The sequence below is a fragment of the Rossellomorea aquimaris genome (genome assembly GCF_001877785.1).
GTDB lineage: Bacteria > Bacillota > Bacilli > Bacillales > Bacillaceae_B > Rossellomorea > Rossellomorea aquimaris_A.
Window position 1 is genome coordinate 230,687 of sequence record NZ_MINN01000074.1, and the last position, 57,671, is coordinate 288,357.

Consider the following 57,671-nt stretch of genomic DNA (forward strand, 5'->3'; position numbering starts at 1 on the left):
TGGTAATGAAAGCGGCCAGAGAGCTTTTCCGGACAAAAGGATATCAGCAGGTATCGATGAGGCAGATTGCAGCGGCACTGGGGTACAGTCACGGCTCGATTTATTACCATTTTAAAAACAAAGCAGAACTATTTTATGCCATGATCGAAACGGATTTTAAACTTCTGGATCAGTGGCTGGATGAAGTGATGAATCAGGAATTGGATACAGATAGTAAATTGAGGGAGGTCCTGCTGGCATTCATCCGCTTCGGTTTGAGCCACAAAAGCCAGTATGAAATGATGTTCCTGCTTGCTGATGAAGAAGTCAAAAGCTATGTGAACAAAGGACCAAATGAATCTTATGAAAAATTTGCACGGTCGCTTATCGAGCTAAGCAGGAGAAAGATAACCATCCAGCAGACATGGTCGGTTTTCCTATCGCTGCACGGTTTTGTCAGTCATTACTGCCGTTGTGATGAATCATATGAAGAAGTGGAGAATCTGGCACATTTTCATGTGAATTTTATCCTGAAATCCATCGGATAAAATTTTTTGAGGTTATTTGACCATCGGTTAATTAAAGGGGGGAATTAAGATGAAAAAGGCAATGGTAATCGGGGCATCCGGAGGAATGGGGTACGCTCTCGTCAATGAGTTGGTCAACCGGGGGATACAAGTGGTAGCATTTGCACGGGGAAAAGAAAAGTTAGACAAATTGTTTGGCACAATAGACCGCATTGAAATTCACTCTGGGAACGCGGAAGTGAAAGAGCATCTTATCGAGGCAGGAAAGGGATGTGATGTCATTTTCCATGCAATGAACATTCCATATCAGGATTGGAAAGATAAGTTAGCGGTCATCATGGAAAACGTGATCATGGCAGCGAAAAAAATAACGCCAAGCTTGCGGTGGTGGATAATATTTATTCTTATGGAAAAAGTGGAGGCAATAAACTGACGGAGAATACAGTGAAAAATCCTCATACGCAAAAAGGAAAGCTGCGATTGGAAATGGAAAACATGATTAAGAAATCATCTGTTTCGGCATTCATTTGTCATTTTCCCGACTTCTATGGTCCTAACGCCGCCAATACATATATCCACTATACATTGTAACAAATCTTAAAAAAGAAAAAAGCAGGATTTGTTGGCCCGAGAAATGTATCACGAGAATTCATTTATACAAAGGACGGTGCAAAAGTTATGGTGCAACTGGCATGCAGCCCGGAAGCATACGGACATAGCTGGAATATTCCTGCCGTTGCACCAATAACCGGACATGATCTGGAGAAGCTTCTGAAGAAACAACTCGGTGAAGAGAAACAACTCTATTTCATCACAAAACCGATGTTCGCGATATTCGCTTTGTTCGCAGGAAAAGTCATGCGCGAAGCACTCGAGATGCAATATATAAACTCTGAACCTACCATTCTTTCAGGTGAAAAAATAGAAATGTTCTTGGGTGAACTGAAAGGGACTTCCTATGAAAAAGGAATAGAGGAAACGATTGCGTTCATGAAGTCTTAGAAAGCATAGAAGGACAGTTTTGGGGGTTTTGGGAGTGTCCAGGGTATTTATCTGTTGAATCATTCCGGAAGGATTCTTCTTCTCATATGTCGAACTATAATATAAAGTTCATAGTGGGATTTTTAAGAAATATCATTGAGTAGAAGACTTCTACTGCAGGGGGGAATCTATATTGAAGCAGGCACTGCTAGTCATTGATGCTCAGCAGGAATTAATTGAGGGGAACGAAAAGGAACAACCAGTGGTTGAGAAAGATAAACTGATTAAGGCGATCAATCTCGTCATCGGAAAGGCAGTAGAGGCGGGTGTTATTTTAGTCTTCATCAGGGACAGGGATGTCGCCGAAGGCAAGGGAGCCGGTTTTCAGGTGCACAGCGGAATCGAGGTTCCTGAAGGTGCTGTTACCTTTGACAAGTCTGCGACCAATTCTTTTTATGACACACCGCTTCTGAGCTATTTAAAAGAGAATGAAGTTGACCATGTGGTGGTGATGGGATGTCAAACAGAGCATTGCATTGATACAGCCGTTAGGTACGCAACAGTCAGCGGAATGGACGTGACCCTGGTGGAGGATGGTCATTCCACAAAGGATTCATCCGTCTTAAGCGGTGAACAGATCATCAAGCATCATAATAAAGCACTGCATGGTCACTATAACGTTGACCATTTCTCTGTTGTAAGACATTCAAATGAAGATGTATTTAATCCTAATCATGATGGTTTCAGAAAAGAATATGGAATGTGAAAGGTGTCTGTCCCTCACTGTGTTGATATGGTAACACAGCCGGGGGAGGTCGCCTTTTTTTTATGTTCTCAACTGGACAAAAAATCACGCATACACTAATCAAGTAAGAGAGGATGACACACTAGGATGCACCCTTCCGTTTTGTGCCCAAACAACGGATGAAGCTCCTTTATTTACAACAGAAGCCTATGTAATGCCGAAAAAAGATTAAAGAGGTTAGTCTGGAAAACTACCGGGGAAAATGGATGATCCTGTTTTTTTATGGAAGTGATTTTACCTTCATCTGACCGACAGAACTGGCAGCGGTCGCTGCTATCTATGAACAACTGAAATTACTTAATACTGAGGTACTTGCTATTAGTACCGACAGCATATACTCCCATAAAGTGTTTACAGAGGTTTCTCCTTCAGCTTCACAAGTGATGTTTCCACTTTTAAGTGATCGGACACATCATATCAGTAAGTCTTATCGGGTTCTTAATGAAAAAACAGGGGCTCCTTTGAGAGCAACCATCATAATGAATCCAGAAGGAATGATTGTTACTAAATTCGTTAATCCCTTGGAAATCGGTCGAAATGTCTACGAAATTTTAAGGATAATAGAGGGTATGCAGTATAACCGAAGGACCGGTAAAGGTGTGCCTGCCAATTGGGTACCGGGTCAACCTGGCATCATTAAAGATCCAAAAAACATCGGCAAGATATAAAAAAATGCCTGCCAGCACAGGGAGAATAGATATGCACCCTGGGGGCAGGCAAGACTTATCACGGCTTGGGACGGGCATCGATTCACAGAACCAATGATCAATGCAGCTTCTCAGCTTCCCGCGCGATTTCATTGAAGTGACTCTTCTGAAACCCGAAACTGTTCTAAATCTCTCCATTTTGATCGATGATATGAAAACATGTGGAATGGATGACCTGGTCAGATGATTCAGGTTTTTGGATGAGTGTCTGGAATTTCTTCACTCGCAAACGTCTCAATTGCCGACTATGTATAGCCTGATACCAGGTGCCAGTTCATTTCATTTTCATTAAATTCCTTCATTCAGCAGAAATGTGCTGACTAATTGGTGCATCTGCTCTTCATCATCAATGATTGTCATGCTCATCAGTGCATGACCTCCTATTATTCCTTTTTACTACTATCGGTCATTATTATACAATAGATTTGTGAAAAATTTGCGAGTTGCATGTTCAGTGCATACTCAGAGCAGGAAAAATGAAAAAGACTTCATTTTTCTTTCACAATTATCTATTAAACTGAAGATAAGGGAAGAAATTCCCCAAATGACAATCAGACTTGGTTTTCTATGAAAAAGTGCAGGGGGAGAATATTATGAGGAAATCTATCATGCTAATAATCATGCTTGTTATGATGTTATTTTTATCAGCATGTTCTCAAAATGACAATGAGGTTAAATCAGTAAAAGAAGATAAGCTGCCTCAACAAGTAGAGGCAGCTATTAAAGCACCGGAAGAAGTGCCTCTCAATGAAGAGACAGTTCTGGAAGTAAAAGTGACACAGGGCAAGGAAGCAGTTGATGACGCAGAAGAAGTGAAATTTGAGGTGTGGAAAGGGAGCAATAAAGACGATAGTAAAATGTTCGAGGGGGAATATGTAAAAGAGGGTACATACAAGATCAAGACTTCATTCAACGAAGACGGCATCTACTATGTCCAAACCCATGTGACTGCAAGAGACATGCATGTCATGCCCATCCGTCATATCCTTGCAGGGGATGTGCCGGAAGAAGAGCTGAAGGCACTCGAGGAGTCTCTTGACCATGATCTCGATGAGGATGGTCATCAGCATTAGTTCTCTATCGTTTGAAAAAACAAAAGCTTCAATGGTTCCGGCAGCGGAATCATTGAAGCTTTTTTCAATTTTTGCATCGAGGCCCTTCCCGTCCGTACAGTGGTTAAGTGTCCCGCAACAAGCGAATGTTCGGGAAGGGCAAAACCCATTATACTACGTTTAACGCTTAATCGCAAAGCAAAGAACTAATCCTGTAACAATCCTTTTTTTCGCAGGTGATATTCAATTTCTTTGAAATTATCCACATGGATGCAAGGTACCGATTGCTTTTTCAGTAGATCTTGAAGCTGGGCAAAGGCGAATGTTTCATCTGCTATTTTGGCAGGATGGGAGTCCGGTTCACTGTCGCCCGCAAAATAGACGAGGTCATATTCTTTCTTTAAGTCTGCGATGACTTTAGACTTATCGATTCCATAACGTTCTGAATAGTGAGGGTGACTGCTCTCAAGGTGCAGGTGCACATTATTATCTTTATAATACCCTTCATTAGAAAACACTTTTACTCCTTTTACCCCGTAATGGTTAAGGAGGTGATGAATGTAATAATTGGTCCCTGCACTTAAAATGTAAAAATCCCCGTTGTTGTTTTGTACATTTTTAATAAATGCTGGAACGTATTCATCAATTTCGATTGCTTTGATATCCTCAAGAATTATATCTTCTTCCTGGTTGATGGAGCTGAAAACAGAAGCTAAAAAATCTATATCTTTGACTTCTTCGGATTTCCACTTATTATACAGATTATTACCTTCATTGAAATACTTATCAATGACGATTTGATAAAAGTCTTTCTTTGTAATCGTTCCGTCAAAGTCAGAGACAAATGCCCATTTCTTCATGTTGAACCCTCCTGAAAATGCTGACCTTCATTTTAACATGTTACAAGTATGTTAACCATTCTCCCACAATTTTCTGTTCATCGTGTAAAATGAATAGTATTCTGAAAACTGGAGTGAGCCATGTGAAAAAGAAGCAGCTGAAACTGAGTACGATGATCATCCTTTTTGTATGTACCGTAGTTCTTCTCTCGCTGGTATTGACTGATTTGCTTATTTCAAGAACGATTAATGAAAACATTGAATCTTCCATCGAGGAAAAAGCAAAAATCGTTGCCAGGACGGCTGCCCATTCAACCATCGTAAAGAATGGATTGGATGATGTCACTAAAGAAGGGGAAATACAAGATTACACCCGGGATATCCAAAGATCGGCCGAAGTGTTATTTGTGGTAGTGATAGATATGAATGGGATACGGAAGTCGCACCCCAACGAGGAGCAGATAGGCAGGCACTTTGTCGGCGGTGATGAAAAAGAGGTATTGAAAGGAAAAGAAAGTCTGTCAAGGTCAGTAGGAACATTGGGCAAATCCGTAAGGGCATTTTCTCCGATTTATAATGAGAACAACCAGCAGATAGGCGCAGTGGCTGTCGGTATTTCATTAAACAGCGTGAGAGAAGCCCTGGATCAAAGCCATAAAAATATCTTGACCGGCTCCATCATCGGCATCATCGTCGGCATCATCGGTGCCTTCATTATTGCAAGGTACATAAAGAAAATATTATTCGGACTGGAGCCTGGTTCAATTGCAAAACTACTGGAGGAACGGAACACGATGCTGCAATCGGTCCATGAAGGTGTGGTAGCAGTCAATAAAGATACGACAATATCATTAGTGAACAAATCGGCATTAGGGGTTTTCACCAAGGCAGGTCTTGACGACAATCCAGTCGGTCAGCCCATCAATGAAGTCATACCACAATCGAGACTGGAAGCGGTGATTGAAACAGGAAAACCTGAACTGGATGAAGAGCAGATGATCAATGGAGTCTCCATTCTCGTAAACCGTGTTCCATTAAAGGTGAATGGGGAAGTGGTCGGTGCAATTTCCACCTTTCGGGACAAAACAGAAGTGAACCAACTGGCTGAACAGCTGACAGGGGTAAAGTCATATGCAGAAGCACTGAGGGCCCAATCTCATGAATTCATGAACAAATTGCACGTCATCCTTGGTCTGGTGAAAATGGAGGATTATGCGAGATTAAAGCAATACATTAAAGAACTGGTATCGATCAATATGGATGAAGTGAGCGCCATATCTTCCAATATTAAAGATGCCGTTCTGGCAGGGTTCATCATGGGGAAGCTCAGCTATGCACGGGAAAATGGTGTCGAGTTAACAATTGACTGCCACAGTGTCATTCCGGAAGCAAAGAACCCCGGGGTGACTCATCATTTGATCACTGTCATCGGGAATCTGTTGGATAATGGCATTGAAGCAACATCTGAATGTGCAGAACGAGAGGTGCTGATGGAAGTAACCTATGAAGATGATATTCTTGAATTGATCGTAACGGATTCAGGTAAAGGAATCAGGGAAGAGATCCTAGATGACATTTTCAGGAAAGGGTTTTCGTCAAAAGGTGAAGGAAGGGGTTACGGTCTCTTCCTGGTAAAAGAGAGTCTTGATCAACTTGGCGGGACCTTGCATGTTGAATCGAAAGAAGGATCAGGGACGAACATTTTCGTCCGGATTTCGTTTGGGGGGAAATAAATTGATCAACGTGTTAATTGTAGAAGACGACCCTATGGTGGCCAACTTCAATCAAACGTATTTACAAGACATAGAAGGTTTTGAATTAATGGGTGTTTCATGTTCTATTAAAAATGCAAAAGACATGCTTAAACGGTTCAAGATCGACCTTATACTATTGGACGTCTTTATGCCCGGAGAGCAAACAGGAATGGATCTCCTTGAAGAAATACGGTTAGAACAATATGAAGCTGATGTCATACTCATCACGGCTGCCGCTGAAGTAGAAAACATACAAACCGCCCTTCGGCTGGGGGTTGTCGACTACTTGATAAAACCCTTTGAATTTGAACGGTTTAAGAACGCATTGACATCTTACCGGCATACAAAACAATCACTTCAGCAACAGGAGACCATCGGACAGGATGAGCTTGATCTGTTATTAAATAAAAAGATGCACCAGGCAAATGAGGGGGAAAGCCTGCCAAAAGGGTTGACGAGCAGTACTCTTTCAGCAATCTATGAGGAGATCCGGGGATTTGCGGAAGAGTCATTTTCTACTGATGATCTAGCAGAAAACATGAGCATATCCCGGGTATCAATCAGGAAATACCTTAAATTCCTGACTGATATCGGTGTAGTCGATGAAAGCCTGATTTACGGAATCGGAAGGCCGGTGTATCAATATAAGTTAAATAAATTTAAATGTGCAAGAATTAAAAACTACCTTTAGCAGTCGTCCCCTCGGCTGCTTTTTTTAATTTCAAAAGTCAATCAATAGTTTCAAAACCTATGAAATCAGTAAGCGTTTTCATAAAGTTGATAAATAGCATGTACTAATTTTCCCGACACAATTTATGGTTCAGTGGGGGAAATGATGAGGGAATATGATTCATAAAAAACATTCATTATCAAACTTGGACAGGGGGATGCAAAGATTGGGACAAGTAAATTCAGCACTTGCGGTTAAGGAAGAAAAAGGAGAAGAGGGAAAGGTCTTATTGACAAACGAGCGGTGGCTGCAAATTTTCAATATACCTATTTTATGGTTTTTGGTTTTCGCAGGAATCACACTAGTAAGCTTATATACCGGGAATCTCCCGGGAGGAATGATCGGGACCCTTCTTGTCATGATGGTTCTCGGTGAACTGCTGGGGTGGGCGGGTGATCGTACTCCAGTTGTCAAGACATTCCTGGGAGGAGGCGCAATCATTGCAATTTTTGGTTCAGCGTTTATGGTATACGCAGGATTACTTCCAGAAGAGACAGTCACTTCGATGACAGACTTTATGAAATCAGGAGGATTCCTGAATTTCTATATTGCCGCATTGATTACAGGAAGCATTTTAGGGATGAACTCAAAAGTGCTTGTGAAAGTAGGACTGAGATATTTCCTTCCGATTTTCGGAGCTGTGGCCGGAGCTGTGCTCATTGCCGGGTTGCTTGGATCTCTTGTCGGCTTCACTCTGCAAGAAGCCATACTGGTCATTACGATGCCGATCATGGGCGGAGGAATGGGGGCAGGGGCTGTTCCGATGAGTCAAATCTACTCTGAAATGATGGGGAATGAGCCAAGCTACTATATTTCGATGCTTGTGCCTGCTCTTGCGTTAGGAAATGTATTTGCCATCATACTGGCGTCCGTACTTGATATGATTGGGAAGAAAGTTCCTTCCTTAAGCGGGAACGGTCAATTGATGAAAGGCTTCACATATGAGAAAACAAAACAAAAGTACAATGTGGAAAAGATGGGCGTCGGTTTATTGGCGGCTTTGACATTTTTTGCAGTCGGCACATTGCTTGGCACAGTTCTTCCGCTTCATCCTTATGCCATCATGATCATTCTCGTGGCGGCTGCGAAGATTACCAATATCATCCCTCAAAATGTGGTGGAAGGCGCAAGTCAGTGGTATCAGTTTGTGGCAAGCAATTGGACGTTTGCCTTATTGTTTGGAATCGGTGTGGCCTATACTGACTTGAATACGGTTCTTGAAGCATTGACTCTTCAGTATATTTTAACGGTTTTCGGAGTGGTGCTCGGAGCGATCATCGGCGCAGCGATCCTGGGAAAACTGGTTGGCTTTTATCCGATAGAATCAGCGATTACGGCAGGACTTTGCATGGCAAATATGGGGGGGACGGGAGATGTCGCGGTTTTATCCGCTTCGAAGAGAATGGAACTTATGCCATTTGCTCAAATCTCATCCCGCCTGGGCGGTGCACTGATACTATTATTGGCAGGTCTGATCATACCTCTCTTGTAAAATCATGTTAAACTTAAACGAAGGCTTGACTCTTGCAGTCAGGCCTATCTTTAATTACTTATGATTGTGGTGAAGAAAAATGGATGTCATATTGATTGTACTGCCTGCCCTATTGGTTTTTGCTGTAGGATACATCGGGCAGAAGAAACTCGGGTTTGAAATCAATTCTATTTCTAAAATGGCCATTTATTTAATGTATCCATTTCTTGCATTCAAGACGTTCTACGAGAATGAACTGAATATGGACTACCTTTATATATTTATCTTTTGTTTGTCCCTTTGCCTGCTGTTGATCGTTACCATCAAAATAGTCGCCATGGCGAAGGGTTATTCCAAGCCTAAAGTCTCCGCGATGATTCTTTCTGGCGTATTTATGAACAGCGGGAATTATGGGGTACCCGTCATCCTTTTTGCGTTCGGGGAACTTGGCTTTCGCTACGCCGTCATCATGATGGTGATTCAGTCGTTTCTAATGAATACCATAGGGTTGTATTATGCAGTCAGCGGGAGTGAAAAAACGAGGGATAACAAAGAGATTTGGATGAAGATCATCAAAATGCCGATTCTTCACGGCGCATGGATAGGATTAAGTTTTCAGCTGCTTCAGCTCCATGTCCCATTGTTCATGAGCCAAACCATTGATCTGATTTCTCAAGCGACAATCCCTGTCATCATGGTGGTATTGGGCATGCAGCTTGCCACCCTTGGAGGAAAAGCAGTGGAAAAAGGGGCGTTATCATTTATTATCATCATGAGAATGGCCGCATCACCCGTGCTCGCTTTTATTCTTGTATCGTTCCTTCCTGTTAATACGGAACTCGGGGCGATTCTGATCATTTTGGCAAGCATGCCGACTGCTGCCAATACCACGATGTTCTCCCTGCAATTCAACACGGAACCAGATTTGGTATCAGCAAGTACCCTAATCACGACTTTAATGAGTATTATCACGATTCCAATCATGCTTGCTATAGTTTCAGTATGAAGATCGATGCAATGAGGCGGAGTATCCAGTAATAATATTATGTATACTTTATGTAATAAAAAATCATCCTGGAGGTCCAGGATGATTTTTTTATCTTTTCATGCTTCTTGCAAATTCCTTTGCCACTTTTGGTGTTCTTTTTGCTTCATTCACAGTATACATGATTGAACTTTTTTTCATCTGGATGTCTTCCTGAATTTCTCCCTGTGTTGTCTGCAGCTGATCGGTTTCTGCAGTCACGCGGTTCATATCTGCCTGAATATTGTTGACTGTTTGGTTAATTGAATTAATCGCCGGCTTTGTGTCTTTGAATGTTTTCATTGCACTGACAGCAAGCATTATTAAAGCGACTGCCACAATTGCGATACTTATATAGACTAGCCACATATGATCTCCACCTTTTCATAAATAATTCTGTTTTATTATACTTTCCCTGTTTTCAAGAAAATTAACTGTTTCTCCATTCATTTTATTATTATTTTCTTACTATATGGCTTTACTAAAGGTCGTACAGCTAGTAATCTATTGATAAGTTTATGAGAGCGGAGGGAAAGTTGATGGCAAAAGCTATATTCTTTGATTTGGACGACACATTGTTATGGGATGCAAAAAGCATCCAAAGTGCTTTTGATGAAACGTGTAAATATGCAGGTTCTAAAGCGGATATAGATCCTGGGACATTAGAAAAGGAAGTAAGGAAAAACGCCAGGGAATTATATTCGACTTACGATACATATGAATTCACGCAAATGATCGGCATTAATCCTTTTGAGGGTCTCTGGGGTGATTTTCCCGATGAACATCATGAACAATTTAAGAAAATGAAAGAAATCGTGCCTGAATACCGCGAACAAGCATGGACGCTTGGATTAGAAGATGCGGGAATTCACGACAAAGATCTTGGCAGGGAATTGGCGGAACGTTTCAGGACTGAAAGGAAGAATCACCCTTTTGTATATCAAGACACGTTCCAGGTACTGGACGCCTTAAAGCATGAATACAGGCTGGTCCTTCTCACTAATGGTTCCCCTGATCTTCAAAACCTGAAACTGCAAATGACTAAGGAGCTCCTTCCTTATTTCGAAGAAGTCATTATTTCAGGAGCGGTCGGAAAGGGTAAACCCGATCAGGCGATGTTTCAGGATGCGCTTGATCGGCTGTCTCTCGGTAAGGAAGATGTCATAATGGTAGGTGACAATCTAAAGACAGACATAAAGGGTGCAAATCAAGCAGGCATAAAAAGTATATGGATAAATCGAAGGAATGAGTATCCCGAAGAAGTCATTCCTGATTTCGAAATATCTGAGCTGAGCGAGCTTCCCCAATTGATGAAGCAATTATAATCATTCTCATAATCGGTGTCCCATTTTCATAAAATGTGCACTGCATGGGGGTAGTTCTCAACATGAAGGAGGCACACCGTATGGCAGATGGATTTCATGAGAAACTGGTGGATGCGTCCATTGAAAAAGTATGGGATTTTGTAAGCGACCTTGACAAATGGGCTGCGCTGGTCCCCGGCTACATGGAACATACAATAATCAGTGATGCAGAATCAGAATGGAAATTCAAAGTCGATGCAGTTCTTTTTAGAAAAAAGATTCATGCAAAAGTGGAAATCAAAGAATGGGTAAAACCCGGTAAAGTATCATTCACATTAACAGGGCTCAATGAAAAGTTTACTGGCAGCGGTTCATTTCAAGCATCCCGTCTATCAACACACGAGACCATTGTAAGGGGGAGATTGTCCATCAGCCCTGATAGTTCAATGGGCAAACTGATCACTCCCATGATTGAAAGAAAAGTTCCCGAAATGACAAGGGAATTTACAAACAATGTTTCCGATGAAATTGAAAGACTCTATTCCCACAACTTATAAAGATGACGAAGCTGAACCAGCGGAGTAAATAATCCGCTGGTTCTTCCAATTAAATCTGAAAAATCGGGGGTCTCCCGTCAGAGGTTCATTGTTAGTTAAAAAAACATAGGTTATGCTAAGATATAAACCGGCTTGTATAAAGCAGGGATTGGTTTTAACGAAAAAATTCAGGTAACTACATATACTATAAGCAGTAAGTTTTAAAGAGGGGTCATATGATGCAAAACCTTGAATCGATCCGCGAAAAAGCGATTGAGGAAACAAAAATAAAGATTGAAGAAGATATTTCTCATTTTCTTGCGTCACACAAGGAATGTCCTGCATTTCAAGACTATTTGTCAGAAAGAAGCGGCTTTTTTCAGCAGATTTGGTTGAATACATGGCTGAACAAGGTGACAAATAATATTCTTAGAAGTCATAAAAAAGCATTTCTGCGTAGTAAGGGATATGAAGTAGAAGGAGTCGATAAAAAAATTCTGAATAAAATGTTCCGAAATGAAATCCGGAATGTGCGCCCTTTCCATGTTAGGGAGTGGGTGCAGGAGCATGCGCCGGATGAGCAGGAATGGGAAACTCGTCACCGTAAGGAAAGAGAACGTTATCTCAAAGAAATGGAAGAAAGGATAACGGCTTCCCAAAGAAAAGGTGTCCAAAAAGAAATTTTATATTTCCTGGAGCAAAAGGTCGAAGAACAGGAGCTTAACTGGTATTTGGAATTAAGGTATATTTTCTCAAAAAAGATCGTGAGTGACTTGAATTCTAAACCGAAATATAAACAAATCGACCCGTATGCTCTTGAGGACAAGTTAGAAGAACAAGGAATGCTCAGCAATCATGAATTTACTACAGTTACTGACATGCTAATGGAATTTACTGGATCGATTCATAAGAAAAGTGAACAATGGGAACGAAATCTCTGGGAATATGAAACGTATCATTTTCCATATGAAAGGTTCATTTTTTCTTACACAGAGAATATTATATCATCTTATGTATGTGAGAATCTTTCGGCCGATATCCTTGCTTCCTATAAGGAAATTTACGGAAGGAAACTTTCACAGGAGCAGGTTATCAAATGGGCACAACCTGTCATCATGAAAGAAAAAACTCTTTTCTTCAATTGGATCCGCGAAGAATATGTCGTCGATTTGGTGGAGCTTGCAGCTGTACCTTTTGATATAGATGAGCATCTGTCACTTTATAGAACAGCGCTTGAAAAGAGACTCCAGCGTAAAGAGGAAGAAGAAGCGTTATTAAAAGAAAAGCAAGAAGAAGAGGCGCGGATACTGCATGACATTTTCGGCCAGGAATACAGTCCATCCCAAAGAAAAGGGATAGAATACGTCCTCCATATAGGAGAAACGAATACAGGTAAAACCCATAAAGCGTTGACCCGCATGAAAGCTGCCGATAGCGGAATTTACCTTGCCCCTTTAAGATTATTGGCCCTGGAAGCTTTTGATAAACTGAATAGCGAAGGAGTGCCTTGCAGTCTTAAGACTGGAGAGGAAGAAAAAGAAGTCGGCGGTGCACGTCATATGGCATGCACAGTTGAGATGTTCCACGAAAAGGATGATTACGAAGTGGTCGTTATCGACGAAGCGCAGATGCTCGCTGATCAGGATCGAGGTTTCTCATGGTATAAGGCCATAACGAAAGCAAGGGCAAAAGAGGTCCATATTATCGGGAGTGAAAATGTACGGACTCTCTTACTTGGTCTGGTTGGAGAAGATGGGGTGCAGGTACACAATTACGAAAGAGAGATCCCTTTACAGGTAGAAAAGAAGGAATTTAAATTAAAGCATGCAAGGCAGGGAGACGCCCTTGTCTGCTTTTCGAGGAAGAAAGTGCTGGATACAGCATCAAGACTTCAGAATAACGGCCACAAAGTGAGCATGATTTATGGAAGCATGCCCCCAGAGACGCGAAAGAAGCAGATGATGCAATTCATTACCGGTAAGACAAAGGTAATCGTGGCAACAGACGCGATCGGAATGGGGTTGAACCTGCCGATCAGGAGAATCGTATTTCTTGAAAACGATAAGTTTGACGGGACGAGAAGAAGGCTCCTTACATCACAGGAAGTCAAGCAGATCGCAGGAAGAGCTGGAAGAAAAGGCATCTATGAGGCAGGGAAGATCGCCTTCACCAAGGACATTAATAAAATGACGCACTTATTGACGCAGGATGATCCCTCCCTTAAAACATTTGCGATAGCCCCTACAAGCAGTGTTTTTGAACGATTCCAGCGTTATTATCATGATCTGGATACCTTCTTCGACTTATGGGATCGCTATGACAGTCCTTACGGGACAGAAAAAGCTTCTTTAACTGAAGAGAAAGAATTGTTCGAACTCGTCCGGGGGACAGATATAGAAGCAAGGCTCTCTATTAATGATTTATACGGATTCCTTCACCTGCCGTTTTCTAAGAAAGAAAACAAGCTTACTCAGCAATGGCTGGATTCCATGTATGCGATTGTCCATGACGAAGAGCTTCCCGAGCCTGATATCAGTAATAAAAACCTTGAACAGAAAGAAATTTCCTATAAGGCAGTAGGTCTGCATTTATTACTTCTTTACCGTTTAGGAAGGCAGACAGAAGCATATTATTGGGAAAGAACAAGGCAGGAAATCGCTGATGGTGTGCATGAAAGCCTGCGGACCGAAGTGAAAGGTCTTTCAAAGAGATGCAGGAATTGCGGGAAGAAGCTTCCTCCCAACTTTGGTTTTCCTATATGTGACCGGTGCCATACGTTGAAGCGTAAGCGGCGGGAAAGAAGGAAGGGGTAAGTGGTCATTTGGATGTGAATACTTAACGTAAAAAAGCAAGCGGGATGCAGGATCCGCTTGCTTTTTAATTTGCATTACCGGCTGAAGAAGTTCTCTGTATAATAAGGCTGCGATTCCCCATTAAAGGCAACCCCTACGCCGAGATATTCGTAATGTGACTGAAGGATGTTATCCCTGTGACCTTTTGAATTCATTAATCCCTCATGTGCAAAAATTGAACTCATCTGCCCGTAGGCAAGATTTTCTCCCGCTGTCCTGAAAGCGACATCGTCTTCTTCCATGCGGTCAAAGGGAGATTTTCCTTCGCGGTTTGTATGGCTGAAATAATTGTTGTCCGCCATATCCAAACTGTGCTTGCGTGCCGTCTGCTTTACCTCATTATCCCATGTCAGGGGAGACAATCCGTGATTTACCCTGGCGGCATTGGTAAGGTCGAATAACTGAAACTCGAATCCTTCTTTCAGTTCCGGATTCGGTTCTGTATAAAATCCCTGCTTCTTTTGTTCCAGACTTCGATCAATGATTTGCACACCTGTGACAGAATCCTGTTCATGTTTGTCATAAAAGACGGTGACATAGCTGTCATCGACCTGGAAGACATCATGTTCTCCATTGTTCTGCAGCTGGTAGACCGTAAGTCCTTTTCTTATCGACGTCAAGGGATCACCAAGCCTGCCTTGAACTGTTTCTTTCGTACTGTCAATTTCTATCCCTGCAGAAGAAGTCAGTAAGTCCTGATTGGTATATAATCCATTTACATGCTGTTCTGCATCATAGGACACCATAAAAAAATTTTGATAATCTTCATGATAGGTATGCCAGTACGACCCGTACTCGTTAAGTGTTTTACGTACTGGAGCCCCAAGCTCTTTTTCCACCGAATCACGGGAGTCACCCAGTTCAATATTATGTATGGAAAATTGCTGGTTTTCCGGAGCGGAAAGAGACGGCTTATCGATTGTTCCCCGGTCTTGCCTGTCTTCGCCATTTTTTAGTTCTCCGATGGACTCATCCAGTTTGACCAAAAGCAGATTCAATTCATTATAAAATTGGTCAAAAGCATTCTGGACTTTCGGGCTGTCTTTCATTTCCTGTATTTTAGAAAGCATGGAATCCAGTCCGGTCGCCTCTACTTTTTCTTCCCAGACCGGTTTAGAACCATATGCAATAAATATTACTACTATAAGCATCAATAATCGCTTCATGCGGTAACACTCCAATCTATCCTTCATTTTACCCAAAAAATCATGGAAGGAAAACGTATGGAAAACTTTTCACCACTGTATACCCCAGATTGGATCCTTTCAATCCATATTCCCTGTTTTAGTATAGTTTTGTATGGGTAACATAAAAAGTAGATTCCATTTAAGACCGGGAAATAAATGAAAAGGGGAATAAATCAATGAAACTAACACATGAAGAAAGAATACAGCTGCATGAATTTAATAATCTGACAAAGTCCTTGAGTTTCAATATGTATGATATTTGCTATACAAAGACAAGGGAAGAGAGGGAAGCTTACATAGAATATATTGACGAACAGTACAATGCAGAAAGGCTCACAAAGATACTCACGCACGTTTCGGATATCATAGGGGCCCATGTCCTGAATATTGCGAAACAGGATTATGTACCCCAGGGGGCAAGTGTGACGATCCTTGTGTCAGAGGGACCCATAGTAGAAGTCCCGACTGAACATTTCGATGAATCGCCGGGTCCGCTTCCATCTTCCGTGACGATGCATCTGGATAAAAGCCATATCACGGTTCATACTTATCCCGAATATCATCCTCATGAAGGAATCAGTACATTCCGTGCAGATATTGATGTATCCACGTGCGGAGAAATATCGCCATTAAAAGCACTCAATTATCTGATTCACTCATTCGACACTGATATCATGACGATGGATTACCGGGTTCGCGGCTTTACAAGGGATATCAATGGACGAAAATTATTCATTGATCACGATATCAATTCCATCCAAAACTATATTCCGGAAGAAATCAAAGACGAGTATGACATGATAGATGTAAACGTCTATCCACAAAATATCTTCCATACAAAATGTAAATTGAAGGAATTCGACTTGAATAACTATCTGTTCGGTTATTCAAAGGAGAAGCTTGAAAAGGAAGAGGCCGATGAAATAACGAAGAAATTGAAGATGGAAATGGATGAAATTTTTTACGGGAAGAATATACACAACCATTACTAGACCGATCCCCTGTTGGTACTTGCCGACAGGGGATTTTTTTGAAAAATACACATGTCGCCACCCCGCTGAATCCTTTCATTCAGTATAATAGGGATGGAAGCTAATGATAAGGAGGATTACCAATGAATTCACATGAAATAGATTTTAAGCTGCATGGAGATGACATGCAGTTCGTGGAAATCGAGCTTGATCCAGGAGAGAGTGCCGTTGCGGAAGCGGGAGGCATGATGATGATGGATGACGGCATCTCAATGGAAACGATCTTCGGTGACGGTGCACATGATGGAAGGGGAGGCGGCTTATTCGGCAAGCTGGTTGGGGCCGGTAAACGTTTGTTGACAGGGGAAAGTTTATTTATGACTGTCTTTACGAACGAAGGAAGCGGCAAGAAACATGTTTCTTTTGCAGCTCCTTACCCTGGTAAAATCATCCCTGTTGACTTAAGTGAACTAGGCGGGAAAGTCATCTGTCAGAAGGATGCTTTCTTGTGTGCAGCAAAAGGTGTTGCAGTCGGGATCGACTTTCAAAAGAAACTGGGTACTGGTTTCTTTGGCGGAGAAGGATTTATCATGCAGAAGCTGGAAGGAGACGGCCTTGCATTTTTGCATGCCGGCGGAACAATACATAGAAAAGAACTTCAGCCGGGTGAATTGCTGAGAGTCGATACAGGATGCCTGGTCGCCATGACAAAAGATGTGGAGTACAACATTGAGTATGTAGGAAAGATAAAGTCTGCTTTTCTCGGCGGAGAAGGACTGTTCTTCGCCACGGTGCGCGGGCCCGGGACTGTATGGATTCAATCACTTCCATTCAGCCGCCTGGCAGAAAGAATTTATGCAAACGCCCCTGGAGGCGGTAAATCAACTGGAGAAGGCAGTATTTTAGGTGGAATCGGTGATTTCTTGAACGGTGATGATTGATATATGTATGGATTTGAGGCAGCAGGGTTTTTTCGCTGTCTTTTTTATTTGCCGGTTTATTCCACATGCCTCTCTGGGCACAGCCCTTCCGCTTTTCATTTGTCCAGCTCCGGCGGCTAGAGGCGACAAGCCGCCTCCGCTTTTCTGTGTTATTCACCCATTTTTTCTTCCTGACATATGTAATAGTAGATGAAATGGAAAGGGTGGTTTTATGTCAGGGATTGTACGCCATTATTATGCAGGAGGCAATACAGCGAAAGGATTTTACAGTCTGTATGATTCGGTCCTGGAGGGAATGAATCGATTGTTTATATTAAAGGGCGGGCCGGGAACGGGTAAATCCTCGCTAATGAAGGATATCGGCCAAAGATTCGAAGAAAGGGAAATTGACGTAGAATATTTGCATTGTGCATCAGATAATCAATCGATTGACGGAGTGATCCTGCCTCAATGGGGAGTGGGGATTGTAGACGGGACTGCACCCCATATTATCGAACCGAAGGCACCGGGTGTTATTGAAGAGTATGTCAATCTCGGTACAGCCTGGGATTCGAATATACTGAAGAAACATAAAAATGAAATTCTGGAGTTGAATGATCTGATTTCTGATAAATTCCAGACGGCATATCTTACTTTTGCTCAAGCATTGGCCGCCCATGATGACATTGAAGAAATTTATATTTCCAATATGGACTTTAACAGAGCCAATGAGTTAACTCAGGAGCTGATCAATTTATTTTACGGAGACAACTTTCTTAATAAGGAAGCGAAAGTGGTACACCGGTTCCTTGGTGCAGCTACGCCCGATGGAGCTGTCGATTATATCCAAAACCTGACCCAGGATGTGGAGAAACGTTATTTCATCAAAGGACGTGCCGGCTCGGGGAAATCGACTATGTTAAAGAAAATCTCGGCGGCAGGTGAGGAAAAAGGTTTTGATGTCGAAATCTACCATTGCGGCTTTGACCCGAACAGTCTGGACATGGTCATCATCCGCGAACAGGGAATCGCCATATTCGACAGCACTGCCCCGCATGAATATTTCCCTGACCGCGATAGCGACGAGATCGTCGATATGTACGAACGCTGCATCACTCCAGGCACCGATGAGAAGTTCGCTGAGGATATTGCCAGGACCACAAAGGGGTATAAAGATAAAATGAAAGAGGCAATCTCGTATTTGAGTGAAGCGAAGGCCCTTCGAGGAAATCTGGAGGCCCTTTATGTGGATGCGATGGATTTCAATAAAGTTGAACGACTAAAAGAAGAGATATTCAATGAGATGAATTCCATTGTTGAATCGAAATAAAAAGTGTAGATCACGCGGGGAAGACTGCGTGATTTTTTCTGTGCAGTGGCATTGACAATATACCTATAGGGGTATATAATTAACTCAAGAACAAATTATGAAACTTTCTAAAGGAGGAATTTACTTATGAAAGAATTATCAACAAAAGAAGTACAGGAACTACTAAAAAATGATGAACCCAACATAATTGATGTCCGGGAGGATGATGAAGTAGCAGCTGGTATGATCCCTGACGCCAAGCATATCCCACTTGGATCGATTGAATCACGTATGGACGAACTGGATAAGTCAAAGGAATATATCATGGTGTGCCGTTCGGGCGGACGCAGTGGACGAGCTGCTCAGATCCTTGAAAATCAAGGGTTTAAAGTTATAAATATGACTGGTGGAATGATGGCCTGGGAAGGCGAAGTCGAATAAATTTTTTTGAGTGTATTTATACCATATAGGGTATTAGATTTAACTAACAGGAGGAATTATGATATGAGTAAAAAAGTAGCAATCATCGCAAGTAATGGTGGATTATTTGATGCGTATAAGGTTTATAACATTGCAACGGCAGCAGCTGCAACAGATCAGGAGGTAGCTATTTTCTTCACATTCGAAGGGTTAAATTTAATTCATAAAGAAGCCTATCAACAGCTTCCGATGCCTGAAGGTAAGGAACATTTCCAAGAAGGTTTCACTAAAGCAAATGTACCGGCCATTCCTGAGCTTGTAGAAATGGCGAAAGAAATGGGTGTTCGATTTATCGGCTGTCAAATGACTATGGACGTCATGGGGCTGGATAAAGAAGCTTTCGTAGACGGAATAGAAGTAGGCGGAGCCGTCACATTCTTGGAATTTGCCAAAGATGCAGATGTTACATTAACATTCTGATGAAGAATTGAAAATATAAGAGAGCTATTGGGTTTTCCAGTAGCTCTCTTATAAAAACTGTTTCAAACAGAACCCATTGGAAGAAGGGGTGCCTTATGAGGAGATGGGTCTATTTTGTCACTTTAAGTACTAATGCTCCCTATGTGATTAGAGAGGGTATTGAGAGAAAGAAAAGCGGTGATGACGTAATGATTTTCTTCGATTTGGATGGAGCATATGTACTGGATAAACGTTATACGCAGAAAATGGAGAGATCCCATGGCGTGGATATGGAGGAAATGCTTCAAATTGCACTTTCTTTAGGGATCAGACTCTATGGCTGCCAATTGAACATTCTTGTTGCAGATGGATTAGAGTTAGTCGAAGGTGTTGAATTGGCTGGTGTCGTCACGTTTCTTGAGATTGCTTATGGAGCTGATGCAGTATTAAGCTATTGAAGGGGGGCAATCGAGTATGCCTGAAAGAAAAGTTGTAGTACTCGCACTACATGATGAATTGGAGTCGGTTTATCCTCCGCTTAATATCGCAGTAGGTGCAGCTTCCTCTGGTGCCGATGTTATATTGGCATTCTCAAGGAGGGGTGTCAACATCTTGACAAACAACTTTGTTCCTAAGCCATCGAAAGGAATCGAATATTTATCACAGGCACTCGATGCATTCAATGCCCCTACAATCAACGAGCTGGTTGAGCTGGCAGCCGAAGCCGGAGTGCGCTTTTATATAGTGGATGCTGACCATCATGAAAAGTTGGATCTTACCTACCCTGCCGAGCAGGTTCCGATCAAGTGGGTTCTGAATGAAAGTAATTCAGCCGATTTGTTTGTTCATTTTTAGTATCTTAAAGTAAGAGGGGGAATATGAACCGGAAGAAATCGAATTGTGGGAATGGAACATGAAGCAAATCTTCAAAGAAAAGCCGCAAACGTTATATACCGCCTTTATGACCGGGCTTGTGGCTGTGGCTCCTGGCAGGAGTCATCTTATTATTGAATAAGTTTTTCTAAAGAAGGAGCGTAATGAGGCTTCTTCTTTTTTTATCCTATTGATTTTTAACACTGAAACCTTCAGTATTAATAAGCGAACGATTATTAGCAAAAGAAAGTAGGAACTGTACTTGAATACATTTAGATCCTTAGGGATTTCAGAAGAATTGGATAAAACACTATCGAGGATGGGCATTGTGAAACCGACACCCATTCAGAGTGAAGTCATTCTGGAATTAATGAAAGGCAGGGATGTCATGGCAAAAGCCCAAACCGGTTCTGGAAAAACATATGCATTTGCCTTGCCGATTCTTGAAAGAAGTAAAAAGGGCGGCAGTCACATCCAGGGGATCATTGTCACTCCGACTAGAGAATTGACGATACAAGTTGCCGATGTTTTAAAACAACTGACAATGAAACAAAAGAATACGGACATCTTAGCAATGTACGGCGGTCAAAGTCATGAGCAGGAAGTAGAAGAACTCCAAAAAAATCCCGCTTATCTTGTCGGTACGCCGGGCCGGGTATTGGATCAAATCAAACGTGGGCATCTGGACCTTTCACATGTGCGTTTTTTTGTGTTGGATGAAGCAGATCAGATGCTGCAGGTCGGTTTTTTGAATAAGGTGGAGGAAATCATAAAAGCAACACCTCGTTCAAGGCAGATGATGCTGTTTTCAGCCACCATGCCGGCACCTGTCAAAAAGTTGGCCCTTAAATATATGAAAGATCCAAAAACAATCGAGATCGAGGGGAAAGCAGCACCTTCATCGATCAATCAATTTGCCATCTTCACGGTGGATAAAGCAAAGCAGGAGACGATTCTTCAATTAGTTGAAGCTTTCAATCCGAAAAAGGCGGTTATATTCTGCCGGACCAAAAGAAGGGTCTCCAAACTTTTTCAAGTTTTCAAATCAAAAGGGACTGAAGTTGCGGAACTCCATGGTGATGTACCACAAGATAAACGGGAACAAGTCATGGAATCTTTCAGAAAGGAAGAAATCCCGCTCCTGATTGCAACCGATGTTGCCTCCCGGGGACTGGATATCGAAGGGGTCACCCATGTATTCAACTACGATATCCCAGAAAATACCGAGACGTATACCCACCGGATCGGCAGGACCGGAAGAGCAGGAGCAGAAGGTTTATCCTATACTCTCTACACTTCTGAAGACAGGCCTTTACTTGATAAAATTGAAAGTGATTTACAGACGAGAATTCAAAAACAAAATTTAGGGAACACAATTACCCTTAAAGGGAAAGAAAGTTCATCTTCAAGAAAGAAGAAAAACAAAAGAAAAAGACCTTCTTCAACGCAGAACAATTCAACAAGAAAAAGTGACAATCAAAAAATCTCTACGGACGAAGGTTTTTATGAAAAGCGATCAGGAAAGAAGAAAACAGAAAAGAGCTCAAAGGAATCCGCCGGCGTAATATCGGGGAAAGAGCGCAAGAAAGCTAATAGTCAATGGGGAAAGTCAAATAAAAAGCCGGTAACCGGCTCGAGAAAACCTAATAAGTAAAAGAGATGAAGCTGTGCAGGTATCCAATTAAAATACCTCTGCACGGCTTCTTTCGTTGTATACTATCGAAATTATTCTAATATAATAAGTAAGAAATCAGTAATTATTTTAGAATAATAATAGATTGTAAATCCTTTATGTTACTATATTAAAAGGGATTTCTAAATGAAAAGGAGTTTTTTATATCACAATGAAATTGATTTCCTGGAATGTAAATGGAATAAGAGCCTGCGTAAAAAAAGGATTTCTTGATTACTTTCAAGAAGTGGATGCAGATATTTTCTGCATCCAGGAAACGAAACTTCAAAGAGGCCAGATTGAATTGAATCTGCCTGGATATGAACAATACTGGAATTATGCTGAGCGGAAAGGGTACTCGGGAACGGCCGTTTTCACTAAAAAGAAACCCCTTTCTGTATCGTATGGTATACAAGAGGGGGAAACTGAACCTGAGGGCAGGATCATCACCTGTGAGTTTGAACGCTTCTATCTAGTAAATGTATACACGCCAAATTCCAAAAGAGATTTATCGAGACTGGATGAAAGACTGCAATGGGAAGATACGCTCAGGGATTATCTGATTGAACTTGATCGGACCAAGCCGGTGATCCTCTGCGGCGATCTGAATGTCGCGCATAAAGAAATAGATCTTAAGAATGACCGTGCAAACCGTGGCAATTCAGGGTTCACGGATGTAGAGCGAGGAAAGATGACTATGTTTCTAGAATCAGGGTTTGTCGATACATTCAGGTATTTATACCCTTATAAGGATGAATCCTATACATGGTGGAGCTATATGAGCAAAGTCAGGGAACGGAACATCGGATGGCGCATCGATTACTTTATAATGTCAGAGGGAATGGCTGTGAATCTAAAAGATGCAGGCATTCATTGCACGATTTTAGGAAGCGATCATTGTCCAGTATATTTGGAGCTGGATGAGAACATTTAAATAAATGAATGAAGTGAGGAATACGCATGGTACAGGACAAATTGAACTTTGAGAAACTTACAATCGAATTATGTAATAAAGAGACCGATGAACTGATAAGGCAGGTATCATCTTCATTTTTAGAGGAGGCTCTGGAGTACCTGAAATCTAATGAAAATGAATACATTTTCATCGTAGCAGATGAGTTCGATAAAATTAGGATTGATGGACTTTCACTGGAACGTGATGATCTGTTCGGCCATTACGATGCCATGTTCGGGTTGAAGATGCAAAAGAAGTACAGAGAAGAAATCGTCTCTTTCCTGGAAGGGACGCTGCAGGGAAAGAAGGGATATAACCTGCTTTTTAACGGAGAAGACGGCTTGTGGGATGTGAATCTCTCCATCAATGATCTTCCTTCTTATGATAAGAATATGACGTTAAAGGATGCGGTCGAAGAGATCCATTCGTATCTATCTGAACTGCTTGAAAAAATCACAGAGAAGAAATAAGCACCCCGGTTATGATTTGGGGTGCCGCTAGTGAATTATCTCTCTTGATCCCTTAAGTGGGCCATTTCTTCTGTTACCACAATGGCGAGGTCTGTATTGCCGAATAAGGAGAGTACGCCCAACAGGGTCGAGTCGGCGATTTCTTCGGACTCCTCCTTCGGCACCGTCAGGTCGATTCCCTGCTTAAGTGCAGGGTTTGCCGCTTGTTCAGGATAGGCCTTTTTATAGATGTCTGCAGGATTAAGATCATTATTTACGCACCACTGCGCAAACACAAGAATCATCATGTTTTCGTCTTTCTGATAGTTTGAAATGATCTTGTCTTCAAGTTCTTTATTGTTCATGTTAGTCGCTCCTTAAAGGTTCTGTCGACTATCATTATATCGAAGGACAGGAAGGAATCCTATTAAAAAAGATAAACGGGACATCATGGTTTTCTTTTGAAATGATCCCGTGTATAATTGAGGGATATGCAAAGCGAAAGGAAGATATTTTTTAATGATCATTACTGGCCACACTATGGAAGAACTTAAAGATCCTACAGGTATTTTAAGCGGCAGCCGCCATGAAATGATGCTGGCGATTGAAGTTCCTGAAGACGATGAAATGTTTTCAGAGTCCGGGTTATATATAAAAACCATCTTTGTTCAAGACGGAGATGTGTCACGGATTGCACAATATCAAATCATTGAAAGAGATACTGAATCCATCCTTGACTTTGAGTTGGAAGAAGACGAAGAAGCCCAGCTTCTACAATATTGCAAAGAAGCCTTTACGAATTGACTGTAAACATCTTATCTTTTCTGGATAAGATGTTTTTTTATACTAAAAAAAGATTGATTCGTTTCTGACGGCGGTTATTCTTCGAGCTGCTGAAAACATTGTCGGAATAGGATGTATCAAAATGAAAGAATATGCTATAATTATGCTAGCACACGATAGCACATCGTTTTATGGAGGTTTTAACACTTTATGAGCAGCAATGATAGAATCCAGCTTAATGTCAGAGTCGACAAAGAAACAGCTCAGCAATTGGACGAAATTGTAGAATATTATCAGGAAAAAGCGAAGATTGGCAGAATATACAAAGGCGACGTTCTTACAGATATCATCAAAAAATCCCATGAACTGATGTTAAAACAAATCGCCATCCAAAACCGCAAATACTAAAAGTCATGTTGAAGAGCATATACATCCTGAATGTATACGCTCTTCATTTATCACTTCAATGTCGGATATGGTAAGATAACAACAAAAAATTATACAAACGAGGGATTGATTGTGCAGCTTCCGGATAAACTTATCAGGCTTCAAAAAAGTTCAAGTATTTCACCATACATATGGAGTATCATAAGCATTCTCCCATTTTATTTTATATTTCAATCATCTTCATCGATTGAAATCATAGTGGGCATTACCTTGACGATATTATTCTTTATTTTTTTACGGCTTGCTTTTCTGTCAAAAAATTGGCCGGTATACGTGTGGACCTCTTTATTAATTGCCATCTCCATCACGATGACCATTCAGTTTAATTTTATTTATTTTGCATTTTACATAGCTTACTATAACGGGAATATAAAAAATCGAATCGCTTTTTTGACGCTGTATGTTATTCACCTTGTCCTTACAACTGCATCGATCAACTATAAATTCGTGGAACAGGACCCTCTTTTTCTTTCCCAAATCCCGTTCATCCTGATCATCTGGATCAGTGTCATCCTGCTTCCTTTCAACATATACAACCGCAACAAACAAGGATGGCTTGAAGAAAAGCTGGAAGATGCGAATAAACGAATTTCAGAACTGGTCAAACAAGAGGAAAGACAGCGGATCGCACGGGACCTGCATGATACGTTAGGGCAAAAGCTGTCCCTCATAGGTTTAAAAAGTGACTTGGCGCGGAAACTGATTTACAAAGATCCCGAACAGGCAAAAGAAGAGTTGATAGATGTACAGCAAACAGCGAGGACAGCACTCTCTGAAGTCCGTACGATGGTCTCACAAATGCGAGGGATACGTCTGGAAGATGAAATGGTCAGAATCAAACAGATCCTTAAAGCAGCAGACATTGAATTGATCATCGATGAAGAGACCCCCTTACCCGCCACTTCACTTTTTCTTGAAAATATATTGAGCATGTGCCTGAAAGAAGCCGTCACAAACATCGTGAAACACAGCCGGGCAGATTCTTGTAAGATAACCATCGAAGATCATGATAATGAGTTGACAATAAAGGTAAAAGACAATGGCATCGGACTTCTCAAGGACAAAGATTTGTTAAGAGGCAGCGGTTTAAGGGGGATGGAGGAGCGTCTGGACTTTGTAAACGGGACACTCGAGATCATTTCCGATAAAGGCACGTTGTTGATCATGAGAGTGCCTAAAGTAATCAAACAGATAGGGAGGGATTGATATGATTCGCATTGTAATTGCAGAAGATCAGCGTATGATGCTCGGCGCATTGGGGTCGTTGCTTGATTTGGAAGATGACCTTGAAGTAGTGGGGAAGGCGGGCAATGGGGAAGAAGCGATATCCCTCGTCCGCCGCTTGAAGCCTGATATTTGTATGATGGATATCGAAATGCCCGAGAAGACAGGCCTTGAAGCAGCGGAAGAATTAAAAGGGGAAGAATGCAAAGTCATCATTCTGACGACATTTGCCCGTTCCGGCTACTTTCAGAGGGCAATCAAAGCCGGGGTTAAAGGCTATTTATTGAAGGACAGCCCGAGTGAAGAGCTGGCAAGCTCCATCCGTCTTGTCATGCAGGGGAAAAGAATGTATGCCCCTGAATTGATGGATGATATGTATAGTGAGGAGAATCCGTTGACAGACCGGGAAAAAGAAGTGCTGGAATTGGTGGCAGATGGAAAAAACACTAAGGAAATCGCCGATGAACTCCAGTTGAAGACAGGAACGGTACGCAACTACATTTCCACCATCCTTGATAAGCTCGAAGTGAAAAATCGCATTGAAGCCATTACCCATTCCAAAGAAAAAGGCTGGTTTAAATAAAAAGATGGTTCTAAAAGATTGCTGTTTTTCGTAAATAGGCTTGCAGTTGGAATACGCTTGTGGACGTGCTCTTTTCGAACCAATTTGCGGTATTTTCCTGTATATAAAAAAGAAGTATGCGAAAAGAGCCAAATAAAAAAAGATTGACAAGAAATATATACATGTTACGATAACATCGAATTCAAAATTTCATATGACGATCCACTAGGGGTGCCTTTCATGAAGGCTGAGATTAAAGTGTGACTTTAAGACCCTTTGAACCTGATCTGGTTGAGACCAGCGTAGGGAAGTGGTGGTTGAAGGTTACATATTTATTTTGGTGTGATGCCTTTTCAAGCCACTTTCTGTTCGCTTTTTGCGTATGGAAAGTGGCTTTTTGTTTTCCCTGAGATGGGTCGTCATGGAAAAGGAGAGTCTATGATGACATTTACAAATGAATTAAGGAAAGAAGTCGATGAGGTTTGGGAGGCAAGCTTTAATCACCCGTTTGTAAGAGGGATCGGGGACGGTACGCTGCCGCTTGGCAAATTCCGTTACTACATTCTTCAGGATGCGTATTATTTATCTCACTTTTCCAGGGTCCAGGCATTGGGTGCTGCCAAAGCACAAGATTTACATACGACATCAAGAATGGCAGCCCACGCACAGGGAACGAATGAAGCAGAATTATCCCTGCATGAAACATTCTCCGTTCTACTTGGTATTACAGAGGAGGAAAAGAAACGATTCAAGCCTGCTCCTACCGCCTATGCTTATACTTCCCATATGTACAGGGCAGCACAATTCGGCGGGCTTAAAGAAATTCTGGCTGCAATCCTGCCCTGTTATTGGCTTTACCATGAAGTTGGGGAGCGCCTTAAATTGTTTACTCCTGATGAACAGATCTACAGGGAATGGATTTCAGCTTATGGCGGTGATTGGTTCGGAGAGCTCGTGACAGAGCAGATCAATCGATTGGATCGGCTGGCTGAAAAAGCATCTGATGAAGAAAAAGGAGTGATGAAGGAGCTGTTTATGATCAGCAGTATATATGAGCTGCAATTTTGGGAAATGGCCTACTCCATTGAGAAATGGCCGTTTGAACACCACCTTTTGGCAGATGCAGGGAAGCAGGTGAAGTAAGTGGCAAAGTTGAAATTGACGGATATTTTGGTGACGGTTGTCATCTCGACCGGATTCGGTGTCATTTACAAAGTCTGGGGACCGCTATACCACATGATGAAGCCATTTGGCCTGCACGCAGATCAACTTATCTATGGGATGTGGTTCATGGCTGCAACGGTTGCCTTCCTGATCATCCGTAAGCCAGGGGTCGCCCTGCTCGCCGAGATAGCGGCTTCATCCGGTGAATTTCTAATGGGATCGGAATGGGGTCTTGAGGTACTCCTCTTCGGGGTTGTACAGGGGTTGTTTGCCGAGGCGGTGTTCTTTGTAACTAAGTATAAACGAAACAGCCTGTTCATTATTAGTCTCGCTGCTGTGATGTCTGCATTCGGGTCGATCTTAATGGATAATTACAAAGGCTATATTGGGGATCTGGCTGTTTGGAATCTGCTTTTATTCCTTGGGGCAAGATTACTTGGTTCGGTATTGATATCCGGAATGGGGGCTTTCTATCTTGTGAAGGCCCTGGAACAAACGGGTGTGACAAGCCTTATGAGACCTGCAGAAAAAGAAGATTACGAAGCTCTTGACAGATAGGTGTGAGTCACAGTGGAGATCAAGAAATTAAGGTTGAAGTTTCAGGGAGAAAAGCAATTACTGTTTAAAGATTTATCACTTTCGATCGGTCAGGGGGAGAAGGTCCTTCTCCTCGGTCCTTCCGGATGCGGGAAATCAACGCTGCTTAACGTATGTGCGGGGCTGATCCCCCATTCGTATGAAGTGCCGATGAAAGTATCATCCATTTCATATCCTTCCTCCTGGGGCTATGTGTTTCAAGATCCGGACGCGCAGTTTTGCATGCCTTATGTGGACGAGGAGATGGCATTCGTCCTTGAAAACCTGAATGTACCGAGAGATAAAATGGATGCAATCATTCAGGAACTGCTTCAGAAAGTGGGTTTAAACTTTCAGAATCCCCATATCAAGATTTCTGAGTTGTCTGGAGGGATGAAGCAAAAGCTGGCCATAGCTGCGGTTCTTGCCATGGAGCCGGACACACTATTTTTGGATGAACCGACCGCTTTAGTGGACGAGGAAGGCACAAAGGAAATTTGGAACACAATAAAAAGGATCAGTAAGAAAAAAACGGTGATCATCGTTGAACATAAGCTGGATCATGTTGTCGGATTGGTAGACCGGATCATCCTCTTCAACAAGTTTGGAGAGATGATTGCAGATGGAAAGACAGAAAAAGTCCTTACAGAACATTCCGCCACCATCAAGAAGGATGGCGTCTGGTATCCGGACGCACGTAAGGACTACTTAAAATCATTCAAGAGAAAAAGACATACCTATTCGGATGAAACAGTGTTAGAAATAGAGCACTTTAAAGGATATCTGAACAAGACTCCAAAAATAACGGTTGAACACGCTTCTGCCAAAAGAGGTCAATGGATTTCTATCCTCGGAAGAAACGGAGCGGGAAAATCAACTTTTCTCCATGGGTTAATGCAATTCATCCAAACAACTGGAAGGTACGAGCTATTTGGCCTTAAAAAAAACAAACAGAATATCTTGGAACATTGCTCATTTGTTTTTCAGAATCCCGAGTTTCAATTTGTTGCAAATACCGTATATGACGAAATTGCCTTCAGCCTCAAACTGAAAAAAATAAGCGGGGCTGAGCTGGATAAAAGGACAGGGGAGATGCTGGAACGATTCAATTTGAAAGAATGCAGCCATTTGCATCCATTTCAGTTATCAATGGGGCAAAAGAGACGATTGAGTGTGGCGGCTTCCATTTTGTTCAGCCAGGATATCATTCTTCTGGATGAACCCACTTTCGGTCAGGACGCAGTGAATACCTTTCAATTGCTGCATCTGCTGAAAGAGCTGCAGCATCAAGGTTCCACCATCCTAATGGTCACACACGACATCGAAGTTGCAAAGGCCGTATCGGACAAAGTTTGGACGATTGAGGAGGGAGCATTGATTAAGGATGAATTTTGCTCTATATCAACCACAGCGAAGGAGAGATCAATGTGAAGCAAGACATCCTGCAGAATAAGTCTTGGATGCTCGGGGTCAACCCAAGTTTCAAACTCGTCGTCATGGTTCTCCTGTTCATCTTGGTTTTGATGATCCATCAATTAAATCTCCTTTTCTATTTAACGGTGTTTTTATTCCTGCTGTTCTGGTTCTGCTCAGGACTTACATGGAAAGTCAAGTTTCTGCTGTTACTGCCATTTATCATGATGTTCGTTTCTACTGCCTCTTCGATGATCTTATTTGGTAAGGGAGACGTGATTTGGATGAAGTGGGGACTTATCGAAATTTCAGAGGAAAGCTTTTACCGGGGCCTTCATATTGGTTTCAGGGCATTGCTTTTTGGGCTGCTTGGATTGATATTCACGTTATCCACCCGGCCCGTGATGCTCTTCTATTCGTTGATGCAGCAGCTTAGGTTGAAACCTGAATACGCTTACAGTTTCATGGCAGGATTCAGAATGATCCCCATCATAGCAGAGGAATTCTTGACCATACGCCGGGCGATGAAGGTAAGGGGGCTTAACCCCCAAAAAGGCATGGCCGGATTGCTTTTCACATTTCGGTCCTCGGCGCTGCCGCTGCTGGCACAAAGCATCAGACGAGCACACCGGATTGCAGTGGCCATGGAGGCAAAGCGCTTTAATGGAAGCGGAAAAAGGACGTACTATTACAAAACGGTTTTTTCAAAATATGATGCATTTTTTATTGTATTGATTTTCGCCATGCTGGTGTTCGGCTGGCAAGCGGCGGCAGTATATCCGGTCTTCCCGGCCGGGGATGTGCGGTATCACGGATAGGAGGCGTTTTTTTGAAGAGACAGTTACATGTTATTACAACAGGTCAACAAGGAATGAATGAAATGGTCAGTATTTCATTGGCCGTCAAATTATATATTGATTTTCTCCACATCAGGGAAAACACCTGGACAGCAAGGGAATTGGCAGAGGCTGTCACATTATTAATAGATGGGGGCTTTCCCCCAAAAAAAATCATTATAAATGACAGAGTGGATGTTGCTTCTGTAATGGGGGTCCGCGGTGCTCATCTTGGTGGTCATAGTTTAAGAGTCTCTGAGGTGAAAAGGAACTTCCCCGGCTTGAAGGCTGGGGTGTCTGTTCATTCAGTGGATGAAGCGGTCTTCCTCCAAGTTGAGGGAGCGGATTACCTTATGTATGGAAACGTATTCAGCACCCCTTCTAAACAAGGAAAGGATGGAGTGGGAATGAAGAACCTCAAAACAGTAGTGGATGCAGTCGACCTTCCTGTCATTGCAATCGGCGGCATCAAACCGGGAAATACAAAGGATATCATCGACACAGGTGCGGAAGGCATAGCGGTTTTGTCCGGTATTTTCCTTGCCGAAGACCCGGAAAGCACCGCATGCGAATATCGATTGAATTTGGATGGAGGTGTCAAAGTTGAGTGAATCCTATGATGTCATTATTGTGGGGGCGGGTGTAATAGGCTGTTCGATCGCCTACCAGCTGAGCAATAGACAGAAAAAAGTACTTCTTCTTGACAAGAACAAAATAGGAGGTGAAGCATCCTCTGCGGCAGCAGGTATGCTGGGGGTGCATAGTGAATTCATTGATGACCAAAATTTATTGAGGGCCGCCTTAAAAAGCAGGGATATGTTCACGGAACTGTCACGTGAGTTAAAGGAAATAAGCGGAATAGACATAGAGATTGTACAAAATGGAATGATCAAACCTGCCTATTCAGAAATTGAAAAAGACCAAATGAAGGAAATCTTGCAGCTAAGTGCAGATGTTGAGTGGCTGTCGGAAGAAGAGGTTTCAAGATTGGAGCCAAAGTTATCAAAAGTGAATCACGGTGCCCTGTATGCATACAGGGACGGTAATGTCTCTGCTGGCAGGCTTACCCGGGCTCTTGCGGAATCAGCCGTGAAACTAGGTGCATACATACAGGAATACACACCAGTTATAAGCTTTCTCATGGAAAGTGGCAGATGCATTGGAGTGAAGACTTTGCATGAAACCTATCATTCCCAGGAAGTTATCGTCGCAGGGGGAGCTTGGAGCAGCAAGATACTGAAAGATGCCGGGTTTGAAATATGCGGACTACCAGTTAAAGGTGAGTGCTTTTCAGTTAGTGCTGGTAAACAGCTGGTGGAAAGGACGATATTCACAAAAGAATGCTACATAGTCCCAAAAAGGGGGAATCACTATCTGGTCGGGGCAACCGAACATCCGCATACTTTTGATTCGAAAGTTTCAGCCGGAGGGATTCATCATCTATTGGGAAAAGCCATCGATTTGCTCCCTGATCTTGCATTTGCCAGATTGGAGAAAACCTGGGCGGGTGTCAGGCCGAAAACGGACCGCTTTCCCCCTCTCATCGGGAGGCTGCCGGGGCCGGAATGTCTTACTGTTGCAACCGGACATTACAGAAACGGCATACTACTCGCACCACTAACTGGAATGTTGATGGCAGATTTAATCGATGGCATAGAGATTGACCCCATTTTCGGATTCAATCAATTAATGAAAGGATGTGAAATAAGTGAGAGTGAAAATGAATGGGCACTATGTCCAGCTCCCTGCTGAGCTGTCGACCATCGCAGACTTGGTCAAACACTTTTCATTAAGTGACCGTATACTCATCGTTGAATTGAATGGTGAGATCAAAGGTAAACAACAGTATGATACTACAATGATTAAAGAAATGGATTCTATTGAATTCGTACATTTTGTAGGAGGCGGATGAGATGTTAAAGATAGGAAACTATGAATTCCAGTCAAGGCTGCTCCTTGGAACAGGTAAATATGCTGACTTTGAAACACAGCAAAAAGCAGTGGAGGTGTCAGAAGCGGAAATCCTTACATTCACTGTACGAAGAATGAATATTTTCAATGAGCACCAGCCAAACCTTCTTGAACGGCTTGATCTTTCAAAATATTCCCTTCTCCCCAATACAGCGGGAGCGAAAACCGCCAAGGAAGCGGTAAGACATTCAAAACTGGCACGGGCTTCAGGTTTGTGTGACATGGTAAAGGTTGAGGTCATAGGGTGCTCAAAAACCCTCCTTCCCGATCCAGTCGAAACGTTATTAGCCACAGAAGAGCTTGTTAAAGAAGGGTTCACCGTCCTTCCATACACCTCTGATGATGTCGTGCTTGCAAGAAGGCTGGAGGAAGCGGGAGCCCACGCCATTATGCCCGGGGCTTCCCCGATCGGTTCAGGACAAGGAATACTAAATCCGGTCAATCTGCGCTTTATCATCGAACAGGCAAACGTCCCTGTCATTGTCGATGCCGGTATTGGTTCTCCGGCGGACGCTGTATATGCGATGGAACTCGGTGCGGAGGGGATCCTTTTGAATACAGCTGTTTCCGCTGCAAAAGACCCAGTTAAAATGGCTGAAGCGATGAGGCTTGCTGTCAATGCGGGCAGGATGGGATATGAGGCAGGCAGGATTCCCAAAAAGCTTTATGCATCAGCGAGCAGTCCTATGGAGGGATTCGTCGGGTGAGAAGTGAACGATATTCCAGACAAATGTTATTTCCTCCTATTGGAGATAGCGGGCAGTTGAGCATTTCCTCCAAGAATGTGCTGGTTATAGGTGCCGGGGCACTTGGCACCGGTTGTGCAGAAGCGCTGGTCCGTGCAGGCGTCGGCAAAATCACGATCGCCGACCGTGATTTTGTGGAATGGAGCAATCTTCAAAGGCAGCAGCTCTACACGGAGAAGGATGCAGCGGACAGGATGCCAAAAGCCGCGGCTGCAAGGGAACATCTAATGAAGGTCAACTCAGACGCCGAAGTCGATGCGCATATCATGGATGTGGGTCCCAATGACTTACAGAGACTTACGAAAGATGCAGATCTTATCATTGATGCTACCGACAATTTCGATACCAGGCTGATGATCAACGATATCTCCTTTCAGAAGAAGATTCCCTGGATTTACGGGGGATGTGCAGGCAGTTACGGGATTACCTGTACATTCCTGCCTGGAAGGACACTCTGTCTCAATTGCCTTATGGAAGATATACCATCATCGAGTATGACGTGTGACACTACAGGTATTATTTCTCCTGCAGTGTCGCTGGTTGTATCCCTTCAAGTCGCCGAGGCATTGAAGATTTTGACTGGTAATGTAAGTTCGGTACGCAATACTCTTATTTCATTTGATTTGTGGAAAAATGAGTACAGCTGCTTAGATGTTCAAAGATTGAAGAAACAGGACTGTCCCACTTGCGGTGCAGAACCCAGATATCCTTACCTCCAATACGATAACCAGTTGAAAACAGCGGTTTTATGCGGGAGGGATGCCGTGCAGATCCGTCCTCCCAAGTTGGTGGATGTTGATCTTGAGCACATGGCATCACAGCTGCAAAGGCATATGGACCGTGTAGACAGGAATCAATATCTTCTTGCCTGTCAAACTGGAAAGCACCGTATTGTCCTGTTCAGGGACGGCAGGACTCTCATCCACGGGACGCAGGATATAATCGAGGCAAAGTCGCTCTATCACCGATACTTAAACTGAATTGATGAAGGCCCGTCCCCCCTTGTCAAAGAGGGACGGGCCTTCATCATATCTTTTTCGAACGTATCATAAACTGTAATAAGCCTTTGGGCAGCAAGGTTTAACATCATGGAAAAGGAGGTTTTATCATGGATGTGTGGATCGTATTGTTGAATCTTCTGATGTTTATTGTTCTTATTGGTGTTTTATTCTATTTACAAAAAAAGAAGGTTTCATTTTCGAAGAGGGTCTTTACAGCCCTCGGTCTGGGAATTGTATTCGGCTTTGCCCTGCAGTGGTTATATGATCCGGCTGATGAAAATTTAACTCAGTCGATCGATTGGTACAATATTGTCGGCAGCGGCTATATCAAACTTCTGCAAATGATCGTCATGCCGCTAGTATTTGTTTCAATCATTTCCGCTTTTACAAAATTGAAACAATCGCATAACCTCGGCAGGATTTCCGTATTGATACTTGGTCTTCTCGTTGGGACCACTGCCGTGGCAGCAGCTGTTGGTATTGCAACCACCGCTGCATTTGATCTTGAAGCCATTCAAATCGAACAGGGTGATGCGGAGGCGGCCAGAGGGGTACAACTGGAGGAACGTGCAGCTGCCATGGAAGGTCAGGGTTATCCACAGAAAATCCTCGAACTCCTTCCAGCGAATCCATTCTATGACTTCACCGGCCAGCGTGCAACATCCACGATTGCCATCGTCATTTTTGCCGCCTTCATAGGGATTGCCTATTTGGGGATACAGAGGAAAGAACCGGATGCCGCAGCCAGCTTCAAAAAAATCGTAGATTCCATTTATGCGGTTGTTATGAGAGTAGTAACCTTGGTGCTGCGTCTGACTCCATACGGTGTCCTGGCCATTATGGCGAAGACTGTCGCCCTGAGTGACTTCGATGCTATAGCTAAGCTGGGTGAATTTGTGGTTGCCTCTTATATTGCCCTTCTCGTTATGTTCGCCATTCATTTGCTCATGTTGACGCTTTCGGGTCTGAACCCGCTGACGTATGTCAAAAAAGTATTGCCTGTTCTTACTTTTGCATTCACATCCAGATCCAGTGCGGGGACGCTGCCTTTGAATATCCATACCCAGACGAAGAAGCTGGGTGTTTCTGAAGGAATCGCCAATTTCTCCGGTTCGTTCGGTCTGTCGATCGGTCAAAACGGGTGTGCCGGTGTATATCCTGCCATGCTTGCCGTCATGATTGCTCCTACTGTAGGAATTGATCCATTGACCCCTTCTTTCATATTGACGCTTATCATAATCGTTGCCATTTCCTCATTCGGGGTAGCCGGAGTCGGAGGCGGAGCCACTTTTGCCGCCATTCTCGTGCTGTCAGCGATGGATCTTCCAATTGCTCTCGCAGGTCTTCTGATCTCCATCGAACCGCTGATTGATATGGGCAGGACTGCCGTAAATGTCAGCGGAGCGATGACTGCAGGGGTCATTACAAGCAAAGCTACTGGTGAATTGGATACAGGGTTATATCAAAATGCTGATATTGCTGAAGAATAATTTGCAGGGGGATCTAATTAAATATTGAGATGAATCCTGGGAATGCTACATTGTGTATGCATTCCCTTTTTTAACGTAGTTTTCAGTCACTAGTGATTGAATCATAAGTTTGGAGGTATTCATCTTGTCAGTACAAACAATCTCAGTAAAAGAAATCGCAAAAAAAGTCATGCGCAATGAAAAAGCATTCATACTTGATGTCCGGAAAACGGGGGATTTTGATGATTGGAAAGTGGAGGGGAAAACAATCGAGGTCTTCAATACACCTTTTAGCGAGTTAACGGATGGGATTGATCCCATCGTCGAACACCTGCCAAAAGATGAGCCGATATATGTCATTTGTTCAAAGGGAAATTCCTCGAAGAAAGCCGCCGAGAAGATTGCCGAATATGGATATGATCAAGTGTATTCAATTGAAGGAGGCATGCAGGCCTGGAGTGAACATTTAGAGCCTGTGAAAATCGGTGAACTTAATGGAGGAGGCTCAATTTATCAATTTGTCAGAATAGGAAAAGGCTGCCTCTCCTATTTTATCGAATCAAATGGAGAAGCGGCAGTAGTCGATGCAACCAGGATGACTCAGGTCTTCGAAAACTTTGCACAGGAAAAAGGGGTTAAGATAAAAGCCCTGATTGATACCCATCTTCATGCAGATCATATATCAGGAGGCAGGAAGCTGGCTGAGACAGCGGGAGCCCAGTATTATCTTCCTCCAAAGGATGCCGGTGAGGTGACGTTCGAGTTCACGGCTCTCGAAGAAGGGAAAGACATTGGGATTGGGGATTCCGTTATTACCATACATCCTGTGTATTCACCCGGCCACACGATCGGCAGCACCTCTTTGATCATCGATGAAGCTTATTTACTGACGGGTGACATTTTGTTCATCGGTTCAATCGGAAGGCCGGATCTCGCCGGAAAAGCAGGAGACTGGGCAGATCACCTCCGGGACACTTTGTATGAAAAGTATGCGTCACTGGATAAAAATTTGATCGTGCTCCCTGCCCATTTCATGACGGTCAATGAATTGAACGGAGATGGCAGTGCAGCGGAGAAGCTCGAAGTACTGTACAAAGAGAATCATGGTTTGAACATTGAAGATGAAGAGGAGTTCAGGAAAGCGGTCAGTGAAAATCTTCCGCCTCAGCCGAATGCTTACCAGGAAATCAGGGAAACCAATATGGGGAAGATCGCTCCGGAAGACGAAAAGCAACGGGAAATGGAGATCGGGCCGAATCGGTGTGCGATCAAATAATCATATCAAAACACGAACGAAAATAAAAAAATAATAAACAATGTTTGTTATTTGGCTTTACAACTTATTTGATTACCTTTATACTAACGATAATCAAATACACTTTCACTCATATAATCGCGGGGATATGGCCTGCAAGTTTCTACCGGATGACCGTAAAGCATCCGACTATGGGTGAGCGATGGACGGCATGCATATTCTGTTTGCTTTCTTTACCTTTTTCGTATACCTGAAGGTCATTGTTCACTCATTTTTTGAGTGTCTATGGTCTTCAGGTTTTTTTATTATGACAGTTATGATCCGAAGGGAGCAGATCGAGATGGAATTATTGAAAAAGAAAATGATTGAAGAGGGTGCCGTATTATCAAATCAGGTCCTGAAGGTGGACTCGTTTTTAAACCATGGGGTGGATCCCGTTTTGATGGACGCGGTGGGAAAAGAATTCGCAGAAAGGTTCAAAGATCAATCCATTACAAAAGTATTGACCATCGAATCATCCGGCATCGCCCCTGGATTGATGGCTGCATTGACACTTGGGGTGCCGATGGTCTTCGCACGCAAACGCAGATCGCTGACACAGTCGGAAGATCTGATCACTGCGAAGGTTTATTCCTTCACAAAACAGGAAGAAAATACGATCACTGTATCGGGCAAATACATACACGGCGGTGACGATGTCCTTATCATCGATGACTTTTTGGCAAATGGACAAGCGGCTCTTGGTCTTGTCGAACTTGCAGAAATGGCAGGAGCAAATATTGCCGGAATCGGAATTGTGATTGAAAAAGCCTTTCAAGATGGCGGGAAACTGTTAAGGGAGAAAGGCTTCCGCGTTGAATCACTGGCAGAAATAAAATCACTCGAAAATGGGGTTATTTCATTTAAAGAAAGTGTAGTAGAGGAGGCGGCTCATTCATGAAAAATGTATCACTCGGCATCCAGCATGTCCTTGCCATGTACGCGGGAGCGGTCATCGTTCCCCTTATCGTCGGAGGCGCACTGGGTTTAACAGGGGAAGAACTCACCTATCTCGTTTCGATTGATATTTTCATGTGTGGAATAGCAACGATACTTCAAGTCTGGAAAAACCGTTTTTTCGGCATAGGCCTTCCGGTAGTCCTCGGATGTACCTTCACAGCCGTCGGTCCGATGATTGCGATCGGCGGTCAGTACGGAATTTCAGCCATATACGGCTCCATTCTAGTGTCGGGTGTATTCGTCATTGTAATCAGTAAGTACTTTGGAAAACTGGTCCGATTCTTCCCGCCTGTCGTCACGGGATCGGTTGTCACAATCATCGGGATCACACTCATCCCGGTTGCCATGAATAATATGGCCGGCGGTGAAGGAAGCAGTGATTTCGGGTCTCTGACAAATCTGTCGCTGGCTTTCGGAACTTTACTGATCATCCTGGTCCTTTACAAGTTTTTCACAGGTTTCATCCGCTCGATCTCCATTCTCGCAGGGTTGATCATAGGAACCGTGGCTGCTTCTTTTATGGGGATGGTCGATGTGAGTGAAGTCGGCAATGCCTCCTGGTTCCATATGGCACAGCCTTTTTATTTCGGACTTCCGACATTTGAACTTTCAGCGATTTTGACGATGATACTTGTCGCGATAGTAAGTCTTGTAGAATCGACTGGAGTATACTTTGCCCTGGCTGATATTTGTAAAAAAGACGTGGAAGAAAAGGATCTTGCAAGGGGTTACCGGGCCGAGGGGCTGGCCATCGTCCTCGGGGGTCTATTCAATGCGTTCCCTTATACCACGTATTCGCAGAATGTAGGGTTACTTCAATTATCGGGCGTCAAAAAGAATCACATCATTTATATGACAGGAGCATTCCTTGTTGTCCTCGGACTTGTACCAAAAATAGGCGCGATGACGACCATTATCCCCGCACCGGTTCTCGGAGGGGCGATGGTGGCGATGTTCGGGATGGTCATTGCCTATGGCATCAAGATGCTCAGCCAGGTAGACTTTTCCTCGCAGGAAAACCTCTTGATCATTGCGTGTTCAGTCGGAATGGGTCTCGGGGTGACAGCTGTGCCGGAGCTATTTGCCCAAATGCCTTCGAGCATCCGGATTCTGACGGATAATGGCATCGTGGCTGGAAGCCTGACAGCAATATTTTTAAATGTATTTTTCAACGCGGCGAGAAAAAAGGAATCCAAGTTTATATTAAAAGAACAGAAGGCATCATAAATAGGTAACCCGGGGCATGGGTAATCATGCTCCGGGTTTTTTTGTGTGCTAGGAAAAAAGGTGTTTCCTCCTGGTGTAAATTCTAGGAATATATTCCTTTTTGATTGAAATGTTATTGAAATATTCTGAAATTATATCTATAATATTAAGAAAATTTAAACATTTTTTCCTATGAAGGAGGTGATATGAATATGAATATCTACATGTCGGTGGATATGGAAGGAATAACAGGGCTGGTGGATCACACACATGTTGACTCAGCCAGACACAATTACGAACGCGGAAGAGCCATCATGACAGAAGAAGCCAATGCTGTCATTCATGCCGCTTTTGACAGCGGATGCAGTGAGGTGTTAGTCAATGACAGCCATTCTCAAATGAACAATCTGTTAATTGAAAAGCTGCACCCTGAAGCGAAGTTGATATCCGGAGGAGTAAAGCCATATTCGATGGTACAAGGGCTGGATGAAACGTTCCAAGGTGCTTTTTTTATTGGTTATCATGCAAGGGCATCGATGAAGGGGGTCATGTCCCACTCGATGATTTTCGGTGTGAGGCATATGTACATAAACGATAAAGCTGTCGGAGAAATGGGTTTCAATGCTTATGTTGCCGGGTACTTCGGTGTCCCTGTCCTGCTGGTTGCCGGTGATGATCAGGCCGCACTGGAAGCAGAGGAACTCATACCAAATGTGACAACTGCCGTTGTGAAGGAAACAATCTCCCGCTCAGTGGCAAAGAGTCTTACACCGGCAAAATCTCAGGAGCTGTTAAAGAAAAAAACGGAACAAGCATTGCAAAATCGTCAAAATGTCAAACCGCTCATCCCGCCTGATCACCCTGAACTCAAAATTGAATTTGCCAACTATGGACAGGCAGAATGGGCAAGTATGATGCCCGGAACCGTTCACGACCCGGGCACGACGACCGTCCGCTTTAAGGCAAAGGACATCTTGGAAGCCTACCGGGCGATGGTGGTCATGACCGAACTGGCAATGAAAACGACATTCTGTTAGAAAGTGTGAAAATTAATGGGTACATACTTGGTTAAACGGCTTATTGCCATGGTCATTACATTGTGGCTGATTGTCACACTTACCTTTTTCCTGATGCATGCCATTCCTGGTTCCCCTTTCAATGAAGAAAGAAATACCAGTGAAATGGTACAGAAAAACCTGGAAGCGCACTATCATCTTGACGAACCTTTACTGATTCAATACGCACTTTATCTAAAATCACTTGTTACATTGGATTTCGGCCCCTCGATCACCCAGCCTTCACAAACCGTGAACGATATGCTGGGCAGGGGGTTCCCGATCTCTTTTGAACTGGGTATGATCACGCTTGTGATAGCGGTACTGTCAGGGATCATCCTCGGTATACTGGCCGCACTCCGTCACAACCGTATGATTGATTATATGGCCATGACATTTGCGGTACTTGGTATTTCGATCCCGAACTTCGTCATGGCGACAATGCTGATCCAGCAGGTGGCTGTTAACTGGGAGATACTCCCGGTTGCCACATGGACCAGCTGGAAACATATGATCCTGCCAACCCTCGCACTTGCAACCGGTCCGATGGCGATCATCGCCCGTCTGACCCGTTCGAGCATGCTTGAAGTCTTGACACAGGACTATATCCGGACTGCAAGAGCAAAAGGATTGTCACCATTTAAAATCGTCGTCAAGCATGCACTGCGCAATGCACTGCTTCCTGTTGTCACCGTCCTCGGTACACTGGCTGCCGGCATTCTGACAGGTACCTTCGTCATCGAACAGATCTTCGCGATACCCGGGATGGGCAAATATTTCGTAGAGAGCATCAATCAGCGTGATTACCCTGTCATCATGGGTACCACCGTATTCTATAGTGCATTCCTGATTGCCATGCTCTTCCTGGTCGATCTTGCATACGGCTTTTTGGATCCGCGCATCAAGCTGCATAAGAAGGAGGCGAAATAATGGGTGCTCCTCAACAACAAGGTACCAATTTATCGGATGAATCATTGGACAAATGGTTCATCCCAAAAGAAAAAAATAAGGGGGAAGCGGAAGCCGTTGTACGTCCCAGCCTTTCCTACTGGCAGGATGCCTGGCACAGGCTCCTTAAGAATAAACTTGCGATGCTCGGTTTCGTGTTCTTGACCCTATTGATTACAATGGCCGTCATCGGACCCATCATCTCACCCCATGACGTCACAAAGCAGACGCTTGCGAGCCAGAACCTGCCGCCTTCCGGGGATCATTGGTTCGGGACGGATGATCTGGGACGGGATGTATTCACCCGGACCTGGTATGGGGCCCGTATCTCTTTATTTGTAGGTTTCATGGCCGCTTTGATCGACTTTGTCATCGGAATCATTTACGGGGGCATCTCCGGATACAAAGGCGGGAAGACGGATAACGTGATGATGAGAATAGTTGAAATCCTTTACGGACTCCCGTACCTGCTTGTCGTTATCTTATTGATGGTCGTCATGGGACCGGGGCTGTCCACCATCATCGTGGCTTTGACGGTCACCGGATGGATCGGAATGGCCAGGATCGTCAGGGGACAGGTGCTCCAAATCAAGAACTACGAGTTCATCCTGGCATCGAAAACGTTCGGCACTAAAACGGCAAGGATCATCCGCAAGAACCTGCTGCCCAACACAATGGGACCGATCATCGTACAGATGACCCTGACGGTGCCGAGCGCCATTTTCGCTGAAGCATTCCTAAGCTTTCTCGGCCTGGGCATCCAGGCGCCGTATGCAAGCTGGGGCGTCATGGCAAATGACGGATTATCTACGATTCTATCAGGCTACTGGTGGCGATTGTTCTTTCCGGCATTGTTCATATCCTTGACGATGTTTTCATTCAATGTGCTGGGTGACGGGCTTCAGGATGCACTCGATCCAAAGCTGAGGAGGTAAACAACGATGAAAAACAGAGTATTGGCCGTTCAAGACCTTCATGTATCATTCACTACTTATGGAGGGGAGGTCAAAGCGGTCCGCGGCGTGAACTTTCATTTAAATAAAGGAGAAACGCTTGCCATCGTCGGTGAATCCGGGTGCGGGAAAAGCGTAACGTCCCAAAGCATCATGAGACTGATCCCGGATCCACCGGGGAGGATAACAAACGGATCGATCGAATTTAATGGGCAGGATTTACTCCACCTGTCGGAAAAGGAAATGAGAAGTGTCAGAGGTAAAGATATCTCGATGATCTTTCAGGATCCGATGACGGCCCTGAACCCGACACTCACGATAGGTGAGCAAATCATGGAAGGGATTATGCAGCATGAGAGCATCTCTAAAAAAGGGGCATCCGAAAAAGCGGTTGACATGCTCAATCTTGTAGGCATCCCTCACCCAGAGGAACGGCTGAAGCAGTATCCACATCAATTCAGCGGCGGGATGAGGCAGCGGATCGTGATTGCGATGGCCCTCGTATGCCAGCCGGATGTCTTGATAGCCGATGAACCGACGACTGCACTCGATGTAACGATTCAAGCGCAGATCCTTGAACTTTTTAAAGAAGTCCAGCGCAAGACAGGTGTCTCCATCATTTTGATCACACATGACCTGGGAGTCGTTGCCCAGGTGGCAGACAGGATCGCTGTCATGTATGCCGGGAAAATCGTCGAGGAGGGAACGAGAAGGGAAATCTTCTATCATCCTCAGCATCCTTATACAAAAGGCCTGTTGAAATCGGTTCCGAGACTCGACCTTGATGGAGCTGAACTTATACCGATAGCGGGTTCACCGCCGGATTTATTCTCACCGCCGGCAGGTTGTCCATTCGCTGCCCGCTGTGATTATGCGATGGAAGTCTGCGACCGGGTATATCCTGCTAAAACGGAACTTTCAGGTGACCACCATGTCGATTGCTGGCTCCAGGATCCACGTGCAAAAGCGATGCTTTCAACTATCAGTTATAACATACGCTGATAGAATGATAGTAAAAAACAAAGAGGGGGAAGAACATGAGAAAGATATTATCAATTTTTCTGACAGGGCTGCTTTTATTTGTACTGGCAGCCTGTACAGCAACAAAGGATGCAGGCAAAGAATCGGACAGCAAGGATGGAAAAGACAGCGGTGAGAAGGTGTTGTATTTGAATAACGGCGCCGAGCCGACTTCATTTGACCCGCCAATCGGATTTGATTCGTACTCCTGGACTGCCCTGAACAACTTGATGGAAGGACTTACCCGCTTAAATGCCGACCATGAGCCGGAAGGAGCCATGGCAGAGAAATGGGATGTGTCTGAAGATGGGAAAGTGTACACCTTTCATATCCGTGAAGATGCCAAATGGTCAAACGGGGATGATGTAACCGCCGGAGATTTCGTGTTTGCATGGAAGAGATTACTAGACCCTGAAACCGGATCGCCAGCTGCATTCCTCGGCTATTTCATCGAAGGCGGTGAGGCTTTCAATAACGGAGAAGGACCTGCAGACGATGTGAAAGTAAACGCAGTGGATGATAAGACATTCGAAGTGACGCTCACAAGTCCTCAGGCTTATTTCTTAAGTGTCATCTCGAACCCTGCATTCTTCCCGATCAATGAAAAGGTTGCAACAGAAAACCCTGAATGGTTCGCAGAAGCGGATACGTTCGTTGCAAACGGGCCGTTCAAGTTGACTGAATGGGAGCATGACAGTCATTTTGTAATGGAAAAGAATGACCAGTATTGGGATGCCGACTCCGTGAAGCTTGATAAAGTGAACTGGGCAATGGTCAATGATTCCAATACCGATTATCAGTTATATAAAACCGGTGAACTTGATACGGCAGACGTACCAGCCGACTTGAGTAAACAACTGTTTGAAGAAGGTAAAGTGAATGTAGAAGATCAGGCAGGAACATATTTCTACCGTTTCAACCTGGATAAGGAACCTTTCCAAAATAAAAACATCCGAAAAGCATTCGCGATGGCTGTCGATCAGCAGCAAATGGTTGATTTTGTAACGAAGAACAAAGAAAAACCTGCGTATGGTTTTGTATCAAGCGGGTTTAAAGATCCATCCGGAAACGACTTCCGTGAAACGAGCGGCGACCTTGTAAAGACCAACGTCGAAGAAGCAAAAGCACTTCTTGAGAAAGGGATGGAAGAAGAAGGGTACGACAAACTTCCTGAAGTGACACTTACTTACAGTACAAGTGATACTCATCAGAAAATCGCTGAGGCACTTCAGCAAATGTTCAAGGAAAACCTGGATGTCGATGTGAAACTGGCGAATATGGAATGGAATGTGTTTCAAGATGAGCAGAAAGCAGGGAAGTTCCAATTATCCCGAAGCTCTTTCCTTGCCGATTACGGTGATCCGATCAACTTCCTTGAAAACTTCCAGTCTGGGCATTCGATGAACCGTACAGCCTGGAGCAATGAAGAGTATGACAACCTGATCAAACAGGCAAAGAATGAAGCAGACGAAGCAAAACGATTTGAGTTGATGTATAAGGCAGAAAAAATCCTAATGGAAGATATGCCGATCATCCCTATTCACTTCTATAATTATGTATACTTGCAAAACGAAGATGTATCAGGGATTGTCCGTCACCCTGTTGGATACATGGAATTAAAATGGGCAGACAAAAAATAAGAAGATAAAAAAGGAGCGGAGATGACTCTTTTATAGAGTCTCTCCCTCTTTTTCTACTGAAGGAGTGAAAAAAATGGTGTTAAGAGCGCGGAAACTTAAACGCGGAGATACGGTTGGTGTGATTGCGCCTGCAAGCCCCCCGAAGCAGGAATCGCTCAGTAAAGCTCTTTCCTTTTTAGAAGATTTGGGCCTGAAGGTGAAGCTTGGTTCATCACTCCACCAAAGAAATGGCTATTTGGCCGGTACAGACGAAGAAAGAGTTAAAGATATACATACAATGTTCCTTGATCCTGAAGTCAAAGCCGTCTTTTGTGCCTGCGGCGGTTTCGGTACAGGAAGGATCGCCTCGAAACTGGATTATGAATTGATTGCTAATAACCCGAAGATTTTCTGGGGATACAGTGACATTACTTTCCTGCATACGGCCATCCATCAAAACACAGGGCTGGTGACCTTCCATGGGCCGATGCTGAGTTCGGATGTCGGGCTGAAGGATGTCCATGAAAAGACCAAGGAAACATTCAGGCAGTTATTCGAGAGTAAACCTGTGGAGTTCTCACCGCCGTTCTCCCCTGTGGAAGTTGTAGTGGAAGGAAAGGCAGGCGGTCCGGTCACAGGGGGGAACCTCACCTTATTGGTGAGTACATTGGGGACGGAATATGAAGTGGACACCAGAGGAAAAATCCTTTTCATCGAAGATCTTGATGAAGAACCTTACAAAGTCGACCGGATGCTTAACCAGCTGAAGATGGCCGGGAAATTCAGGGATGCAGCGGGAATCATCATCGGGGATTTCAAAAATTGCGAACCAGATAAAAGAAAGGAATCCCTTACGCTGGATGAATTATTCGATGAGTATATCAGAAAAGCAGGTAAGCCGGCTCTTAAAGGATTCTTTATCGGTCATTCTTCTCCAAGTCTTGCCGTTCCTGTCGGCTCTTATGGAAAGATCGATACATCCACCCAATCATTCATTGTCGAAAGCGGCATAAAGGAAGAGGATGAAGCCTGATGAAAATAGCACAAATCGAAACCTTTCGTGCAGCAGTACCATTGCACACCCCATTCAAGACGGCTCTCCGGACGGTGCATACCGCTGAAGCCATCGTGGTCAATATCATTTGTGATAATGGGATAAACGGGTGGGGGGAAGCACCTCCTACCCTGGTGATAACAGGAGACAGTCTCGATAGCATCGAATCTGCCGTCCTGCACTTCCTGAAGCCTGCATTGATTGGGAAATCCGTATTAAACCATGAATCTATATTTCAGGAGATGCATAAGCTTCTCGTAGGTAATAACAGTGCCAAAGCGGCTGTGGATATGGCCATTTATGATTGTCTTGCACAGTATAGCAGCATTCCGCTCTATCAATACCTGGGAGGATACCGGAACAAACTCGAAACAGATTATACCGTCAGTGTGAACAGTCCTGCAGAAATGGCCGAAGATGCCCTGCTGTACAGCATGAGGGGATTCGATGTCCTGAAGATAAAAGTCGGTAAAGATGAAATCGAAAAAGACATCAAACGAATCCAGGCTATCCGGCAGGTAATCGGGGACTCCGTAAAAATCAGGCTCGATGCAAACCAGGGCTGGGAAGCAAAAGCGGCCGTCCGGGCAATCCGGAAGATGGAAGATTTGAATTTAACTATTGAACTGGTGGAGCAGCCTGTTCCCGCCCATGATATTGAAGGGTTGAAGAAGGTAACGGATAATGTGGATACGCCCATCATGGCTGATGAGAGTGTATTTACACCGCAGCAGGCATTCCAGGTCCTTAAAACCAGGAGTGCAGACCTGATCAACATCAAATTGATGAAAGCCGGGGGGATCTACCAGGCTCAGAAGATCAACAATCTCGCGGAAGTTTGCGGAGTGGAATGCATGGTGGGCAGTATGATCGAAACCCGCCTCGGCATTACAGCTGCTGCCCATTTTGCAGCAAGCAAGAAGAATATCACACGATTTGATTTCGATGCCCCGCTCATGCTGTCAACCGACATCATTGCAGGCGGGATTCAATACAATGGGAAAACCATCACATTCCCGGACTCTCCGGGACTCGGTGTCAAAGCAGTGCAAATACATTGATGCAATAGGAGGTATACATATGAGAGAAAAAGCAGCAGTCAACGCAGGGGTGGCAACGGTTTGGACATCACCGGATTCAGCAAGGGACATCGATGCTCCCGCTTTGACGAATCCTGTGTATATAACGGAATGGCTGGATTCCTTAACACATGAAACAAGACTTGCCCTCTGTGATGAAAACCGGATTCAGACGCAGGTCTTATTCGGGCAGGAGGTACTGGTTCTTGAAGAAAGGGAAGGATGGTCACACATCATTGTCCCTGACCAGGCATCATCCAAGGATAAGCGCGGCTATCCCGGCTGGGTCCCTTCCGTACAGCTCGGTGAAAGTAATGCGCTGACTGAAGGAAATTCCTTTGCCATTGTAAAGGCAGAATTCACGGACCTTGTAACTGAAGATGATAAGGGAGAAATGGTATTAAGTTTCCTCACCTCTCTTTCTATCGAAAAAGAAGAAGGTGACCAGCTGGCAGTGTCCACTCCACTTGGAACTCGCTACGTGAAGAGGGAGGATGTATATATTTCCTCATCAGCAGTCAGTGATCAAAAAGGGAGCGGTCTTGATATCGTGCGTTCAGGGGAAGCATTCCTAGATCTCCCTTATTTATGGGGAGGCATGAGCAGTTATGGATTTGACTGTTCAGGATTCAGTTATTCGATGTGTAAAGCAAACGGGTATGTCATTCCGCGGGATGCCGGGGACCAGGCTAAAGAAGGGAAGGGTGTACCTCTGGATGAACTAAAACCGGGGGACCTTCTGTTTTTCGCATATGAAGAAGGGAAAGGCAGCATCCATCATGTCGCGATTTACTATGGGGACGGTAAGATGATCCACTCCCCAAATACCGGAAAGACGATTGAAATCATTACGATTAAAGGGACATATTATGAAAAAGAGCTTTGTGCAGCAAGACGCTATTGGCAGGATGCGGGGGATGCTTCATGAAAAAAGATACGATATTGGAAGTCAGGAACCTGAAAAAATACTTTTCTCTTGAAAAAGGCAAGGTGCTGAAGGCAGTCGATGATGTTTCCTTCGATATTTACAAGGGTGAAACATTTGGACTGGTCGGTGAATCAGGATGTGGTAAATCCACTACAGGCCGGACAATTATCGGACTTTATGATGCAACAGAAGGAGAAGTCACTTACAACGGAAAAAACGTCCATACGCTGACTGATAAAGAAAAACGTTCGTTTTACAGCAAAATGCAGATGATCTTCCAGGATCCGTATGCCTCGCTGAATCCCAGGTCGACTGTCCGTGAAATCATAGCAGAACCGATGGAAGCACACGGGCTGTATAAAGACAAAAAAGAACAGCTCCAACGGATTTATCAGCTGCTTGAAGACGTCGGACTCAACCGTGATCACGCAAACCGCTATCCACATGAGTTCAGCGGCGGTCAGCGGCAGCGGATCGGTATCGCACGCGCCCTGGCACTTAACCCGGAATTCATCATTGCTGATGAGCCGATTTCAGCCCTGGATGTATCCGTGCAGGCCCAGATCGTCAATTTACTTAAAAAGCTTCAGGAAGAAAAGGGGCTGACATTCCTATTTATCGCCCATGATCTTTCAATGGTTAAGCATATCAGCAACCGGATCGGTGTCATGTATCTCGGACATATCGTCGAGCTGACCGAGAGCAGTAATTTATATAAAAAACCTCTTCATCCATATTCACAGGCATTGCTGTCAGCCATACCCATACCTGATCCGGATGTAGAGGATGAGCGTGAGAGAATGATCCTGAAAGGGGAAATTCCCAGCGCCATGAATCCGCCGAGCGGCTGTGTATTCCGCACCCGATGCCCTGCAGCCATGGAAGCCTGTGCGACAACCGTGCCGAAATGGCATGAGGCTGAGAAGGATCATTTTGTAGCTTGTCATCTGTATGATAAGACTATCCGGAAAGATACCGATGAAGTGGCTGCAACGAGGTAATGGATAGGATGAAAGAGAAAGAGAAGATCCTGGAAGAACAGATACATGAATTGATTGAGGGTGTGGAAGGCAGAATCAGTTTATATATTGAACTGCCTGCACACACCTTAAAAATGAATTCAGACGTTCCATATTCAGCTGCAAGCTTAATCAAACTCCCGATATTACTGGAAGGGTTCCGACAGATCCAGGAAAAGAAGCTGGAGCTTGATGAGGTCATTCCCGTCACTCCGGAGGATAAAGTGGGAGGGGCGGGGGTGCTCAGTCATTTATCACCTCATACTAAGGTGACGGTTCATGACCTGCTGACCTTAATGATTATCGTTTCTGACAATACGGCATCCAATCTGCTTATCAATCGCATGGGGATGGATTCAGTCAATGGAATGTGCAGATTGCTCGGTCTGGAGCAAACAAAATTAAATCGGAGGCTGATGGATTTTGAAGCCTTGGAAATGGAGGTCGATAACCATATCTCTGCAACCGATGCGGTAAAATGCTTAAAAGCTATGGAAAACGACGATCTGTTTCAATTGAACAGCAGGGAATCAATGCTCCGGATTCTGCAAAATCAGCAATTTTACCAGAAGCTTCCCGGAAGCATGGACCGTAATGTGGTATTTACGGCGAATAAAACGGGTGAACTTCCCGGTGTCGAACATGACTGTGCCATTATCCGCTATAAACATCAAACAATATATGCTGCGGTATTGATAGATGAATTGAAGGATAGCTCCGAAGGGAGCGGGTTAATCATGAAGGTTGGAAAATGCCTGAATGATTACTTATTAACCTGAAAACAGGCGTGTCTCCCATGTGAACGGGAGACACGCCTGTTTTATTTGTATGTGTTACCAGTTCTTTTTGAAGGTTTCTTTTACATCGCCGACTTTTTCCTGGAATTTACCTTTATCTTTTTTACGTTCACCCTCGGCGATCTTTTCATCGTCCATTGTAAGTTTACCCCAGGTTTTCTTTAAATCGCCTTCCGTTTGCTTGCGTTTTCCTTTAACTTGATCTTTATTTTTTTCATCCATTGAAATCTACCTCATTTCTTTAATTTGTTTTCATGTTTTATCATTAACCGATTGGAAGAGAAATTAAACAAAATCGGTGGTAGCAATTTATGTAAAATTTATAGATTATCTCAACTTTATTTTGCTTGCTTATAAAGTTAATTTCATTAAAAGTGCCAAAAATCGCTCGTAAGAACGTTTGTTCTCATGGTGGATTTACGATGAATAAGGTGGTGTCAGGGATGGAGAATACACCTTAGAAGCTGAGGAGATTGTGAAATTTTGCGTAGAAGGCATGAGGACAGTGAAGTGATTACAGTGATGGCCTCCGCGTTATGTCAACTAATTAGTGCGTAAGAATAATGTGAAAAGGAGATCAATAGGCAGCTGGAAACGGAAATACACAGTTAATAAGCATTATTTTAAGCTAACAGGATTTTCAAAAAGCCGAAACGTGTATGCATTAACGATGTATAGAATTTTGTATTAATCCTATCTCGCAAATATTAAGGATAGCGTTAAATGAATTGATCTATAAAGAATTATGTTAAATTAAGGAAAAATATGATAGAATCAACATGTATGAATATTATGATAATTAAATAATGAAAAGGAGGCCGTCACGTCATGGTTATCAAGTGGATCAAACTCAGATAATTAAAGGTGCAGGCCAAAGTACTCCGTTGAGAGGTTATTGATCTGCGCCTCACTAAGCGCGATGTGAAAATAAAAATAACGGAGGAGATAGAACATGAAAGAACAATTACTGAAAATAAACCAAGTGGAAATCAATACAGAGAGCTTTGGAAACCCAAAGGATCCAGCCGTACTTTTGATTATGGGGGCAATGTCCTCACTTGATTGGTGGGATGAGGAGTTCTGTCAGCGTCTTGCTGACGAAGGGAGATTCGTCATCCGATACGATAATCGTGATTTGGGAAAATCAACGGTTTACGAACAAGGGACATCCAATTATACAATTACAGATCTGGCAGACGATGCGATTGGTATCCTGGATGCCTACTCGATCCAGAAGGCTCATGTCACAGGCATGTCTCTGGGCGGGATGATCGGACAGATTATGGCTGTAAAGAATCCTGAACGCATTCTAAGCCTTTCGATTATTGCATCAAGTGTATTCGGAACAGCCCAGGCTGAACTTCCGCAGATGAACCAGTGTATATTGGATCATCATTCAAAGAGTGCTTCGGTTGATTGGTCAGACCGGGAATCGTCCATCACTTACCTTGCAGAGGGCTGGAAGACTCTATCTGGTGCCAAACCATTTGAAAAAGAGAGAATGTATCTTCTGGCTGAAAGAGAATATAGCCGCGCCAAACAAATACAAAGCCGGTTCAATTATATACTGCTTGGTGGTGGAGAGGAGTACTTGGATCGTATGGAAGAAATAGACGTGCCGACAGTTATCATTCATGGAACAGATGATCCGGCGCTTCCGTTTGAACATGGCAGGGCTCTTGCTAAAGCCATTCCTCATGCGGAATTAGTGAGTCTTGAAGGTACGGGGCATGAAATCCATTCTGCAGACTGGGGCATAATAATCGAATCAGTCATAAAGGTCAGTTCCACGCGATAACATGATTGTTTAAAAAAACTGTTTAATATGATTTTCTGGACGCAGGGTAGTTGAATAAGGAGCTTAGGTTGTCAGTGGATTTAAAATAAATTATCCGTTAAAAAAAAACTGCACCGTTTTACCCCTTTGGATAAGTGTTTTCTAAAGGGGAATTTATATGGTGAAATGGATGAGAACAACTGAATTTAAGAAACTTATGACACAAAGCTCCTTAAATATTAAGGAGTTTTGTGTCATTATATATATAGAACAAATAAACCATTATACAATTCAAAAAGACTTTTGTGTCGCTTGTCAACACGGCTGGTTGTTATGGTTATTTAAAAGGGCTAAAATTTTAAATAGTTTACATAATACTAATTCTAGGAACATAAATAAAAATCATCAAAATAGTCTCATATCATAAGTATACTATTAATATTGAGACAAAATTAAAAATTTGAGTAATTTTAATGTTGTTATACATTAGTCAGTTCATAATCTTCATTTTGAATTAAAAGTCCTGATAAATTGTTTATTAAGCCGCATATTAATTTTTAGCCGTCGTGTCGTACTGATATTTTCTTAGCGCCGATTCATCAATCATCATAATACTCATAAAAAAATATCAATACGGTTGAATCTGCTGGCTCGTTTCCCAATACCGGCTTCTTCGTCCATATTGATTTAAGTTTACATAATAACAAACTACTTTTACTCCAGATGAACCCTAATATTCGGATTGATTTTCAATAATTCCTCTGTAAATTCCTTTTTATCCTGTGGTGAAATATATACAACATTGCTCTGATTATAGTCTATCCTCAACCGATCCAGTGATAATGCCGGGCTTGAAATCGGATTTTTCGATGCCTCGATCGACCGGATTGTATGAATATGGATATTGTAGCGAATCGGCCCTGCAGCAATTTTCAGCTCTTCCCCGTTTATTTCATAATAAGTTGCTGCAATCAACCATAGGATCAGCCCCATTATTGGCAGTGTTACAAAAAGAAAACCTTGACCATTCTCGCTGTCAGCACCGGGTATTTTCTGCAGGAACTCCCAATCCAGGACGGAAGCCAATGACGATGCCGCCATCAGAATTAATACAATAATAAGTAAAGGAAACATCACTTTCCCTTTTTTGGAGTTAAATCGCATACCATTTCCCCCTTCTTACTCTTTATACGAATTATATTAATGATGGTTTCAACTATTTACAGCGATTATTAAAAATAAGCATAAAGAGCAGCAGCTCCTTATGCTGGATTCAGTTTTAATAAATATTGTCTGGGAGTACCGAAATAAAGGACTTGATTGAACTGTTCATAGACAGACTCGAAATAAATATACACAGGTGCATCAAGAAGCCAAGGGTAATATGTGAAGAAACCGTCATCACCATTTACGATTGCAGTAAGTGCCAGCGGAAGTTCCTTCTTGAAAATCATGAATCTCACCTGTGAAAGCTTTTCATCAAATTCTCCACCGCTTACATATACCATTCCGCAAAGTGTATATTGCCCTTGTTCACGGCGCCATTCGGCGAGTACCTCATCCCTCATTTGTGTATTTATTTTAGGCGAATCATAATGACATCCGATACTTAAATAAAGATTCCCGGTAGTATCAGAATGAGTCAATGTATATCTTCTATTATCAATAGGATGAAAGATCGATGCCGGCGGCAAGTAGGTTACAGACAACTTCTCAGGATTGAATTCACTCATATAAAAGCCTCCTTCAGAATTTGGCCTGTATTAGTGTATGTCAATCGCCCATTTTCTGTGTCTGCTCTGGAGCAGCAACCCACTTTATCTTAATAAGATTCCATTTGTCATTCTCATAATACCAGCTGGAAACGGCAGTACCGATCCCGTCAGCCTTATATGCACCGCTGATTTGCTGATAGCCTTTTACCCCCTTCCCTTGTTTCCCCTCTATTTTGGCAGGTTTGTAAAACGCTGCGGGAAGGACCATCAGTTCCATCGGTTCATTCAATTTCCCATCGGTATAGATGCCCAGCCGTTCATAATCATCTTTTCGGCTGCTCAAATCAATCGTATATGATTGATTTGTATCCGTGAATGTAACAGCTGCCTTATAACCATCTTGAAATTGTCCCTGTATGACAGGCCCTGGCGGCAATCCCAGGTCAATTAACTTATTCCCTGCGACAGTGTGCAGATCCATGTCATATAGTCCGCCGCTCCCTCCTGTTGCTGCAGAATACAGCATATCTTTGATTCCGTCATGGTTCAGATCCACGAACTCGATCTTCGGCTCGTAGCCGCCATCGTAATCGATCCGTATCTCACTTCCGTTTGATGTTGTAATTTCTGCCCACACCTCTTTGAGAAATAAGGCATCAGGTGAAAATGGAACAGCCTTTAAGATGATTTCATCCTTTTTTCCATCTCCAGTTATATCTTTTGTGTAAGAATGGATTGTCAATTCAGTGTCCTTCGGTTGTTCATTCGTATCATCTGAAAAGTTTCCTGCGATTGCATGCAGGGACAAAATGAAAAATGCACCAAAAGCAAACAATAATTCTTTACGCATAGTGTCCTCTCCTCAGTAAGATAATTCTCTATTATCTTCACCAAATAAGGAAAAAGTATGTAAAAAAACCAACCCGTAAGAGAGTTGGTTTTTAGAATTATTGATTCCTTGATTCCGTGCCGGGTTTTTCATCCCAGCATTCAATACCCCTCAATCCTTTAATGGAATTGGAATAGAATACAGGATCTTTTCCTTCTTTCTTCTGAGCCCGGTAATCTTTAAGGGCAGCCAGAGCAATTTTGGCAAGGAGAGTAATGGCGATAAGGTTGATGACTGCCATGAGTCCCATGAACAGGTCAGCCAGCCCCCAAACTACGTCAAGATTCACTACAGCTCCGAAAACAACCATGCCTATTACTGCCAGTCGATAGATGAACAGCGCCACAGGACTATACTTGATGAATTCAATATTGGTTTCACCATAATAATAGTTTCCGATTACCGAACTGAAGGCAAATAAGAAGATGGCAACAGCGACGAACGTATCAGCCCACTCACCAACATGAAAGCTGAGGGCTGCCTGTGTCAGCTGGATTCCGTCGATCCCCGTCGTGTACTGATCGGAAAGGATGATCATGAAAGCAGTCGCAGTACAGATGATCAGCGTGTCGGTAAATACACCCAGTGTCTGGATCAAACCTTGTTTGACAGGGTGCGTCACCCCGGCAGTAGCCGCAGCATTAGGTGCACTACCCATTCCTGCTTCATTTGAGAAAAGACCACGTTTGATCCCCATCATGATTGCAGCCCCGACACCGCCGCTCACCACTTCCCTAAGTCCGAAGGCACTTTCAAAAATGATGGCGAACATATCAGGGAGCATAGTGATATTGGTAATCAGGATATAGAGCGCGAGTATGATATAAAGGATTGCCATGATCGGAACCAGAATCTGCGTGACGCTTGCAATCCGCTTGATCCCTCCAAAGATGATGACTGCGGTCAGCACAGCCAGTATGATTCCTGTCGTTAAACGGTCTAAAGAATAGGCACCTTCCATAGCGAGAGAAATGGTGTTGGATTGAACCGAGTTAAATACCAGACCAAAACAGAATGTAATGATGATGGCGAAAAGAATTCCCATCCAGCGGGCATTCAGGCCCTTTTCCATGTAATAGGCAGGTCCTCCGCGGAAACCGTCTTTCCCGTCATTCACTTTATAAATTTGAGCAAGAGTACTTTCAATGAAGCTGGTTGCCCCGCCAAGCAATGCAATCAGCCACATCCAGAAAACAGCTCCCGGCCCGCCTCCTGCTATGGCTGTTGCTACTCCAGCAAGATTCCCTGTACCTACACGGGAGGCAGTACTGATGGTGAATGCCTGGAAGGAGGAAATCCCCCTCTTCCCTTTGGCGGAAATAGTCGTTTTGTCCGTAAGAAGCCGTCCCATTTCGGCTATATAACGAAACTGTACAAACTTAGTACGCAAGGAAAAATAAAGACCGAGACCGACGAGGCCGGCGATCAGGATATACCCCCACATAAAATCATTCAGAGTTCCTAAAATTGAATTAAATAACTCCATACATATATCCCCCTTCTAGTTGTAATAAAATGTAAACGCTTGAACCTATGTATGTTTACCCTCAGCGACACTTTTTTAATCTACCAAATAAACAATTTCCAATCAAATATTAATGAGATTTTAATGTAAAAATATAAAAAATCCGCTTGAGAAGCTTGAGATAGATTGCCTATTACGGCAGACATCCTTATTTTCATTCAAAAAACCTGTGAGAGATTCCGATAATTCAATAAAAAAAACAGACGACCAAGGTAAACCCTTAGTCATCTGCTTATAATTTATTTATCTTTAATCGTATTCAAGATGCTGCGAATTACAGCTCCGCTTTCAGACTCATCCATAACAAATGAACCATTCGAGTAGCGGTCATTTGCACGAAGGTCTCTCATCCTGACATATTCCGTCTTGCCTTTTGAGCTGATGAGTTCAACTTCATGTGTATCATTTACAATTTCAATTGAAGCCACTCTATGAGGGTTTGATTTGAGCTCACGGAGCATGATGACGCCTCGTTTAGAACGGCTTGTTCTTTCGAATTCGGACATTCTCATCTTTTTCGCAGCCCCCCGGTGGGTGGCAAGGAAGACAAACTCCTTATCCGGATTGGTCACAATCTTGCCCGAGACGACATAGTCCCCTTCTTTAAGATTGATCCCTTTTACACCTGCAGCTCTTGGGCCCACGACACTTACCTCTTCTTCGGTGAACCACAATCCATAGCTTAGACTGGTGGCAAGGAATAGGTCATGCTTGCCATCTGTGAGATGAACATCAACCAATGTATCATCGCCTTTCAGGTTGATGGCCACGAGAGGCCGTGAATATCGCTGCGCTTTATATTGTGCAAGCTCGGTCTTCTTCGTCATTCCGTTTTTGGTGACGAACAGAAGATATCGTTCATCGGCGAAATCCTTAACCGGAATGGCCTTTAATACCTGTTCATCGCGGTCGATCGGCACGATGTTGCCCACATGCTGTCCGAGGTCTTTCCAGCGGATATCAGGCAGTTCATGGACAGGACAGTAAATGTAATTCCCTTTGTTGGTAAACACCAGGAGGACATCGGTCGTGTTCATTTCATATTGGGCGAGCAGCCTGTCCGTTTCCTTCATGGCGAGGTCCTGCCCGTTTGAAGCACTGTAAGAACGAAGGCTCGTGCGTTTAATGTAACCATCCTGAGTAACCGTCACCATGACGTCTTCGCTTGCGATCAATACTTCAAGATTGATCTTGAGTTCTTCGATTTTATCTTCGATTTTAGTCCTTCTTGCATCTGCAAATTGTTTCTTGATCGCTTTTAATTCTTTTTTTATGACACTCAATAACTTGTTTTCGCTTTCGAGGATAGATGTCAATTCAGCAATCAATTTATCCAATTCTTCCGCTTCACTGCGAAGAGCAGTAATATCGGTGTTGGTCAGCCGGTATAATTGCAGGCTGACGATTGCTTCAGATTGGGCTTCTGTGAATCCGTACTGGTCGATCAAATTGTTTTTTGCATCTTTTTTATCCTTGGAAGCACGGATGGTCGCGATCACTTCATCGAGGATCGATAATGCTTTCATCAAGCCTTCAACAATGTGCTGACGGTCACTGGCTTTCTTCAAGTCATACTTGGTGCGATTTGTAACCACTTCTTTTTGGTGCGTGATATAGGCATCCAGCATCCCTTCGATCCCCATGAGCTTTGGACGGCGGTTATGGATGGACACCATATTGAAGTTGTATGAAATTTGAAGGTCGCTGTTTTTATAAAGATAATTCAGTACGCCGCTTGAATCCGCATCCTTCTTCAACTCAATGACAATGCGCATTCCTTCCCGGTCTGTCTCATCGCGGACCTCTGCGATCCCTTCGACTTTCCTGTCGACCCTGAATTCATCCATCTTTTTAACAAGATTTGC

At 43.4% G+C, this 57,671-nt stretch carries 60 protein-coding genes, 1 pseudogene and 2 riboswitches (2 of these 63 running past the window's edge); of the genes and pseudogenes, 51 read left to right on the top strand and 10 right to left on the bottom strand.

The features are described 5' to 3' along the window. From BHE18_RS04990 to BHE18_RS05015, 6 genes and pseudogenes are all read left to right on the top strand, one after another. Positions 1-527 carry the 3' portion of a TetR/AcrR family transcriptional regulator gene (locus BHE18_RS04990; RefSeq protein WP_071617521.1) on the top strand. 43 nt of this gene lie to the left of the window's left edge, so the window shows 527 of its 570 coding nt (coding positions 44-570); its start codon lies off the left edge, out of view; its stop codon occupies positions 525-527. A 49-nt stretch (positions 528-576) separates the two neighbouring features. Next, positions 577-939, top strand: coding sequence for an SDR family NAD(P)-dependent oxidoreductase (locus BHE18_RS23560; RefSeq protein WP_235860251.1), 363 nt, complete (start codon positions 577-579; stop codon positions 937-939). Between the two features lie 245 nt (positions 940-1,184). Beyond that, positions 1,185-1,508: a hypothetical protein gene (locus tag BHE18_RS23565; RefSeq protein ID WP_235860252.1), complete on the top strand. Its 324-nt coding sequence runs from the start codon at positions 1,185-1,187 to the stop codon at positions 1,506-1,508. Positions 1,509-1,680: 172 nt separating this feature from the next. Continuing rightward, positions 1,681-2,253: an isochorismatase family protein gene (locus tag BHE18_RS05000; protein WP_071617522.1), complete on the top strand. Its 573-nt coding sequence runs from the start codon at positions 1,681-1,683 to the stop codon at positions 2,251-2,253. A gap of 127 nt (positions 2,254-2,380) precedes the next feature. After that, positions 2,381-2,960, top strand: a pseudogene (locus BHE18_RS05010) (peroxiredoxin); the annotation flags it as partial. Between the two features lie 632 nt (positions 2,961-3,592). Next, positions 3,593-4,072 (top strand): FixH family protein, encoded by a 480-nt coding sequence (locus BHE18_RS05015; protein WP_071617524.1) that lies wholly within the window; start codon positions 3,593-3,595, stop codon positions 4,070-4,072. Between the two features lie 185 nt (positions 4,073-4,257). Here the strand turns inward: BHE18_RS05015 and BHE18_RS05020 are convergent, their stop codons facing one another. Then, on the bottom strand, positions 4,258-4,911 hold the full coding sequence (locus BHE18_RS05020; protein ID WP_071617525.1) for an MtnX-like HAD-IB family phosphatase: 654 nt from the start codon (positions 4,909-4,911) through the stop codon (positions 4,258-4,260). Positions 4,912-5,033: 122 nt separating this feature from the next. Between BHE18_RS05020 and dcuS the strand changes: the two genes are divergently transcribed. From dcuS to BHE18_RS05040, 4 genes are all read left to right on the top strand, one after another. Next, a complete protein-coding gene (gene dcuS, locus BHE18_RS05025) occupies positions 5,034-6,623 on the top strand; it encodes a DcuS/MalK family sensor histidine kinase (RefSeq protein WP_071617526.1) in 1,590 nt (529 codons plus the stop codon). A 1-nt stretch (position 6,624) separates the two neighbouring features. Further along, complete coding sequence (locus BHE18_RS05030; protein ID WP_071617527.1) at positions 6,625-7,335, top strand: response regulator; 711 nt, start codon at positions 6,625-6,627, stop codon at positions 7,333-7,335. 268 nt (positions 7,336-7,603) lie between these two features. Next, the gene (locus tag BHE18_RS05035) at positions 7,604-8,866 is read left to right on the top strand and encodes a 2-hydroxycarboxylate transporter family protein (protein WP_071618239.1); all 1,263 of its coding nucleotides are present in this window, start codon (positions 7,604-7,606) and stop codon (positions 8,864-8,866) included. Positions 8,867-8,945: 79 nt separating this feature from the next. Then, positions 8,946-9,851 (top strand): AEC family transporter, encoded by a 906-nt coding sequence (locus BHE18_RS05040; RefSeq protein ID WP_071617528.1) that lies wholly within the window; start codon positions 8,946-8,948, stop codon positions 9,849-9,851. Positions 9,852-9,941: 90 nt separating this feature from the next. Here BHE18_RS05040 and BHE18_RS05045 read toward each other — a convergent pair whose 3' ends face one another. Next, positions 9,942-10,238 (bottom strand): DUF948 domain-containing protein, encoded by a 297-nt coding sequence (locus tag BHE18_RS05045; protein ID WP_071617529.1) that lies wholly within the window; start codon positions 10,236-10,238, stop codon positions 9,942-9,944. 170 nt (positions 10,239-10,408) lie between these two features. On the opposite strand from BHE18_RS05045, the gene BHE18_RS05050 reads away from it, so the two are divergent. The 3 genes from BHE18_RS05050 to BHE18_RS05060 all read left to right on the top strand — a co-directional run bounded on the left by BHE18_RS05050 (position 10,409) and on the right by BHE18_RS05060 (position 14,522). After that, on the top strand, positions 10,409-11,194 hold the full coding sequence (locus BHE18_RS05050; RefSeq protein WP_071617530.1) for an HAD family hydrolase: 786 nt from the start codon (positions 10,409-10,411) through the stop codon (positions 11,192-11,194). 80 nt (positions 11,195-11,274) lie between these two features. Next, complete coding sequence (locus tag BHE18_RS05055; RefSeq protein ID WP_071617531.1) at positions 11,275-11,730, top strand: CoxG family protein; 456 nt, start codon at positions 11,275-11,277, stop codon at positions 11,728-11,730. Between the two features lie 215 nt (positions 11,731-11,945). Continuing rightward, positions 11,946-14,522 carry a helicase-related protein gene (locus tag BHE18_RS05060; RefSeq protein ID WP_328585870.1) on the top strand — a complete coding sequence of 859 codons (2,577 nt, stop codon included), beginning with the start codon at positions 11,946-11,948 and terminating at the stop codon, positions 14,520-14,522. Positions 14,523-14,596: 74 nt separating this feature from the next. On the opposite strand, the gene BHE18_RS05065 is transcribed toward BHE18_RS05060, so the two are convergent. Then, the gene (locus tag BHE18_RS05065) at positions 14,597-15,727 is read right to left on the bottom strand and encodes a CAP domain-containing protein (protein WP_071617533.1); all 1,131 of its coding nucleotides are present in this window, start codon (positions 15,725-15,727) and stop codon (positions 14,597-14,599) included. Between the two features lie 197 nt (positions 15,728-15,924). Here BHE18_RS05065 and speD point away from each other — a divergent pair, with 197 nt between their 5' ends. From speD to BHE18_RS05115, 10 genes are all read left to right on the top strand, one after another. Further along, entirely contained in the window at positions 15,925-16,740 is an 816-nt protein-coding gene (gene speD / locus BHE18_RS05070) for an adenosylmethionine decarboxylase (RefSeq protein ID WP_071617534.1), read from the top strand. A gap of 122 nt (positions 16,741-16,862) precedes the next feature. Continuing rightward, positions 16,863-17,660 (top strand): TIGR00266 family protein, encoded by a 798-nt coding sequence (locus tag BHE18_RS05075; protein ID WP_071617535.1) that lies wholly within the window; start codon positions 16,863-16,865, stop codon positions 17,658-17,660. Positions 17,661-17,871: 211 nt separating this feature from the next. Continuing rightward, on the top strand, positions 17,872-18,969 hold the full coding sequence (locus BHE18_RS05080; RefSeq protein WP_071617536.1) for a PRK06851 family protein: 1,098 nt from the start codon (positions 17,872-17,874) through the stop codon (positions 18,967-18,969). Between the two features lie 126 nt (positions 18,970-19,095). Next, positions 19,096-19,389, top strand: coding sequence for a rhodanese-like domain-containing protein (locus tag BHE18_RS05085; RefSeq protein WP_071617537.1), 294 nt, complete (start codon positions 19,096-19,098; stop codon positions 19,387-19,389). A 63-nt stretch (positions 19,390-19,452) separates the two neighbouring features. Further along, positions 19,453-19,848 (top strand): DsrE/DsrF/DrsH-like family protein, encoded by a 396-nt coding sequence (locus BHE18_RS05090; protein ID WP_071617538.1) that lies wholly within the window; start codon positions 19,453-19,455, stop codon positions 19,846-19,848. 188 nt (positions 19,849-20,036) lie between these two features. Next, on the top strand, positions 20,037-20,285 hold the full coding sequence (locus BHE18_RS05095; RefSeq protein WP_235860253.1) for a DsrE/DsrF/DrsH-like family protein: 249 nt from the start codon (positions 20,037-20,039) through the stop codon (positions 20,283-20,285). Positions 20,286-20,301: 16 nt separating this feature from the next. After that, on the top strand, positions 20,302-20,682 hold the full coding sequence (locus BHE18_RS05100; RefSeq protein ID WP_071617540.1) for a peroxiredoxin family protein: 381 nt from the start codon (positions 20,302-20,304) through the stop codon (positions 20,680-20,682). Positions 20,683-20,962: 280 nt separating this feature from the next. Beyond that, positions 20,963-22,354 (top strand): DEAD/DEAH box helicase, encoded by a 1,392-nt coding sequence (locus BHE18_RS05105; protein WP_235860254.1) that lies wholly within the window; start codon positions 20,963-20,965, stop codon positions 22,352-22,354. Positions 22,355-22,544: 190 nt separating this feature from the next. Beyond that, positions 22,545-23,306: an exodeoxyribonuclease III gene (locus BHE18_RS05110; protein WP_071617542.1), complete on the top strand. Its 762-nt coding sequence runs from the start codon at positions 22,545-22,547 to the stop codon at positions 23,304-23,306. A 26-nt stretch (positions 23,307-23,332) separates the two neighbouring features. Next, positions 23,333-23,797: a hypothetical protein gene (locus BHE18_RS05115; RefSeq protein ID WP_071617543.1), complete on the top strand. Its 465-nt coding sequence runs from the start codon at positions 23,333-23,335 to the stop codon at positions 23,795-23,797. A gap of 35 nt (positions 23,798-23,832) precedes the next feature. Here BHE18_RS05115 and BHE18_RS05120 read toward each other — a convergent pair whose 3' ends face one another. Next, complete coding sequence (locus BHE18_RS05120; RefSeq protein ID WP_071617544.1) at positions 23,833-24,141, bottom strand: hypothetical protein; 309 nt, start codon at positions 24,139-24,141, stop codon at positions 23,833-23,835. 154 nt (positions 24,142-24,295) lie between these two features. Between BHE18_RS05120 and BHE18_RS05125 the strand changes: the two genes are divergently transcribed. The 27 genes from BHE18_RS05125 (at position 24,296) to BHE18_RS05255 (ending at position 49,882) form a co-directional block, all read left to right on the top strand. Further along, positions 24,296-24,580: a DUF6509 family protein gene (locus tag BHE18_RS05125; protein ID WP_071617545.1), complete on the top strand. Its 285-nt coding sequence runs from the start codon at positions 24,296-24,298 to the stop codon at positions 24,578-24,580. 189 nt (positions 24,581-24,769) lie between these two features. Further along, a complete protein-coding gene (locus tag BHE18_RS05130; RefSeq protein WP_071617546.1) occupies positions 24,770-24,967 on the top strand; it encodes a hypothetical protein in 198 nt (65 codons plus the stop codon). A gap of 111 nt (positions 24,968-25,078) precedes the next feature. Then, the gene (locus BHE18_RS05135) at positions 25,079-26,212 is read left to right on the top strand and encodes a sensor histidine kinase (protein ID WP_071618240.1); all 1,134 of its coding nucleotides are present in this window, start codon (positions 25,079-25,081) and stop codon (positions 26,210-26,212) included. A gap of 1 nt (position 26,213) precedes the next feature. Further along, the gene (locus BHE18_RS05140) at positions 26,214-26,813 is read left to right on the top strand and encodes a response regulator transcription factor (RefSeq protein ID WP_071617547.1); all 600 of its coding nucleotides are present in this window, start codon (positions 26,214-26,216) and stop codon (positions 26,811-26,813) included. A 196-nt stretch (positions 26,814-27,009) separates the two neighbouring features. After that, positions 27,010-27,118, top strand: a riboswitch (TPP riboswitch). Between the two features lie 115 nt (positions 27,119-27,233). Beyond that, positions 27,234-27,935: a thiaminase II gene (gene tenA / locus BHE18_RS05145; RefSeq protein ID WP_071617548.1), complete on the top strand. Its 702-nt coding sequence runs from the start codon at positions 27,234-27,236 to the stop codon at positions 27,933-27,935. Continuing rightward, positions 27,936-28,514: an ECF transporter S component gene (locus BHE18_RS05150; protein WP_071617549.1), complete on the top strand. Its 579-nt coding sequence runs from the start codon at positions 27,936-27,938 to the stop codon at positions 28,512-28,514. A 12-nt stretch (positions 28,515-28,526) separates the two neighbouring features. Next, positions 28,527-29,963, top strand: a complete 1,437-nt coding sequence (locus BHE18_RS05155; protein ID WP_071617550.1) for an ABC transporter ATP-binding protein — start codon at positions 28,527-28,529, stop codon at positions 29,961-29,963. After that, entirely contained in the window at positions 29,960-30,763 is an 804-nt protein-coding gene (locus BHE18_RS05160; RefSeq protein WP_083573623.1) for an energy-coupling factor transporter transmembrane component T family protein, read from the top strand. The genes BHE18_RS05155 and BHE18_RS05160 overlap by 4 nt, the downstream gene beginning before the upstream one ends. Positions 30,764-30,774: 11 nt before the next feature. Beyond that, positions 30,775-31,392 carry a thiamine phosphate synthase gene (locus BHE18_RS05165; protein WP_071617551.1) on the top strand — a complete coding sequence of 206 codons (618 nt, stop codon included), beginning with the start codon at positions 30,775-30,777 and terminating at the stop codon, positions 31,390-31,392. Then, complete coding sequence (thiO, locus tag BHE18_RS05170; protein WP_171910655.1) at positions 31,385-32,533, top strand: glycine oxidase ThiO; 1,149 nt, start codon at positions 31,385-31,387, stop codon at positions 32,531-32,533. Before BHE18_RS05165 ends, thiO begins: the two co-directional genes overlap by 8 nt. Next, positions 32,490-32,693 (top strand): sulfur carrier protein ThiS, encoded by a 204-nt coding sequence (thiS, locus tag BHE18_RS05175; protein WP_071617553.1) that lies wholly within the window; start codon positions 32,490-32,492, stop codon positions 32,691-32,693. The genes thiO and thiS overlap by 44 nt, the downstream gene beginning before the upstream one ends. A 1-nt stretch (position 32,694) precedes the next feature. Beyond that, positions 32,695-33,459: a thiazole synthase gene (locus BHE18_RS05180; protein ID WP_071617554.1), complete on the top strand. Its 765-nt coding sequence runs from the start codon at positions 32,695-32,697 to the stop codon at positions 33,457-33,459. A gap of 23 nt (positions 33,460-33,482) precedes the next feature. Next, positions 33,483-34,478 (top strand): ThiF family adenylyltransferase, encoded by a 996-nt coding sequence (locus tag BHE18_RS05185; RefSeq protein WP_071618242.1) that lies wholly within the window; start codon positions 33,483-33,485, stop codon positions 34,476-34,478. A 161-nt stretch (positions 34,479-34,639) separates the two neighbouring features. Further along, positions 34,640-35,989: an L-cystine transporter gene (locus tag BHE18_RS05190; RefSeq protein WP_440480382.1), complete on the top strand. Its 1,350-nt coding sequence runs from the start codon at positions 34,640-34,642 to the stop codon at positions 35,987-35,989. A gap of 169 nt (positions 35,990-36,158) precedes the next feature. Continuing rightward, positions 36,159-37,244, top strand: a complete 1,086-nt coding sequence (locus BHE18_RS05195; RefSeq protein ID WP_071618243.1) for an MBL fold metallo-hydrolase — start codon at positions 36,159-36,161, stop codon at positions 37,242-37,244. Positions 37,245-37,333: 89 nt separating this feature from the next. Next, positions 37,334-37,435, top strand: a riboswitch (purine riboswitch). A gap of 128 nt (positions 37,436-37,563) precedes the next feature. After that, positions 37,564-38,163 (top strand): xanthine phosphoribosyltransferase, encoded by a 600-nt coding sequence (locus BHE18_RS05200; RefSeq protein WP_071618244.1) that lies wholly within the window; start codon positions 37,564-37,566, stop codon positions 38,161-38,163. Further along, entirely contained in the window at positions 38,160-39,449 is a 1,290-nt protein-coding gene (locus BHE18_RS05205; RefSeq protein ID WP_071617556.1) for a nucleobase:cation symporter-2 family protein, read from the top strand. The genes BHE18_RS05200 and BHE18_RS05205 overlap by 4 nt, the downstream gene beginning before the upstream one ends. A gap of 191 nt (positions 39,450-39,640) precedes the next feature. After that, on the top strand, positions 39,641-40,465 hold the full coding sequence (locus tag BHE18_RS05210) for a M55 family metallopeptidase (protein ID WP_071617557.1): 825 nt from the start codon (positions 39,641-39,643) through the stop codon (positions 40,463-40,465). A gap of 15 nt (positions 40,466-40,480) precedes the next feature. Continuing rightward, complete coding sequence (locus BHE18_RS05215) at positions 40,481-41,413, top strand: ABC transporter permease (RefSeq protein WP_071617558.1); 933 nt, start codon at positions 40,481-40,483, stop codon at positions 41,411-41,413. Next, entirely contained in the window at positions 41,413-42,366 is a 954-nt protein-coding gene (locus BHE18_RS05220) for an ABC transporter permease (protein WP_071617559.1), read from the top strand. Before BHE18_RS05215 ends, BHE18_RS05220 begins: the two co-directional genes overlap by 1 nt. 6 nt (positions 42,367-42,372) lie before the next feature. After that, entirely contained in the window at positions 42,373-43,386 is a 1,014-nt protein-coding gene (locus tag BHE18_RS05225; protein ID WP_071617560.1) for an ABC transporter ATP-binding protein, read from the top strand. A 35-nt stretch (positions 43,387-43,421) separates the two neighbouring features. After that, positions 43,422-45,044 (top strand): peptide ABC transporter substrate-binding protein, encoded by a 1,623-nt coding sequence (locus BHE18_RS05230; RefSeq protein ID WP_071617561.1) that lies wholly within the window; start codon positions 43,422-43,424, stop codon positions 45,042-45,044. A 73-nt stretch (positions 45,045-45,117) separates the two neighbouring features. Further along, complete coding sequence (locus tag BHE18_RS05235) at positions 45,118-46,056, top strand: S66 peptidase family protein (protein ID WP_071617562.1); 939 nt, start codon at positions 45,118-45,120, stop codon at positions 46,054-46,056. Further along, positions 46,056-47,138: a dipeptide epimerase gene (locus BHE18_RS05240; RefSeq protein WP_071617563.1), complete on the top strand. Its 1,083-nt coding sequence runs from the start codon at positions 46,056-46,058 to the stop codon at positions 47,136-47,138. The genes BHE18_RS05235 and BHE18_RS05240 overlap by 1 nt, the downstream gene beginning before the upstream one ends. Positions 47,139-47,157: 19 nt before the next feature. Continuing rightward, positions 47,158-48,084: a C40 family peptidase gene (locus tag BHE18_RS05245; protein WP_171910656.1), complete on the top strand. Its 927-nt coding sequence runs from the start codon at positions 47,158-47,160 to the stop codon at positions 48,082-48,084. Then, on the top strand, positions 48,081-49,085 hold the full coding sequence (locus tag BHE18_RS05250; RefSeq protein WP_071617564.1) for an ABC transporter ATP-binding protein: 1,005 nt from the start codon (positions 48,081-48,083) through the stop codon (positions 49,083-49,085). Before BHE18_RS05245 ends, BHE18_RS05250 begins: the two co-directional genes overlap by 4 nt. Positions 49,086-49,093: 8 nt before the next feature. After that, entirely contained in the window at positions 49,094-49,882 is a 789-nt protein-coding gene (locus BHE18_RS05255; RefSeq protein ID WP_171910657.1) for a serine hydrolase, read from the top strand. Between the two features lie 54 nt (positions 49,883-49,936). Here BHE18_RS05255 and BHE18_RS05260 read toward each other — a convergent pair whose 3' ends face one another. Further along, the gene (locus tag BHE18_RS05260) at positions 49,937-50,122 is read right to left on the bottom strand and encodes a CsbD family protein (protein WP_071617566.1); all 186 of its coding nucleotides are present in this window, start codon (positions 50,120-50,122) and stop codon (positions 49,937-49,939) included. 730 nt (positions 50,123-50,852) lie between these two features. Here BHE18_RS05260 and BHE18_RS05265 point away from each other — a divergent pair. Then, entirely contained in the window at positions 50,853-51,698 is an 846-nt protein-coding gene (locus BHE18_RS05265; protein WP_071617567.1) for an alpha/beta fold hydrolase, read from the top strand. Between the two features lie 693 nt (positions 51,699-52,391). Here BHE18_RS05265 and BHE18_RS05275 read toward each other — a convergent pair. From BHE18_RS05275 to parC, 5 genes are all read right to left on the bottom strand, one after another. After that, on the bottom strand, positions 52,392-52,841 hold the full coding sequence (locus BHE18_RS05275) for a PH domain-containing protein (protein ID WP_083573624.1): 450 nt from the start codon (positions 52,839-52,841) through the stop codon (positions 52,392-52,394). Between the two features lie 98 nt (positions 52,842-52,939). Next, on the bottom strand, positions 52,940-53,410 hold the full coding sequence (locus BHE18_RS05280) for a staygreen family protein (RefSeq protein WP_071617569.1): 471 nt from the start codon (positions 53,408-53,410) through the stop codon (positions 52,940-52,942). Between the two features lie 40 nt (positions 53,411-53,450). Further along, positions 53,451-54,242 carry a hypothetical protein gene (locus BHE18_RS05285; protein WP_071617570.1) on the bottom strand — a complete coding sequence of 264 codons (792 nt, stop codon included), beginning with the start codon at positions 54,240-54,242 and terminating at the stop codon, positions 53,451-53,453. Positions 54,243-54,339: 97 nt separating this feature from the next. Continuing rightward, positions 54,340-55,767 (bottom strand): alanine/glycine:cation symporter family protein, encoded by a 1,428-nt coding sequence (locus tag BHE18_RS05290; protein WP_071617571.1) that lies wholly within the window; start codon positions 55,765-55,767, stop codon positions 54,340-54,342. A 278-nt stretch (positions 55,768-56,045) separates the two neighbouring features. Further along, positions 56,046-57,671, bottom strand: partial view of a DNA topoisomerase IV subunit A gene (gene parC, locus BHE18_RS05295; RefSeq protein WP_071617572.1) — the 3' portion only. The gene runs 804 nt beyond the window's last position; the window shows 1,626 of its 2,430 coding nt (coding positions 805-2,430); its start codon lies off the right edge, out of view; it ends in the stop codon at positions 56,046-56,048.

Excerpts from the sequence above, each read along its gene's own strand:
- BHE18_RS23560 (WP_235860251.1), top strand. The coding sequence starts at position 577 with ATGAAAAAGGCAATGGTAATCGGGGCATCCGGAGGAATGGGGTACGCT.
- BHE18_RS23565 (WP_235860252.1), top strand. The coding sequence starts at position 1,185 with ATGGTGCAACTGGCATGCAGCCCGGAAGCATACGGACATAGCTGGAAT.
- BHE18_RS05015 (WP_071617524.1), top strand. The coding sequence starts at position 3,593 with ATGAGGAAATCTATCATGCTAATAATCATGCTTGTTATGATGTTATTT.
- BHE18_RS05020 (WP_071617525.1), bottom strand. The coding sequence starts at position 4,911 with ATGAAGAAATGGGCATTTGTCTCTGACTTTGACGGAACGATTACAAAG.
- BHE18_RS05040 (WP_071617528.1), top strand. The coding sequence starts at position 8,946 with ATGGATGTCATATTGATTGTACTGCCTGCCCTATTGGTTTTTGCTGTA.
- BHE18_RS05045 (WP_071617529.1), bottom strand. The coding sequence starts at position 10,238 with ATGTGGCTAGTCTATATAAGTATCGCAATTGTGGCAGTCGCTTTAATA.
- BHE18_RS05050 (WP_071617530.1), top strand. The coding sequence starts at position 10,409 with ATGGCAAAAGCTATATTCTTTGATTTGGACGACACATTGTTATGGGAT.
- BHE18_RS05055 (WP_071617531.1), top strand. The coding sequence starts at position 11,275 with ATGGCAGATGGATTTCATGAGAAACTGGTGGATGCGTCCATTGAAAAA.
- BHE18_RS05060 (WP_328585870.1), top strand. The coding sequence starts at position 11,946 with ATGATGCAAAACCTTGAATCGATCCGCGAAAAAGCGATTGAGGAAACA.
- BHE18_RS05065 (WP_071617533.1), bottom strand. The coding sequence starts at position 15,727 with ATGAAGCGATTATTGATGCTTATAGTAGTAATATTTATTGCATATGGT.
- speD (WP_071617534.1), top strand. The coding sequence starts at position 15,925 with ATGAAACTAACACATGAAGAAAGAATACAGCTGCATGAATTTAATAAT.
- BHE18_RS05075 (WP_071617535.1), top strand. The coding sequence starts at position 16,863 with ATGAATTCACATGAAATAGATTTTAAGCTGCATGGAGATGACATGCAG.
- BHE18_RS05080 (WP_071617536.1), top strand. The coding sequence starts at position 17,872 with ATGTCAGGGATTGTACGCCATTATTATGCAGGAGGCAATACAGCGAAA.
- BHE18_RS05085 (WP_071617537.1), top strand. The coding sequence starts at position 19,096 with ATGAAAGAATTATCAACAAAAGAAGTACAGGAACTACTAAAAAATGAT.
- BHE18_RS05090 (WP_071617538.1), top strand. The coding sequence starts at position 19,453 with ATGAGTAAAAAAGTAGCAATCATCGCAAGTAATGGTGGATTATTTGAT.
- BHE18_RS05095 (WP_235860253.1), top strand. The coding sequence starts at position 20,037 with ATGATTTTCTTCGATTTGGATGGAGCATATGTACTGGATAAACGTTAT.
- BHE18_RS05100 (WP_071617540.1), top strand. The coding sequence starts at position 20,302 with ATGCCTGAAAGAAAAGTTGTAGTACTCGCACTACATGATGAATTGGAG.
- BHE18_RS05110 (WP_071617542.1), top strand. The coding sequence starts at position 22,545 with ATGAAATTGATTTCCTGGAATGTAAATGGAATAAGAGCCTGCGTAAAA.
- BHE18_RS05115 (WP_071617543.1), top strand. The coding sequence starts at position 23,333 with ATGGTACAGGACAAATTGAACTTTGAGAAACTTACAATCGAATTATGT.
- BHE18_RS05120 (WP_071617544.1), bottom strand. The coding sequence starts at position 24,141 with ATGAACAATAAAGAACTTGAAGACAAGATCATTTCAAACTATCAGAAA.
- BHE18_RS05125 (WP_071617545.1), top strand. The coding sequence starts at position 24,296 with ATGATCATTACTGGCCACACTATGGAAGAACTTAAAGATCCTACAGGT.
- BHE18_RS05130 (WP_071617546.1), top strand. The coding sequence starts at position 24,770 with ATGAGCAGCAATGATAGAATCCAGCTTAATGTCAGAGTCGACAAAGAA.
- BHE18_RS05140 (WP_071617547.1), top strand. The coding sequence starts at position 26,214 with ATGATTCGCATTGTAATTGCAGAAGATCAGCGTATGATGCTCGGCGCA.
- tenA (WP_071617548.1), top strand. The coding sequence starts at position 27,234 with ATGACATTTACAAATGAATTAAGGAAAGAAGTCGATGAGGTTTGGGAG.
- BHE18_RS05180 (WP_071617554.1), top strand. The coding sequence starts at position 32,695 with ATGTTAAAGATAGGAAACTATGAATTCCAGTCAAGGCTGCTCCTTGGA.
- BHE18_RS05185 (WP_071618242.1), top strand. The coding sequence starts at position 33,483 with ATGTTATTTCCTCCTATTGGAGATAGCGGGCAGTTGAGCATTTCCTCC.
- BHE18_RS05190 (WP_440480382.1), top strand. The coding sequence starts at position 34,640 with ATGTTTATTGTTCTTATTGGTGTTTTATTCTATTTACAAAAAAAGAAG.
- BHE18_RS05195 (WP_071618243.1), top strand. The coding sequence starts at position 36,159 with ATGCGCAATGAAAAAGCATTCATACTTGATGTCCGGAAAACGGGGGAT.
- BHE18_RS05200 (WP_071618244.1), top strand. The coding sequence starts at position 37,564 with ATGGAATTATTGAAAAAGAAAATGATTGAAGAGGGTGCCGTATTATCA.
- BHE18_RS05205 (WP_071617556.1), top strand. The coding sequence starts at position 38,160 with ATGAAAAATGTATCACTCGGCATCCAGCATGTCCTTGCCATGTACGCG.
- BHE18_RS05210 (WP_071617557.1), top strand. The coding sequence starts at position 39,641 with ATGAATATCTACATGTCGGTGGATATGGAAGGAATAACAGGGCTGGTG.
- BHE18_RS05215 (WP_071617558.1), top strand. The coding sequence starts at position 40,481 with ATGGGTACATACTTGGTTAAACGGCTTATTGCCATGGTCATTACATTG.
- BHE18_RS05220 (WP_071617559.1), top strand. The coding sequence starts at position 41,413 with ATGGGTGCTCCTCAACAACAAGGTACCAATTTATCGGATGAATCATTG.
- BHE18_RS05225 (WP_071617560.1), top strand. The coding sequence starts at position 42,373 with ATGAAAAACAGAGTATTGGCCGTTCAAGACCTTCATGTATCATTCACT.
- BHE18_RS05230 (WP_071617561.1), top strand. The coding sequence starts at position 43,422 with ATGAGAAAGATATTATCAATTTTTCTGACAGGGCTGCTTTTATTTGTA.
- BHE18_RS05235 (WP_071617562.1), top strand. The coding sequence starts at position 45,118 with ATGGTGTTAAGAGCGCGGAAACTTAAACGCGGAGATACGGTTGGTGTG.
- BHE18_RS05240 (WP_071617563.1), top strand. The coding sequence starts at position 46,056 with ATGAAAATAGCACAAATCGAAACCTTTCGTGCAGCAGTACCATTGCAC.
- BHE18_RS05245 (WP_171910656.1), top strand. The coding sequence starts at position 47,158 with ATGAGAGAAAAAGCAGCAGTCAACGCAGGGGTGGCAACGGTTTGGACA.
- BHE18_RS05250 (WP_071617564.1), top strand. The coding sequence starts at position 48,081 with ATGAAAAAAGATACGATATTGGAAGTCAGGAACCTGAAAAAATACTTT.
- BHE18_RS05255 (WP_171910657.1), top strand. The coding sequence starts at position 49,094 with ATGAAAGAGAAAGAGAAGATCCTGGAAGAACAGATACATGAATTGATT.
- BHE18_RS05260 (WP_071617566.1), bottom strand. The coding sequence starts at position 50,122 with ATGGATGAAAAAAATAAAGATCAAGTTAAAGGAAAACGCAAGCAAACG.
- BHE18_RS05265 (WP_071617567.1), top strand. The coding sequence starts at position 50,853 with ATGAAAGAACAATTACTGAAAATAAACCAAGTGGAAATCAATACAGAG.
- BHE18_RS05275 (WP_083573624.1), bottom strand. The coding sequence starts at position 52,841 with ATGCGATTTAACTCCAAAAAAGGGAAAGTGATGTTTCCTTTACTTATT.
- BHE18_RS05280 (WP_071617569.1), bottom strand. The coding sequence starts at position 53,410 with ATGAGTGAATTCAATCCTGAGAAGTTGTCTGTAACCTACTTGCCGCCG.
- BHE18_RS05285 (WP_071617570.1), bottom strand. The coding sequence starts at position 54,242 with ATGCGTAAAGAATTATTGTTTGCTTTTGGTGCATTTTTCATTTTGTCC.
- BHE18_RS05290 (WP_071617571.1), bottom strand. The coding sequence starts at position 55,767 with ATGGAGTTATTTAATTCAATTTTAGGAACTCTGAATGATTTTATGTGG.